This window comes from Proteus vulgaris (assembly GCF_016239305.1).
Taxonomy (GTDB): Bacteria; Pseudomonadota; Gammaproteobacteria; order Enterobacterales; family Enterobacteriaceae; genus Proteus; species Proteus vulgaris_C.
This window is the reverse complement of the sequence record NZ_JAEHOQ010000024.1, coordinates 1-57,671: the sequence shown is the minus strand read 5'-3', so window position 1 is coordinate 57,671 and position 57,671 is coordinate 1. Positions and strand designations below refer to the sequence as shown.

At 38.7% G+C, this 57,671-nt stretch carries 52 protein-coding genes and 1 pseudogene (1 of these 53 running past the window's edge); 30 read left to right on the top strand and 23 right to left on the bottom strand.

Annotated elements, in window-relative coordinates:
• From JEP40_RS15960 to JEP40_RS15945, 4 genes are all read left to right on the top strand, one after another.
• Positions 1-250: the 3' portion of a 5-oxoprolinase/urea amidolyase family protein gene (locus tag JEP40_RS15960; RefSeq protein ID WP_198624351.1), read on the top strand. 1,331 nt of this gene lie to the left of the window's left edge; the window shows 250 of its 1,581 coding nt (coding positions 1,332-1,581); its start codon lies beyond the left edge, outside the window; the stop codon is at positions 248-250.
• Positions 251-266: 16 nt separating this feature from the next.
• Positions 267-2,012 carry an acetyl/propionyl/methylcrotonyl-CoA carboxylase subunit alpha gene (locus JEP40_RS15955; RefSeq protein WP_198624350.1) on the top strand — a complete coding sequence of 582 codons (1,746 nt, stop codon included), beginning with the start codon at positions 267-269 and terminating at the stop codon, positions 2,010-2,012.
• A 203-nt stretch (positions 2,013-2,215) separates the two neighbouring features.
• A complete protein-coding gene (locus tag JEP40_RS15950; RefSeq protein ID WP_198624349.1) occupies positions 2,216-3,013 on the top strand; it encodes a sulfite exporter TauE/SafE family protein in 798 nt (265 codons plus the stop codon).
• A gap of 103 nt (positions 3,014-3,116) precedes the next feature.
• Entirely contained in the window at positions 3,117-3,347 is a 231-nt protein-coding gene (locus tag JEP40_RS15945) for a hypothetical protein (RefSeq protein ID WP_072063842.1), read from the top strand.
• Between the two features lie 37 nt (positions 3,348-3,384).
• On the opposite strand, the gene JEP40_RS15940 is transcribed toward JEP40_RS15945, so the two are convergent.
• Positions 3,385-3,825: a PACE efflux transporter gene (locus tag JEP40_RS15940; protein ID WP_198624348.1), complete on the bottom strand. Its 441-nt coding sequence runs from the start codon at positions 3,823-3,825 to the stop codon at positions 3,385-3,387.
• A 110-nt stretch (positions 3,826-3,935) separates the two neighbouring features.
• Between JEP40_RS15940 and JEP40_RS15935 the strand changes: the two genes are divergently transcribed.
• Positions 3,936-4,838, top strand: a complete 903-nt coding sequence (locus JEP40_RS15935; protein ID WP_196554890.1) for a LysR family transcriptional regulator — start codon at positions 3,936-3,938, stop codon at positions 4,836-4,838.
• Here JEP40_RS15935 and narL read toward each other — a convergent pair.
• Positions 4,835-5,488 carry a two-component system response regulator NarL gene (gene narL, locus JEP40_RS15930; protein WP_198624357.1) on the bottom strand — a complete coding sequence of 218 codons (654 nt, stop codon included), beginning with the start codon at positions 5,486-5,488 and terminating at the stop codon, positions 4,835-4,837. The two genes, JEP40_RS15935 and narL, sit on opposite strands and share 4 nt — an antisense overlap.
• A gap of 25 nt (positions 5,489-5,513) precedes the next feature.
• A complete protein-coding gene (gene narX / locus JEP40_RS15925; RefSeq protein WP_198624347.1) occupies positions 5,514-7,319 on the bottom strand; it encodes a nitrate/nitrite two-component system sensor histidine kinase NarX in 1,806 nt (601 codons plus the stop codon).
• 296 nt (positions 7,320-7,615) lie between these two features.
• On the opposite strand from narX, the gene JEP40_RS15920 reads away from it, so the two are divergent.
• The 10 genes from JEP40_RS15920 to JEP40_RS15875 all read left to right on the top strand — a co-directional run bounded on the left by JEP40_RS15920 (position 7,616) and on the right by JEP40_RS15875 (position 19,301).
• Positions 7,616-9,010, top strand: a complete 1,395-nt coding sequence (locus JEP40_RS15920; protein ID WP_198624346.1) for a NarK family nitrate/nitrite MFS transporter — start codon at positions 7,616-7,618, stop codon at positions 9,008-9,010.
• A 52-nt stretch (positions 9,011-9,062) separates the two neighbouring features.
• Positions 9,063-12,824 (top strand): nitrate reductase subunit alpha, encoded by a 3,762-nt coding sequence (locus JEP40_RS15915; RefSeq protein WP_198624345.1) that lies wholly within the window; start codon positions 9,063-9,065, stop codon positions 12,822-12,824.
• Complete coding sequence (narH, locus tag JEP40_RS15910) at positions 12,824-14,377, top strand: nitrate reductase subunit beta (protein ID WP_198624344.1); 1,554 nt, start codon at positions 12,824-12,826, stop codon at positions 14,375-14,377. Before JEP40_RS15915 ends, narH begins: the two co-directional genes overlap by 1 nt.
• Positions 14,377-15,102 (top strand): nitrate reductase molybdenum cofactor assembly chaperone, encoded by a 726-nt coding sequence (narJ, locus tag JEP40_RS15905; RefSeq protein ID WP_198624356.1) that lies wholly within the window; start codon positions 14,377-14,379, stop codon positions 15,100-15,102. The genes narH and narJ overlap by 1 nt, the downstream gene beginning before the upstream one ends.
• The gene (gene narI / locus JEP40_RS15900; protein WP_109409196.1) at positions 15,099-15,776 is read left to right on the top strand and encodes a respiratory nitrate reductase subunit gamma; all 678 of its coding nucleotides are present in this window, start codon (positions 15,099-15,101) and stop codon (positions 15,774-15,776) included. The genes narJ and narI overlap by 4 nt, the downstream gene beginning before the upstream one ends.
• Positions 15,777-16,150: 374 nt before the next feature.
• On the top strand, positions 16,151-16,774 hold the full coding sequence (ycaC, locus tag JEP40_RS15895) for an isochorismate family cysteine hydrolase YcaC (protein ID WP_198624343.1): 624 nt from the start codon (positions 16,151-16,153) through the stop codon (positions 16,772-16,774).
• 127 nt (positions 16,775-16,901) lie between these two features.
• On the top strand, positions 16,902-18,098 hold the full coding sequence (locus JEP40_RS15890; protein ID WP_198624342.1) for a lactate oxidase: 1,197 nt from the start codon (positions 16,902-16,904) through the stop codon (positions 18,096-18,098).
• A gap of 244 nt (positions 18,099-18,342) precedes the next feature.
• Positions 18,343-18,543, top strand: a complete 201-nt coding sequence (locus JEP40_RS15885) for a hypothetical protein (RefSeq protein WP_198624341.1) — start codon at positions 18,343-18,345, stop codon at positions 18,541-18,543.
• 243 nt (positions 18,544-18,786) lie between these two features.
• Positions 18,787-19,035: a hypothetical protein gene (locus JEP40_RS15880; RefSeq protein WP_198624340.1), complete on the top strand. Its 249-nt coding sequence runs from the start codon at positions 18,787-18,789 to the stop codon at positions 19,033-19,035.
• A gap of 11 nt (positions 19,036-19,046) precedes the next feature.
• Entirely contained in the window at positions 19,047-19,301 is a 255-nt protein-coding gene (locus tag JEP40_RS15875; protein ID WP_198624339.1) for an SEL1-like repeat protein, read from the top strand.
• Between the two features lie 98 nt (positions 19,302-19,399).
• On the opposite strand, the gene eptB is transcribed toward JEP40_RS15875, so the two are convergent.
• Complete coding sequence (eptB, locus tag JEP40_RS15870) at positions 19,400-21,091, bottom strand: kdo(2)-lipid A phosphoethanolamine 7''-transferase (protein WP_198624338.1); 1,692 nt, start codon at positions 21,089-21,091, stop codon at positions 19,400-19,402.
• A 530-nt stretch (positions 21,092-21,621) separates the two neighbouring features.
• Between eptB and fdhF the strand changes: the two genes are divergently transcribed.
• From fdhF to JEP40_RS15850, 4 genes are all read left to right on the top strand, one after another.
• Positions 21,622-23,766 (top strand): formate dehydrogenase subunit alpha, encoded by a 2,145-nt coding sequence (gene fdhF / locus JEP40_RS15865; RefSeq protein ID WP_198624337.1) that lies wholly within the window; start codon positions 21,622-21,624, stop codon positions 23,764-23,766.
• A 299-nt stretch (positions 23,767-24,065) separates the two neighbouring features.
• A complete protein-coding gene (locus tag JEP40_RS15860; RefSeq protein ID WP_198624336.1) occupies positions 24,066-25,643 on the top strand; it encodes a PTS transporter subunit EIIC in 1,578 nt (525 codons plus the stop codon).
• Between the two features lie 14 nt (positions 25,644-25,657).
• Positions 25,658-27,019, top strand: a complete 1,362-nt coding sequence (locus tag JEP40_RS15855) for a 6-phospho-alpha-glucosidase (RefSeq protein ID WP_198624335.1) — start codon at positions 25,658-25,660, stop codon at positions 27,017-27,019.
• A gap of 109 nt (positions 27,020-27,128) precedes the next feature.
• Positions 27,129-27,905, top strand: coding sequence for a MurR/RpiR family transcriptional regulator (locus JEP40_RS15850; RefSeq protein ID WP_198624334.1), 777 nt, complete (start codon positions 27,129-27,131; stop codon positions 27,903-27,905).
• Positions 27,906-27,927: 22 nt separating this feature from the next.
• On the opposite strand, the gene JEP40_RS15845 is transcribed toward JEP40_RS15850, so the two are convergent.
• Positions 27,928-28,815, bottom strand: coding sequence for a 2OG-Fe dioxygenase family protein (locus JEP40_RS15845; RefSeq protein WP_198624333.1), 888 nt, complete (start codon positions 28,813-28,815; stop codon positions 27,928-27,930).
• Between the two features lie 176 nt (positions 28,816-28,991).
• Complete coding sequence (locus tag JEP40_RS15840; protein ID WP_198624332.1) at positions 28,992-30,605, bottom strand: sigma 54-interacting transcriptional regulator; 1,614 nt, start codon at positions 30,603-30,605, stop codon at positions 28,992-28,994.
• 404 nt (positions 30,606-31,009) lie between these two features.
• On the opposite strand from JEP40_RS15840, the gene hydN reads away from it, so the two are divergent.
• The 4 genes from hydN to sugE all read left to right on the top strand — a co-directional run bounded on the left by hydN (position 31,010) and on the right by sugE (position 32,726).
• Positions 31,010-31,567, top strand: a complete 558-nt coding sequence (gene hydN, locus JEP40_RS15835) for an electron transport protein HydN (protein WP_109409208.1) — start codon at positions 31,010-31,012, stop codon at positions 31,565-31,567.
• Between the two features lie 72 nt (positions 31,568-31,639).
• Positions 31,640-31,981, top strand: coding sequence for a hydrogenase maturation nickel metallochaperone HypA (gene hypA, locus JEP40_RS15830; RefSeq protein ID WP_109409209.1), 342 nt, complete (start codon positions 31,640-31,642; stop codon positions 31,979-31,981).
• An 8-nt stretch (positions 31,982-31,989) separates the two neighbouring features.
• A complete protein-coding gene (gene hybG, locus JEP40_RS15825) occupies positions 31,990-32,280 on the top strand; it encodes a hydrogenase maturation factor HybG (RefSeq protein WP_198624331.1) in 291 nt (96 codons plus the stop codon).
• 131 nt (positions 32,281-32,411) lie between these two features.
• Positions 32,412-32,726: a quaternary ammonium compound efflux SMR transporter SugE gene (sugE, locus tag JEP40_RS15820; protein ID WP_198624330.1), complete on the top strand. Its 315-nt coding sequence runs from the start codon at positions 32,412-32,414 to the stop codon at positions 32,724-32,726.
• A gap of 74 nt (positions 32,727-32,800) precedes the next feature.
• Here the strand turns inward: sugE and frdD are convergent, their stop codons facing one another.
• The 4 genes from frdD to frdA are packed head-to-tail and all read right to left on the bottom strand — an operon-like array spanning position 32,801 to position 36,108.
• Positions 32,801-33,160, bottom strand: coding sequence for a fumarate reductase subunit FrdD (frdD, locus tag JEP40_RS15815; RefSeq protein WP_023583699.1), 360 nt, complete (start codon positions 33,158-33,160; stop codon positions 32,801-32,803).
• 14 nt (positions 33,161-33,174) lie between these two features.
• Positions 33,175-33,567 carry a fumarate reductase subunit FrdC gene (frdC, locus tag JEP40_RS15810; RefSeq protein WP_036933153.1) on the bottom strand — a complete coding sequence of 131 codons (393 nt, stop codon included), beginning with the start codon at positions 33,565-33,567 and terminating at the stop codon, positions 33,175-33,177.
• Between the two features lie 14 nt (positions 33,568-33,581).
• Positions 33,582-34,319: a succinate dehydrogenase/fumarate reductase iron-sulfur subunit gene (locus tag JEP40_RS15805; RefSeq protein WP_072069832.1), complete on the bottom strand. Its 738-nt coding sequence runs from the start codon at positions 34,317-34,319 to the stop codon at positions 33,582-33,584.
• A complete protein-coding gene (gene frdA, locus JEP40_RS15800) occupies positions 34,312-36,108 on the bottom strand; it encodes a fumarate reductase (quinol) flavoprotein subunit (RefSeq protein ID WP_198624329.1) in 1,797 nt (598 codons plus the stop codon). The genes JEP40_RS15805 and frdA overlap by 8 nt, the downstream gene beginning before the upstream one ends.
• A 944-nt stretch (positions 36,109-37,052) precedes the next feature.
• On the opposite strand from frdA, the gene epmA reads away from it, so the two are divergent.
• The gene (epmA, locus tag JEP40_RS15795; protein ID WP_198624328.1) at positions 37,053-38,030 is read left to right on the top strand and encodes an elongation factor P--(R)-beta-lysine ligase; all 978 of its coding nucleotides are present in this window, start codon (positions 37,053-37,055) and stop codon (positions 38,028-38,030) included.
• A 45-nt stretch (positions 38,031-38,075) separates the two neighbouring features.
• Here the strand turns inward: epmA and JEP40_RS15790 are convergent, their stop codons facing one another.
• From JEP40_RS15790 to glpT, 6 genes are all read right to left on the bottom strand, one after another.
• Positions 38,076-38,489, bottom strand: a complete 414-nt coding sequence (locus tag JEP40_RS15790; protein WP_198624327.1) for a hypothetical protein — start codon at positions 38,487-38,489, stop codon at positions 38,076-38,078.
• Positions 38,486-39,028 carry a LemA family protein gene (locus JEP40_RS15785; RefSeq protein ID WP_198624326.1) on the bottom strand — a complete coding sequence of 181 codons (543 nt, stop codon included), beginning with the start codon at positions 39,026-39,028 and terminating at the stop codon, positions 38,486-38,488. Before JEP40_RS15785 ends, JEP40_RS15790 begins: the two co-directional genes overlap by 4 nt.
• Before the next feature lie 9 nt (positions 39,029-39,037).
• Positions 39,038-40,111 (bottom strand): hypothetical protein, encoded by a 1,074-nt coding sequence (locus tag JEP40_RS15780; RefSeq protein WP_198624325.1) that lies wholly within the window; start codon positions 40,109-40,111, stop codon positions 39,038-39,040.
• A 36-nt stretch (positions 40,112-40,147) separates the two neighbouring features.
• Entirely contained in the window at positions 40,148-40,705 is a 558-nt protein-coding gene (locus JEP40_RS15775; RefSeq protein WP_198624324.1) for a LemA family protein, read from the bottom strand.
• Between the two features lie 277 nt (positions 40,706-40,982).
• On the bottom strand, positions 40,983-42,062 hold the full coding sequence (glpQ, locus tag JEP40_RS15770) for a glycerophosphodiester phosphodiesterase (RefSeq protein WP_198624323.1): 1,080 nt from the start codon (positions 42,060-42,062) through the stop codon (positions 40,983-40,985).
• A 134-nt stretch (positions 42,063-42,196) separates the two neighbouring features.
• Positions 42,197-43,549 (bottom strand): glycerol-3-phosphate transporter, encoded by a 1,353-nt coding sequence (gene glpT, locus JEP40_RS15765; RefSeq protein ID WP_198624322.1) that lies wholly within the window; start codon positions 43,547-43,549, stop codon positions 42,197-42,199.
• A gap of 380 nt (positions 43,550-43,929) precedes the next feature.
• Here glpT and glpA point away from each other — a divergent pair, with 380 nt between their 5' ends.
• Genes glpA through glpC form a run of 3 tightly spaced genes read left to right on the top strand, consistent with a single transcriptional unit; the run spans position 43,930 to position 48,075 of the window.
• The gene (gene glpA, locus JEP40_RS15760; protein WP_198624321.1) at positions 43,930-45,588 is read left to right on the top strand and encodes an anaerobic glycerol-3-phosphate dehydrogenase subunit A; all 1,659 of its coding nucleotides are present in this window, start codon (positions 43,930-43,932) and stop codon (positions 45,586-45,588) included.
• Entirely contained in the window at positions 45,578-46,885 is a 1,308-nt protein-coding gene (gene glpB, locus JEP40_RS15755; RefSeq protein WP_198624320.1) for a glycerol-3-phosphate dehydrogenase subunit GlpB, read from the top strand. The genes glpA and glpB overlap by 11 nt, the downstream gene beginning before the upstream one ends.
• Positions 46,882-48,075, top strand: coding sequence for an anaerobic glycerol-3-phosphate dehydrogenase subunit GlpC (glpC, locus tag JEP40_RS15750; RefSeq protein ID WP_109409219.1), 1,194 nt, complete (start codon positions 46,882-46,884; stop codon positions 48,073-48,075). The genes glpB and glpC overlap by 4 nt, the downstream gene beginning before the upstream one ends.
• A gap of 180 nt (positions 48,076-48,255) precedes the next feature.
• Here glpC and JEP40_RS15745 read toward each other — a convergent pair whose 3' ends face one another.
• The 3 genes from JEP40_RS15745 to JEP40_RS15735 all read right to left on the bottom strand — a co-directional run bounded on the left by JEP40_RS15745 (position 48,256) and on the right by JEP40_RS15735 (position 51,604).
• Positions 48,256-49,401 carry a phosphoenolpyruvate-utilizing N-terminal domain-containing protein gene (locus tag JEP40_RS15745; RefSeq protein ID WP_198624319.1) on the bottom strand — a complete coding sequence of 382 codons (1,146 nt, stop codon included), beginning with the start codon at positions 49,399-49,401 and terminating at the stop codon, positions 48,256-48,258.
• 59 nt (positions 49,402-49,460) lie between these two features.
• The gene (locus tag JEP40_RS15740) at positions 49,461-50,564 is read right to left on the bottom strand and encodes a glycerol dehydrogenase (RefSeq protein WP_198624318.1); all 1,104 of its coding nucleotides are present in this window, start codon (positions 50,562-50,564) and stop codon (positions 49,461-49,463) included.
• Between the two features lie 365 nt (positions 50,565-50,929).
• The gene (locus tag JEP40_RS15735) at positions 50,930-51,604 is read right to left on the bottom strand and encodes a 7-cyano-7-deazaguanine/7-aminomethyl-7-deazaguanine transporter (protein ID WP_198624317.1); all 675 of its coding nucleotides are present in this window, start codon (positions 51,602-51,604) and stop codon (positions 50,930-50,932) included.
• A 205-nt stretch (positions 51,605-51,809) separates the two neighbouring features.
• Here JEP40_RS15735 and tusA point away from each other — a divergent pair, with 205 nt between their 5' ends.
• A complete protein-coding gene (tusA, locus tag JEP40_RS15730; protein WP_036933135.1) occupies positions 51,810-52,064 on the top strand; it encodes a sulfurtransferase TusA in 255 nt (84 codons plus the stop codon).
• 89 nt (positions 52,065-52,153) lie between these two features.
• On the opposite strand, the gene JEP40_RS15725 is transcribed toward tusA, so the two are convergent.
• Both JEP40_RS15725 and JEP40_RS15720 read right to left on the bottom strand, forming a co-directional pair.
• Entirely contained in the window at positions 52,154-54,520 is a 2,367-nt protein-coding gene (locus JEP40_RS15725) for a zinc/cadmium/mercury/lead-transporting ATPase (RefSeq protein WP_198624316.1), read from the bottom strand.
• A gap of 179 nt (positions 54,521-54,699) precedes the next feature.
• Complete coding sequence (locus JEP40_RS15720) at positions 54,700-55,326, bottom strand: lysoplasmalogenase (protein ID WP_198624315.1); 627 nt, start codon at positions 55,324-55,326, stop codon at positions 54,700-54,702.
• A 147-nt stretch (positions 55,327-55,473) separates the two neighbouring features.
• On the opposite strand from JEP40_RS15720, the gene JEP40_RS15715 reads away from it, so the two are divergent.
• The gene (locus JEP40_RS15715) at positions 55,474-55,860 is read left to right on the top strand and encodes a DUF2500 family protein (RefSeq protein WP_198624314.1); all 387 of its coding nucleotides are present in this window, start codon (positions 55,474-55,476) and stop codon (positions 55,858-55,860) included.
• 80 nt (positions 55,861-55,940) lie between these two features.
• Here the strand turns inward: JEP40_RS15715 and JEP40_RS15710 are convergent, their stop codons facing one another.
• On the bottom strand, positions 55,941-56,237 hold the full coding sequence (locus JEP40_RS15710; RefSeq protein WP_198624313.1) for a DUF1145 family protein: 297 nt from the start codon (positions 56,235-56,237) through the stop codon (positions 55,941-55,943).
• 17 nt (positions 56,238-56,254) lie between these two features.
• Complete coding sequence (gene rsmD / locus JEP40_RS15705; protein WP_198624312.1) at positions 56,255-56,839, bottom strand: 16S rRNA (guanine(966)-N(2))-methyltransferase; 585 nt, start codon at positions 56,837-56,839, stop codon at positions 56,255-56,257.
• 228 nt (positions 56,840-57,067) lie between these two features.
• Here rsmD and JEP40_RS15700 point away from each other — a divergent pair.
• Positions 57,068-57,671: pseudogene (locus JEP40_RS15700) on the top strand (trichohyalin-plectin-homology domain domain-containing protein); the annotation flags it as partial.

Here is a 57,671-nt window from a genome sequence, read left to right as displayed (position 1 = left end):
TTTACGTTTATTGGGCGAAACGCCTCTTGTGCGTGAGCAACAGCAAGAATTATCAAGTGAAGGCACCTGTATTGGTGCAATACAAGTACCAATTAATGGCCAGCCTGTTTTGTTTCTAAACGATCACCCATTAACGGGGGGCTATCCTGTTATTGGTGCTGTTGCTGAATATCACTTACCACTCGCAGGGCAGATCCCTGTTAACGCTAAAATTCGTTTTAATCCAATTACCGAATTTCAAGAATATTGATAGGAGAATGCCACTCATGACAACAATTAACCAAAAACAACGAGTGAAGCATCGAGTACTTATTGCAAACCGAGGCGAAATCGCCGTTCGTATCATTCGTGCTTGTCAGGATCATGGTGCCACTTCAATTGCTATTTATGCGAATGATGATATCGACGCGTTACATGTTCGCCTTGCTGATGAAGCTTATGGACTTAATGGAAATTTACCGAAAGAAAGCTATTTAGATATCAACAAAATTATTGATATTGCTCATAAAGCTAAAGCGACAATGATCCATCCAGGCTATGGTTTTCTTTCAGAGCGTGCGGATTTTGCAAAAGCAGTACAAGAAGCCGGATTTATTTGGGTAGGACCAAATCCTGAAACGATTGAGGTACTTGGCGATAAAGTGAAGGCGCGCAAAATTGCACAGTCAGTCGGTGCTCCTTTAGTTAATGGTACTGCTGATCCCGTTAATGATGCCAAAGAAGTATTAGATTTTGCTAAGCAATATGGTTTGCCAGTTGCGATTAAAGCCGCTTTTGGTGGTGGTGGGCGAGGCTTAAAAATTGCCCACAAAATGGAAGAAATTGAAGAACTCTATCATTCCGCGGTACGAGAAGCAGTCACCGCTTTTGGTCGAGGTGAATGTTACGTTGAACAATTCTTAGATAAACCTCGCCATATTGAGGCGCAAATTATCGCAGATAAATTCGGCAATGTTGTTGTTGTCGGAACGCGAGATTGTTCGCTACAACGTCGTAATCAAAAGCTGATTGAAGAAGCACCAGCACCTTATTTGAATGATGAACAGCGTCAACGTATTCATCAGTCAGCTAGCGATATTTGTGCTAAAGCGGGCTATGTAGGGGCTGGTACTGTTGAGTTTTTATTAAGCGCCAATGGGACTATCTCATTTTTGGAAGTAAATACACGTTTACAAGTAGAGCATCCAGTTACAGAAGAAACCGCAGGTATTGATTTAGTTATCGAGCAGTTACGTATCGCTGAAGGTTTGCCATTAAGTATTGATAAAACCCCCGTTCCACGTGGTCACTCTTTTGAATTTAGGATCAATGCGGAAGATCCCACAAAAGGTTTTTTACCTACACCAGGTTTAATTACACATTTTTCTGAGCCTTCAGGTCCAGGCGTACGAGTTGATAGTGGGGTTGCTGAAAATAATCAGGTTTCACGTCAATTCGATTCAATGATGGCCAAACTGATAGTGACGGGCGCAACTCGTGAACAAGCAATTTCTCGCGCTCGTCGCGCATTATCTGAATTTAAAATAGAAGGTGTGGCAAGTGTATTGCCTTTCCATTGCGAAATGATGGAACATACCGATTTTACTGAAGATTTTAAAGTGCATACCCGTTGGATTGAAACTGATTTTCAGGCAAAAAATACTTATTTCCCTCGAAGTACACCTGTAAAAAATGAAGAACTCGTTCGTACCTTTATTGAAATTGATGGCCGTCGTCATGAACTCGCTTTACCAGCTCAATTACTATCACTCTCTACGGTAATACCAACGGCCATTAGTGCTAATCATGAGAAAGAAGAGAATGAAAAAGCGGTGATAGCGCCAATCTCTGGCGTATTACATAGCTGGATCTTATCTGATGGTGATAAAGTCAAAGAAGGCGATGTTATCGCTATTATGGAAGCGATGAAAATGGAAGTTCAGGTGGTCGCATCTCGTGATGGGGTATTACAGCAAAAAGCTAAAACAGGTGATTACTTTTCAGCAGAAGCCATTTTGGCTGAAATAAATTAAGGGTATCAAAGAATTAATGCCTTGATTAATAAAAATAATACCTGTTTTTAATATTAGCCCTTTGATATGAGTAAATATCGTATTAAAGGGCTTTTTTATAATAACTTTATTTATATATCTATTTGTTATATTTAATTCCTTTTTGTTATAAGTTATTTTGCCTATAATCTAGGCTCGCTAAATTATCAGCAAAAGGAAATAAGATGTTACTCGTCTCACAACTGCTTATTGGCGCTGCAATAGGGTTAGTTATTACAACGACCGGAGTTGGTGGAGGCGTTATTTTATTGCCTGTTCTTATTTATCTTTTTGGTATGAATGCATTAGCAGCTGTGGCAACGGCTAATTTGCTGTCGATGCTAATGAAACTTTCGTCTTCTTATATCCATTTTCGTTTAGGAAATATTCCATTAAAACCCGCATTATTAATTTTGACGATTATGTTTCCTGCAACTTTTTTAGCGAGTTATGGGGTGACATGGTTAGGATCGCAACCTCAATATTACGATCGTGTTGAATCTGGTATTAATATTTTAATGATTGTTGCCATCGTGTTTTCATTGATCTTGTTTTTACAGCGAATGATAAGAAGATCAGCAATTTCAGATCCTTTAATTTCCTTGTCACCACCTTCATCTGTCACTTTTTCTTCTTTATTTATACCAGGAATGAGTGCAGGGTTTGTACTTGGAGCAACGGGAGTAGGGGGTGGATTGGTAGTATTGCCTGTATTAATGCGTTTTGCACAAATGGGAATTAAAGAGGCGATTGGTACCTCTATTTTTATTACAACTATTCTTTCGGGTGGCTCAGCTATCGCTTATAGTGCTGGTGGCTATACCGATGTACATACCGCACTTATTCTCTGTTTAGGCTCATTGCTTTCTATTCCGCTAGCACGTTACTTTTTAGTGTATTTATCAGAGCGTTTTTTCCAATACTTAACACTGTCTTTTATTCTGATCAGCATCATTATGATGAGTTGGAAGTTAATAAATTAACTTTATGTAATATCGAGTGAGTCAATTTTTCTATTATTATCTTTCGTTAGACTAAACTAATCTATCATCATTAGATTAACCCTTAAGAGCAAATAGAAACGAGATGAACATTAAAATAGGTGATGAATTTTTAGTTTATATGGCGCTAGGTGAAGAGAGCTATATGAAAGAATATTATCGTGTTGTTGAATTAGATACTCAGCTTTCTCAAGTAACGGGTAAGTTACTCAAAAGAACAACGGCTGATGATAAAAATATTGGTTTAGGTCGTTGTGAGTTAGAAGGCGGTATTGAGCAATTTGCATTAGAGGATATCTATCCTGTTAAAGAGTGATCTTAATTGAGATCACTCTTTTCAATTCGCGTGTCGTTTAGGCTACAGGCGCATTTTCAGGTAATGCAGATTTCGGTAAACCAAACACTTTGTCAAATACCCAGTTATAAACGAAAGTATAACAAGGGATAATGATGATCAGTGCAAAATCCATGACTAATGCTTGCCATAACGAAACATTCAGCCACCATGCAATTAACGGGATTAAATAGAGTACCAGTGTTAGCTGAAATCCAATTGCATGTATAAGACGGCGTCTAAAAGTTCGAATTCTTGAAATCTGCCGACTCTCCCAAAATTCAAACATACAGTTATAAACGAAATTCCAACTCACCGCGATTGTTGTTATCACTAGTGCTAATGGGCCAGTTACTGCTGTTGAGCTATCAGCCAAAAGAGCAAGCCCGACAGATGAAATAACCCACCCAAAAATCTCATAAGCTGTCACGTAGACAATTTTTCGTTTGATACCTTGCATTGTGCTCTCTTTTTCTGTGGATTAGTGTTGTTAAGCATCGTAAGATAAATCAGCAAGAATGACAGAAAAAGTCAGCTAGTATCAATTTTACTGAAACATCAGGAGCGAACATGCAGTTTTCAAGTGAACATATTGCGATATTTTTAGCCGTGATGGATAAGGGATCTTTCTCTGCGGCAGCACGTTCATTAAAACGCGTTCCCTCTGCGGTCAGTATGGCGATTGCCAATATGGAGGCTGAATTAGGTTATGCACTTTTTGAACGTTCATCACGAGAGCCTCAGCCAACCGAAAAAGCCAAAGCACTTGAACCTCATGCCAGAATGATCGCAGAACAATTAAAATTGTTACAAGTGCATGCGCAAGAACTTTCAATGGACCTCGAAAGTGTCTTAAATATTGGTGTTGCAGCTGATATTAATCCTGATTATTTATTGCCTGCATTATCTGAATTAACGCAACGTTATCCATTACTTAATGTGAATGTGATAACCGCGGCACAAGATGACATTATTGAGATGTTGCATTCGCATAAAATTCAATTGAGCCTAGTTTATGGGGGATTGTATGTGAATGGTGATGAACAGTTTCAATATCTTGGCTCTGAGTCATTGGTCGCAACGATATCCGCAAGTCATATTGCATTAGCACATCCTTCTGGCGTATTTATTGAGGATTTAGTGAATGTTCGCCAAATTATGATAGCAAGCCATACCAAAGAGTTGAGAGATGAGCGTTCATTAGTAGCGACAAATTATTGGCAAACGGATAGTTTTCAAATGGCATTAGGTATGGTTGAAGCGGGAATGGGCTGGGGAAATTTACCGTATTCGTTGATTTATACTCAATTGCAAAAAGGTAAATTAAAGCAACTTCAGTTTAAAAATACGAAGAATGAATTGCGATTGCCTATTCATGCCATGTGGCTAAAAGGAGAGTCGTTACAAAAAGGGGCGAAAGAGTTAGTTGAGCTGATGAGTTCTCATCAGCCCATTGTCCCTAATTTTGATTAATCGACACGTTGTTGATGAACCCAGACGGCAACTTCAACGCGAGATTTTAGCTTCATCTTTTTCAGTAAATGTTTAACGTGTACTTTGACCGTACTTTCTGTGATATCAAGTTTACGTGCGATCATTTTATTGGATAGCCCTTGCGCTATTAGTTTTAAAATATCACGTTCACGGGGGGTGAGTTGTTCTATATCACGCTCACCTCCAGTACGATCTTCACGTAATGATTCAGCTAAAATAGGCGTTAATGCAGGACTGACAACCATTTTTCCGGCAGCCGCCTGTTTAAGTGCCGCAAGCAATTCTTCAGGCTCCATATCTTTTAAAAGATAACCATCAGCACCACGTTTTAACGCTATCACTAAATCATCGCTGTAGTTTGATACACTAAACACAACGATCCTTCCTGATAATGACTTTAATCTCAACTGATCAAGCGTTTCAAAACCATTCATTCCTGGCATATTCAGATCCAGCAAAATTAAATCAGGATCTAATTCTTCAGCGAGTTTTACGCCTTGAATACCATCACCGGCTTCCCCAACGACAGTTAATGTTGTATCAAGACTTAAGAGTTGCTTTACGCCATTGCGTAACATTGGGTGATCATCAATGAGTAAAATTGTCGCTTTTTCTGTGGGTGATCCCATGTTATTCATTACGACTTGCTCCATGTTAGACAGGGTCTTTATGAGTAGTGATTAATGGAAATTTAACAAGCACTTGAGTACCGCCCTGTTCACGTACTTTTATAGTATAAGAGCCATTTAGGCTATTTGCGCGTTCACGCATAATAATAAGTCCATAGTGATTTAATTTTTCAGGGTTAGGACTAATCCCTTCACCATTATCGTTAATTTTTAGTTCAATAATGCCATTATCAAGAGACAAAGAGACCTCAGCCCAATTGGCATTGGCATGTTGTAATATATTATTCAATGCCTCACGTACAATTTGGACCACATGAATACTCTGATGTGAATTCACGCACTTTGCCGGTAATTGATAGTCAAAATTAATAGCAAACCCAAGGCGCTGATTAAATTCATTCAGTGTACTTTCTAATGCTGCCAATAATCCCGGCTCAGTAAGTTTTAAACGAAACGTAGTTAACAATTCTCTTAGCTGACGATAAGCCACGTTAAGCTCTTCCCGCATCTCTTTAAGTAATTTTTGGCAATTATCCGGTAAGGTTTCTGACTGCATTTGCAAATAACTGACTTGCATTTTTAAACATGAAAGTGATTGTGCGATGGAATCATGTAATTCACGGGCAATAGCTGAGCGCTCATCCATGAGTAAAAGCTGTTGTTGTTGCTCATTTTGTTGTTCCATTGCCAGCATGGCAGAGATTTGTTTTGTCAGTAATAACATTAAATTATTCTGTTCATCAGTCAGGACTGTATGTTCAGGTAACTGCATAACAAATAATCCATAACGATGGATCTGATCAGCTAATTCCCAATGCAATAGTTCACTGCGCAATGGAATAGTCGCTGAGGCTGTTTCATCACAGCGCTCACATTGTTGATCTGGGCAATGCTCGGGACGTGAGTGCGGTTCTAAACTGACTTCATTAAACAACGTGTGATGATTATCTTCATACAAACGTATCTGAGAATAGGCATCAGGAATAATTTGTTGAAGTTCAAATAGTATCTGTCTTAATCGAGCGCAAAGAGGGGCTGGGGAATGTAATTGCTGGCTTGAATGATAAAGGTAAGAGAGTACTTTATTTTTCTGTTGTAAGTCGTGCGTTTTTTCTATCACTCTTTTTTCTAATTCGCTATACAGCGTTGAAAGCTCTTCTGACATGGTATTGAGTGCAATACCTAATGTTGCAATTTCATCATGATGTGCTCGTTGGTGGAAGCGGGCTGAAAAATTACCATGACCAATTGAATTCGCCATTTGCATTAATTGTTGCCAAGGATGCAATAAACGGCGGCGGAAATGCCAGACGGAGCCAAATAACAGTAAGAGTGTGAGTGCGGTAAATATAAGCTGAGTGTAAGCCACCAGCCTTATTTTTTGTTCTGTTAACTGATCTATGCTTAATACTAGTTTGTCTAATTGAGAAACAAACAGAGCAACCTCTTGTTTTGCATCATTTTGTTGTTGTGCATAGAGCAAGGTTGGTTTTAAGGTTTCCTTCCAATACGTATTTAACTGGGCATATTGTGATTGTAACGAGGCATTACTCAGGACTTGAAGTAACTCATTGCTGTCTAAATCGGTTTCTAATTCATGAAGGTAATAACGATGTTGTTCATCTAATGGTAAAGCAGATAGCAAGCGATAGCTCTGCATACGCAATGATCCTGACTTATTAATCGCGTGCGCGTTACCTTGTACACTCAAAATAATATGGTTAGAAATTGCCATTCCTACCACACCCAATAGAGTGAAAAGTAACATTAATATCGCTATCTGATTAATAATTGAAAAACGGTAGTGCCATTGGATTTTATGCGTGCTCATCGTTTTTTTCCAAGTTTATTCCGTTGCTATCTTGCCTTAAAAAGGGATCAAATGTCATATACTACTAAAGTATTACCTCTAAATATCAGGTAGGGATAATTTCATCTCTAAATTATTGTACTTTTTATTTAACCTTATCATTTATAATGATAAATCAGGAGTAACCCTATTAACACTTAGGTGTAAATAGCTACTTTAGCTTAAAAATCAAACAAATGTTTGCTTGATACAGATCATGACTTATTAACAATTCTAATCGTAAAAAGGTGCCAATCTAACCGTTAATCGAGGTTGTTATGGCACTCACTCAACACCCAAAAAAAATGAGAAAAGGGGTGATCGAAGATTGGCATCCTGAAGATAAAGCTTTTTGGGAAAAGACTGGTCAAAAGATCGCTTCACGCAATTTATGGATTTCCGTTCCTTGTTTACTCTTATCATTCTGCGTATGGATGCTTTTTAGTGCAGTTGCAGTAAATTTGAACAAAGTAGGTTTTAACTTTACCACAGATCAGTTATTTATGCTGACCGCACTACCTTCAGTGTCGGGTGCTATTTTACGTGTTCCTTATTCCTTTGTTATTCCTATTTTTGGTGGTCGTCGTTGGACGGCAATCAGTACCGTATTTTTGATTATTCCTTGTCTCTGGCTGGGTTTTGCGGTGCAAGATACAACAACATCTTACGCAACCTTTATTGCTATCTCACTGTTATGTGGTTTTGCTGGAGCAAATTTTGCATCCAGTATGGCAAACATCAGCTTTTTCTTCCCTAAAGCACGTCAAGGTGGGGCATTAGGATTAAATGGTGGATTAGGTAATCTGGGGGTTAGCGTTATGCAATTAGTCGCACCATTAGTGATTGGTGTTGGCGTTTTTGCAATGTTTAGTGGTCCGGGTGTTGTTCAGCCAGATGGTTCACGTTTATGGTTAGAAAATGCTGCGTGGATCTGGGTTCCTTTCTTACTTATTCTGACATTTGCGGCATGGTTTGGTATGAACGACCTTGCGGCTAATAAAGCCTCTTTAAGCCAGCAATTACCTGTTTTAAAACGAGGTCACCTCTGGTTATTAAGTGTTTTATATCTGTGTTCTTTTGGTTCATTTATCGGCTTTTCAGCGGGTTTTGCGATGTTATCTAAAACCCAATTCCCAGATATCGTTATTTTACATTATGCCTTTTTTGGACCTTTATTAGGCGCCTTAGCTCGCCCTGTGGGTGGAGCATTGTCTGATAAATTTGGAGGCATTCGAGTCACGCTAATTAACTTTGTCATCATGGCAATTTTCTCTGCTCTACTCTTCTTAACACTACCTGAAAACGGTGCTGGTGGTTCATTTATTGCGTTCTATGGCGTCTTTATGGTGCTGTTTTTAACCGCCGGTTTAGGGAGTGGCTCTACATTCCAAATGATTGCGGTGGTATTTAGAAAAATCACTGTTGATCGTATGAAAGCACAAGGTGCTTCAGATGAAGCAGCTCAAAAAGAAGCAGTAACAGAAAGTGCAGCAGCGCTGGGTTTTATCTCTGCAATTGGTGCAATTGGTGGCTTCTTTATTCCTAAAGCCTTCGGTACATCGCTTGCGATGACCGGCTCGCCGGCCGGAGCCATGAAAATCTTTGTTCTATTTTATATCGCCTGCGTCTTGATCACTTGGTTGGTCTATGGACGTAAACACAATAAACAATAATGACGAATTATACGCAATGTGAGAGCGCTCGCGCGCATTGGGAGAGTATCTGATGAGTAAGTTTCTCGATAGATTCCGCTATTTTAAACAGCTTGGCGATACCTTTTCAAAGGATCATGGCCAAGAATTAAATGTTAATCGTGACTGGGAAGATGGTTATCGTAGTCGCTGGCAACATGACAAAATTGTTCGTTCCACTCATGGTGTTAACTGTACAGGTTCATGTAGCTGGAAAATTTATGTCAAAAATGGGTTAGTAACTTGGGAAACCCAACAAACGGATTACCCACGCACACGCCCTGATTTACCGGATCATGAACCTCGTGGTTGCCCTCGTGGCGCAAGTTATTCATGGTATTTATACAGCGCAAACCGCGTTAAATATCCCATGGTGCGTAAACGCTTAATTAAATTATGGCGTGAAGCCAAAGTACAACACAGTGATCCTGTCGATGCTTGGGCTTCAATCATTAGCTCTCCAGAAAAAACGAAAAGCTATAAGCAAGCACGTGGACGTGGTGGTTTTGTTCGCTCTTCATGGTCTGAAGTGAATGAAATTATTGCCGCTTCTAACGTGTTTACAGCTAAAGAGTATGGCCCTGATCGTATTATCGGCTTTTCGCCAATTCCGGCTATGTCGATGGTGTCATACGCTGCGGGTGCGCGTTATTTATCTCTTATTGGTGGGGCATGTTTAAGTTTCTATGATTGGTATTGCGATTTACCACCAGCATCGCCAATGACATGGGGAGAGCAAACAGACGTTCCTGAATCGGCGGACTGGTATAACTCTTCTTACCTAATTGCATGGGGCTCTAACGTACCGCAAACGCGTACACCAGATGCCCACTTCTTTACGGAAGTCCGCTACAAAGGAACAAAAACCGTTGCGGTCACCCCTGATTATGCTGAAATCGCTAAACTATGTGACCAATGGTTAAATCCAAAACAAGGTACTGACAGCGCAATGGCAATGGCGATGGGACACGTTATTCTTAACGAATTCCACGTTAAACGCCAAACTGAATACTTTAGTAACTACGTGCGCACTTACACAGACATGCCAATGTTAGTGATGTTAGATAAACATGACTCTGGCAATTTAGTTGCGGGTCGCATGCTACGTGCTTCTGATTTAGTGAACAATCTCGAACAGGAGAAAAACCCAGAGTGGAAAACCATTGCTATTGATGAGAAAACACAGCAACTGGTTGCTCCTCAAGGTTCAATGGGCTTTCGTTGGGAAGGCGCTGCTAAATGGAATCTTGAGCCTAAAGACGGTAAGAGTGGCGAAGACGTCACTTTACAACTGGGGCTTTTAGAGAGCCACGATGATGTTGTTGATGTTGCATTTCCTTACTTTGGTGGCATCAAGAGCGAATACTTTGAAGGGGTAGCTCTTGATGATGTTCTTGTTCATAAACTGCCTGCTAAGCGTATTACACTTGCGAATGGCGAAGAAAAATACGTTACAACTGTCTATGACTTGTTATTAGCAAACTACGGTATTGATCGTGGCCTAAATGATGAAAACTGCGCATCAAATTACGATGAGATCAAAGCATATTCACCAGCATGGGCAGAAAAAGTTACGGGGGTAAACCGCCAAGATATTACCCGTATTGCGCGTGAATTTGCAGATAACGCAGAAAAAACACATGGTCGTTCTATGGTGATTGTCGGTGCGGGTATTAACCACTGGTATCACATGGATATGACCTATCGTGGCATTATTAATATGCTAATTTTCTGTGGTTGTGTCGGTCAAAGTGGTGGTGGTTGGGCACACTATGTAGGACAAGAAAAATTGCGGCCACAAACAGGCTGGTTGCCTTTAGCTTTTGGTCTTGATTGGCAACGTCCACCTCGACATATGAACAGTACATCGTTCTTTTATAATCATTCCAGTCAGTGGCGTTACGAAACTGTATCACCAACAGAGTTATTATCACCGTTAGCGGATAAATCGCGCTTTAGTGGTAGTTTGGTTGATATGAACGTACGTTCAGAGCGCATGGGGTGGTTACCATCGGCACCTCAATTAAATTTAAACCCTCTGTCTATTGCGAAAAAAGCCCAAGAGGCGGGCGTTAGTGCTGCTGATTACACCGTTAATGCATTGAAATCAGGTGAAATCCGTTTTGCTTCAGAGCAACCTGATAATCCACAAAACTTCCCACGTAATTTATTTATCTGGCGCTCTAACTTATTAGGTTCGGCGGGTAAAGGACATGAGTATTTACTGAAATACTTACTGGGAACCGAAAACGGATTACAAGGTAAAGATTTAGGCGAGCAAGGCCAAGTTAAGCCACAAGAAGTGGAATGGCAAGATAAAGGTGGTGAAGGTAAAGTTGATTTAGTGGTGACTTTAGACTTCCGTATGTCAAGTACCTGCCTTTTCTCAGATATCGTTTTACCAACCGCAACATGGTATGAAAAAGACGATATGAATACGTCGGATATGCATCCCTTTATTCACCCATTAACGGCAGCCGTTGATCCTGCTTGGGAGTCTAAAACAGACTGGGAAATCTATAAAGGTATCGCTAAAACCTTCTCTAAATTGTGTGTAGGTCATTTAGGGATTGAAACTGATTTAGTGACATTACCTATTCAACATGACTCCGCGGCAGAAATGGCACAGCCTTTCGATGTGAAAGATTGGAAAAAAGGTGAATGTGACCTTATCCCAGGTAAAACAGCACCACACCTTATTCCTGTTGAGCGTGATTATCCAAATACTTATGCTCGCTTTACCTCACTTGGCCCTCTGATGGACAAATTAGGTAATGGCGGTAAAGGGATCAGTTGGAATACACAAACAGAAGTCGATTTCCTGAAAAAACTTAATCGAGTTCGTCATGATGGTGTAGCAAAAGGGCGTCCAGCGATTGAAACAGCCATTGATGCAGCTGAAGTTATCCTCTCTTTAGCGCCGGAAACTAACGGTCAAGTGGCTGTAAAAGCGTGGGATGCACTAAGTAAAGTGACAGGGCGTGATCACACTCACTTAGCCAAAGTGAAAGAAGACGAAAAAATTCGTTTCCGCGATATTGTTGCTCAACCCCGTAAGATTATCTCAAGCCCTACATGGTCTGGTCTTGAAGATGAACATGTCTCTTATAACGCCTGTTATACCAATGTTCACGAGATGATCCCTTGGCGCACATTAAGTGGCCGTCAGCAGTTATATCAAGATCATGAGTGGATGCGTGCTTACGGTGAAAGCTTAGTGGTTTATCGCCCACCAATTGATACTAAGGCAATTGATGCGGTTAAAGGTAAAAAACCAAATGGCTTCCCTGAGAAAGCGCTGAACTTTCTGACGCCTCACCAAAAATGGGGTATTCACTCGACCTATAGCGATAATTTACTGATGTTAACGCTAGGCCGTGGTGGCCCTGTAGTGTGGCTGAGTGAAGATGATGCCAAAGAGATGGGAATTAGCGATAACGATTGGGTTGAAGCGTACAACAGTAATGGTGCGTTAACTGCAAGAGCGATTGTTAGTCAACGTATTCCTGATGGCATGATTTACATGTATCACGCACAAGAGCGTCAAATAAACCTACCAGGCTCTGAAGTGACTGGAATGCGTGGTGGTATTCACAACTCTGTGACGCGTGTTTGCCCTAAGCCAACCCATATGATTGGTGGATACGCTCAATTGGCTTATAGCTTTAATTACTACGGTACTGTTGGCTCTAACCGTGATGAGTTTGTTGTAGTGCGTAAAATGAAACAGATTGATTGGCTTGATGGTGAAGGTGATGCTTATCAACAGACCCTGAATGGACAGGAGAAGGCATAATGAAAATTCGTTCACAAGTCGGTATGGTACTCAACCTCGACAAATGTATCGGTTGCCATACCTGTTCAGTAACCTGTAAAAACGTATGGACTAGCCGTGAAGGTGTTGAATACGCATGGTTCAATAACGTTGAAACAAAACCGGGTATAGGGTATCCACAAAATTGGGAAGATCAAGAGAAGTGGAAAGGCGGCTGGATCAAAAATATTAAAGGTAAATTAGTACCAAGAATGGGTAACCGTGTTGGTTTATTATCTAAAATTTTTGCTAACCCAGATGTCCCAGCATTGGACGATTACTATGAGCCATTTGATTATGACTACGAGCATTTAAAAAATGCACCAGAAGGCTCATTACCGACGGCACGCCCTCGTTCGCTGATCACCGGTCAACGTATGACTAAAATCGAAAAAGGCCCAAACTGGGAAGATGATTTAGGGGGCGAATTTAGCAAACGAGCTGCGGATAAAAACTTCGCTAATATGCAAAAAGAGATGTATGGGCAGTTTGAAAATACATTCATGATGTATTTACCACGTTTATGTGAACACTGCTTAAATCCTGCTTGTGTGGCGACTTGTCCAAGTGGCGCGATTTATAAACGAGCTGAAGACGGCATTGTGCTTATCGACCAAGATAAATGCCGTGGATGGCGCATGTGTTTAACCGGATGCCCATACAAAAAAATCTATTTCAACTGGAAAAGCGGTAAGTCAGAAAAATGTATTTTCTGCTATCCACGTATTGAAGCCGGTCAGCCAACACTGTGTTCAGAAACTTGTGTAGGTCGTATTCGTTATCTGGGTGTAATGCTGTATGACGCAGATAAAATCTCACAAGCTGCCAGTGCGGATAATGAAAAAGATTTATACCAAAGCCAGTTAGATATCTTCTTAGATCCCTTCGATCCTGAAGTGATTGCAGCCGCAGAAGAACAAGGTATTCCGTTCAGTGTGATTGATGCAGCACAGCGTTCACCTGTGTACAAAATGGCAGTGGATTGGAAGTTGGCATTACCACTGCATCCGGAATATCGCACCTTACCAATGGTTTGGTATGTACCACCTTTGTCACCTATTCAATCTGCTGCTGATGCGGGTGTGTTACCACATACAGGTGTTTTGCCTGATGTAGAAAGCTTACGTATTCCAGTTCAGTATTTAGCAAATTTACTGACAGCTGGGGATACTGCACCTGTGTTATTAGCACTAAAACGCATGTTAGCGATGCGTCATTACAAACGTGCTGAAACCGTAGAAGGAAAAACTGATTTAAGTGCATTAGAGCAAGTTGGTTTGACTGAAGCACAGGCACAAGAGATGTACCGTTATCTTGCCATTGCAAATTATGAAGATCGCTTTGTTATTCCATCAAGCCATCGAGAACTTGCAAGAGAAGCTTTCCCAGAACGTAATGGTTGTGGTTTTAGTTTTGGTGATGGTTGCCATAGTAGTGATAGCAAATTTAATTTGTTTAATAGTCATCGCATTGATGCGATTGATATCACTTCAAAAACACCTCAGGATGAACGTCGTTCAGAGGAGAAAATATGATGATCTCTCTGAAAGTTATTTCTCATCTTTTAGATTATCCCACACAAGAATTGTGGGATAACCGTGGCGAGCTTATTGACGCATTACAGGAAGCCGACGAGCTTCCTGTGACTCAAGTTGCAAAATTGATGGCCTTTATTCACGCTTTAACGCAACAAGAGTTATTAGATGCGCAATCTAACTACAGTGAGCTTTTTGATAGAGGTCGAGCACGATCACTGTTGTTATTTGAACATGTACATGGTGAATCTCGCGATCGTGGTCAGGCAATGGTTGATCTGCTCAATCAATATCAGCAAGCGGGGATCACACTAAGTAGCCGTGAGCTCCCTGACTATTTACCTACTTACCTTGAGTATTTAACACTTTTACCTACAACAGAGTGTATTGAAGGACTAAACAACATTGCACCTATTTTGGCACTGTTAGGTGAGCGTTTAAAACAACGAAGCAGTGATTATCACGCTCTCTTTGATGTATTACTTTGTCTTTCGCAAAGTGGGCTAGAAGCATCACAACTCACTGCTCAAGTAGAAAAAGAGCCTTTGGATGATACACCAGCTGCGTTAGATGCGGTGTGGGAAGAAGAACAAGTGACGTTTCTTGGCGAAGGTACGCAATGTGGCAGTAGCAATATTAGCCAACATCAGCGTCGCTTTGCACAAGAAACCGCAGTTCAATATCTCAATGTAGGGAATTCGTTGGATACGGGAGCACAAAAATGAATTACATCAATATGTTATTTTTTGATATCTACCCCTATATTGCTGGTGCCGTTTTTATTATCGGTAGCTGGTTACGCTATGATTATGGGCAATACACTTGGCGTGCAGGCTCTAGTCAGATGCTAGACAAGAAAAATATGCGATTGGCTTCTAACTTATTCCACGTTGGGATCATCGGTATTTTTGCAGGGCATTTTTTAGGTATGTTAACGCCTCACTGGATGTATGAATCATTCTTGCCTATTGAATATAAACAAATTATGGCCATGGTAGGTGGAGGTACTTGTGGTGTGCTAATGCTGGTGGGAGGCGTGATGTTATTAAAACGCCGTTTAACCAACCCACGTGTAAGAGCCACATCTTCATTTGGTGACATCATGATTTTAACGCTACTGGTTATTCAAGTGGCATTAGGTCTGCTGACTATTCCATTCTCAGCCCAACATATGGACGGTAGTGAAATGATGAAGCTGGTGGCTTGGGCACAATCTATTGTGACATTCCACGGTGGCGCTTCAGCAAACCTTGAAGGTGTTGCATGGGTATTTAAATTGCATATCTTCTTAGGAATGACGATTTTCTTATTATTCCCATTCTGTCGATTAGTCCATATTTGGAGCGTACCTGTTGAGTATTTAACTCGTCGCTATCAAATTGTCCGTAATCGTCATTAATGAATGATCCATCTCCTGATAGTAAGTTAGAGACCTTTTAGTTGCGCTTATCTCACCCCCGCCCGCGGGGGTTTTTTTATCTCTTTTTCCTGCCCCAAAACATCAACAAAATTTTTGAATAGTTAAAACAATAATCTTTAGATTCATTTAAGAATGATTGCACTTATAATTCTTTTCAACGAAACGAATAAATTTATATAAATAAGCAGTTAATTAAATATCGTGATATTTAATTAAAATTAAAGTTTACAATCGATTATTTATTATTAATAAATGCATTCAAATGTAAATTTAAAATTATCTGAGTATTGTTATATAAATTTGGTGCTATGATTTAATTGAGTCTTACCTCTATTAAACTATCGGAGATTATTATGAGCTTTAAATATCATCGTATTGATAAGAATAATGCCGCTGTTCTGTTGGTAGACCATCAAGCTGGGTTACTTTCTTTAGTGAGAGATATTGAGCCAGATAAATTCAATAATAATGTATTAGCGTTAGCCAATGCTGCTAAATACTTTAATTTGCCTACCATTTTAACCACCTCTTTTGAAGACGGCCCTAATGGTCCTCTAATGCCTCAACTCGTCGAAATGTTTCCTGATGCCCCTTATATAGCCCGCCCTGGACAAATTAATGCTTGGGATAATGAAGACTTTGTCAAAGCCGTTAAAGCGACAGGTAAAAAACAACTAATTATTGCTGGTGTTGTGACTGAGGTTTGTGTCGCATTCCCTGCATTATCAGCACTTGAAGAAGGTTTTGAAGTGTTTGTTGTCACTGATGCTTCCGGTACTTTCAATTCCATTGCTCGTGACTCTGCGTGGGATAGAATGTCAAAAGCTGGTGCTCAATTGATTAACTGGTTTGGTTTGGCTTGTGAATTGCACCGTGATTGGCGTAATGATGTCGAAGGATTAGGCACACTGTTTGCTAACCATATTCCAGATTATCGTAATCTTATGACTAGTTATAACACATTAACAAAAAAGTAATCGATTAATTTAAGTTTTTCCTAAAAATAGGGCTTATATTATTTTTCGGTAAATATAATTTAATGAAAATTTAAATTTATTAAATTATAGATATAAGTCCCTAATTAAATAAATAAATGGATCAGAAATGAAAAACAAACTATTAAAAACAACCGCTATTGCGATGGCATTAAGCGTAGGTGTTGCACAAGCGGCTGAATATAAAGCGAGTACAGCAGAAGGCCCAATTAAAATAGTTAACTTAAAAGCCATGGAAGCACAAGTTCAGGCGAATATGGAAAAAGGGGCTTTTGGTTATATTCGTGGTGGTGCAGAAGACGAAAATAACTTACGTTCAAATACGACAGCATTTGATAAAAAATATATTATGCCCCGTTCATTACAAGGCATCGAATTTTCTGATATAAATCTAAAAACAGAATTTTTGGGTATTAAATTAGATACGCCTATTATTCAGGCACCGATGGCAGCTCAAGGGCTTGCTCATCAACAAGGCGAAGTTGCCACAGCAAGAGGTATGGCGAAAGCGGGTTCTCTTTTCTCATTAAGTACTTATGGGAATAAAACCATCAAAGAAGTGGCTGATGCTCAACCAGGTTATCCGTTCTTCTTCCAGCTCTATATGAGCAAAAATGATGCCTTTAACGAGTATATTTTATCTCAAGCGAAACAGTATGGCGCTAAAGGTATCATTATGACTATCGACTCTTCGGTTGGTGGCTATCGTGAAGATGATGTGAAAAATAATTTCCAATTTCCATTAGGTTTTGCCAACTTAGAAGCATTCGCAAAAATTAGCGATGATAAATCTAAGACAGGTAAAGGTGTGGGTATCAGTGAAATTTATGCTCAAGCAAAACAAGCCTTCACACCAGAAGATATTCAGTATGTGAAAAAAATGTCTGGCTTACCGGTGATTGTAAAAGGTATTGAATCACCTGAAGATGCAGATGTTGCCATTAAAGCAGGTGCCGATGCGATTTGGGTTTCTAACCACGGTGGTCGTCAATTAGACAGTGCTCCAGCAACGATTGATATGTTGCCTGCCATTGCAAAAGTCGTAAACAAACGTGTTCCTATTGTTTTTGACAGTGGTGTACGTCGTGGCTCACACGTATTTAAAGCCCTTGCAAGTGGTGCTGATGTGGTTGCGATTGGTCGTCCAATTCTTTATGGCTTAAATTTAGGTGGTGCTGAAGGGGTCAATTCAGTTATCCAACATTTAAATAAAGAATTAAGAATTAATATGATGTTAGGTGGTGCGAAAACAGTAAAAGATATTCAAGCCACTAAACTTTATACTGATGCCAGTTTTAATCAATAATTAAAAATGTATTAAAAAGATAAAATGAACTGCACTTAAATTAAATATTAAGTGCGGTTTTATTTTTATATAAAAATAAATATATAAATTATAGTGTCATGTTTTTATATCACTATTTTTATAATGGATTATTAAATGGGTAATAATGTTGGAAAGGATTTTAGTCTTATAGAAAGAAATGAAATAATAGGAAAGTCTTGTATTTGATAAAAATGAAAATGTTATTATAGATAATGGTAATGAAATGTTTGGTAATAATACCCCTAATATATTAGGAGGCTATGCAAAACATGGATTTGATGCATTATCTCAGTATGATAACAATCAAGATAATAGAATTGATAATAATGATGTAATCTGGTCTTCTCTAAATCTATGGGTAGATAAGAATATTAATGGAGAAACAGATATTGATGAGTTAGTTGAATTGAGTGTTCAGGTATAGAAGCTATAAACTTAATATATGAGAATAATGGAATTATAGATGAAAATGGCAATCAATTTTTATTAACGAGCTCTGTTATATGGAATGATGGCCGTCATACTGAAATTTCCGATATCGTATTTAATACACATATTTCTTCTCAATAGAATAATACCTTACTTAATAGTGATGATATATGGTTATGAAAAATAGATGGATTAAAATCATTTTTTTAGTACGGCAATTATGTTAAGTGGAAACACAATGGCTGATATTCTTGTCCCTGATAAAGTTTATTCTCATGAGCCCGATTTTCTAGCATCATCCAGCATAAAAATGCCAAATACAAAAGATGAATTTTATAATTTAATAAAACTTGCAGATAATGGTAATAGTGAAGCTAATTGGATGGTTTCAGTTATTTACCAGCAAAGTGGAAATAGTGCAGAAGCTGAAAAATATTATCAACGCTCTATTGATAGACAAGATAATTATATGGGGCCACAGCCGTAAATTTAGGTTATATGTATGATAATAAAAGTAATATTGAAAAGGCAATGGCATTATTTCATCAAGCAGGCGATGCGGGGTATTATGGTGGTTATCAAGCAGTAGGTACTAAATATTTTTTAGGGCGTGATATACCGTTAAATTTTGAAAAAGCAAGATTTTATTATAAGAAGGCCGCAGAATTAGGATGTTATGAATGTCAATATTATATTGACAACTGGGATGGAGTCGTAAAGCTAAAAATGAAAGATTTAAAAATAGAAAAATAAAACAATAAAACAATAAAACAATATATATACTTATGATAATAAAAAACCCCATGTTTAATATTGAGCATGGGGTTTTGTCTATTGGTTATTACGAAAATTTAATTTTGGGTTGATGGCATATCGCCAAAACAGAGGTTATTTTGATTATTAATACCGCCATCTGGAGAGGAATAACCCAAGCAACCTAGCATCGAATCAAAAATATTATGATGGTAGAACGTGCGCTCTGCATCTTGATTACGCTTTAGGTTATCAAATAACTGTTTATTTTCAGGCTCGGCTAAATAGCTATCCGACATCCAAACTAAGAAAGGCACTTTAAATTGTTCCGGTGGAGCAATTTCTTTTGGTGTGCCGTGTAAGCCACCTTTTTCCGAAATAGATTCTCCGTGATCGGAGGTATAAAATACAATGGCTTTTTTATCGCGTAATGTGTTGAGTATGCCATCAATAAAATAGTCGGTATAAAGAATAGAGTTGTCATAAGCATTCACTAACTGCTCTTTAGTACACTCATCATCCACATTTAAACATTCAGGTTGGTATTTTTTGAATGATTCTGGGTAACGCTGTGAATACATAAAGTGAGAGCCTTTAGTGTGTAAAATCACTAAATGATTTCCTTTTGGATGCTGAGAAACCGCATTCGCCGTTTCAGCAATTAATAAAGTATCATCAAGCTCTTTACCAAAGTTGCTGTTTTTGGCTGTCATCATCTCTTTCATCGCATAATTATCTAAATCAAGCTTATTGTAAAACCACAATTCGCTTTGCATTGAAAAGAGCTCTGATGTCATACCTAGCTGTTTCAGAACTGAGAAAATATTGTTCTCTTTTAATGTACGTTGGTCGTTACTTTCTGTTCCGTTTTCTCGTACAAACATACATTTTAATGAAAGTTTTGTTGCGGTATCACAAGAAATGCCTTTAAAGGCGACGAGATTTTTTTCTTGGCTTAATAGAGGATTTGTTTGACGCTCATATCCTAATAATCCCATATGATCCCATCTTGCTGTTTCACCAATAATAAAGACAACATATACATCTTCATTAGCCTTTGATGGTTGGTATGTGAAGTGATCGGCAGGATCAAAAATATTTTGGTTATTAAAGGTATCGTCATACTGCGTTATTGCATATTGGAATAATGGGATAATCCAATTTGTCGGTAAATACGCATAACTTAAACCACCACTATAACTTGGCAGATCCAAGTTATTTTTGATTTCATAGGCTTTTTGTCTTGAATCAAGTATTTTTAAATAGCTAAAAACAGCCAGTGCAATCACAAGCATTTTTACAGTGTTTTTTATCCAGATTTTTTTCTTTTGCTCTTTAGTGAGATTTTTTTCTGGTTTCTTACATAGCCAAATAAGTGCTAATGGCAAAATAGATAAGCCAATAATCCAAATAATGACATTAGGACTAACCAGCTCTTTTGATAAATCGGTGTCTGTAGTTAGGGTGGAAATAATAATGCCGTAACCAATGACGACGTCGTAAAACGAAATATAGTAACTAGCACAGACACTGACGACGAGAATAAAAGAGGCGACTATTTTAAAAAAGAGAGAACCGAAGAAGGAAAGCAAACGCAGCAAGAAGAAGGTAAAAGCAATATTAACGGCAATTTCACCTAGAATATATAATACATCAATGAGGAGGTTGTTTGTATTTTGTGTGCCGTATCGGCCAATGTAAACGGAAAGATTAAGAAAAAAACCAAGGTATACAGCTAAAAAAAGGACAATATTTTCTTTCGAAAATCTTAAAAACTTTAATTTTTGCATGTTCAATTATTATCAAAATGTGTAGTGTAGAGGTCTTTATGACCGCGAAGTTGTTTTCAGGTTCAGTATTATGTGCTTTTTTTTATTGGAATTTAAAAATTTTTTATTTGAATAACATTAATATCAAAATTATTAATTTTAAATAGTTTTAGTAGATAGAAATATTGGTAGAGATATTAGAAGGTTGTCATCATTATATACGGAAATATCTCGATAAGGGCAGATAAGAAGGCGTATTTGCCTAATTGTTATTTTCTTATCAAATGAAAGATGTTCTTTCGCTATAAGCCCTTATGTATAACGTATATTGATAGAAACGTAAGTCGACATAAATATCGTCATTAGTGTCGATCACCTCCTGTTATTTGATTATTCATTATTTGCTTATTGATTTATTAATTTTATTTTTCTTTATTTTTCATTGCATTACAAAAAACTAAAAAAGCGTGCTTATTTGGCACACTCTCTGCATAGATAAAGGAGAAGATCAGGTAATAACCTGAAAGTTGATGAACACAGGAGCAATGTTGATGAAAAAAGTCATCACGGTCTGTCCGTATTGCGCCTCAGGATGCAAAATCTACCTGAAGGTGGAAAACGGTAAAATTATTGGCGCTGAAGGAGCCAATGGTTTAACAAACCAAGGTGAGCTGTGTCTGAAAGGGTATTATGGATGGGATTTTATCCATGATACTAAGATACTGACTCCACGTCTTAAAACACCGATGATCCGTCGTGAAAGAGGCGGAAAATTAGAATCGGTTTCTTGGGAAGAAGCGATAGAGTTTGCCAGTAGCAAACTACTTGCTATCAAAGAGAAATACGGTGCTAAATCTATTATGACAACCGGTTCATCACGAGGTCCGGGTAACGAAGCTAACTTCGTTATGCAGAAATTTGCTCGTGCGGTTATCGGAAATAATAATATAGACTGCTGTGCTCGTGTCTGACACGGCCCTTCGGTTGCAGGTCTGCAGCGTTCGGTCGGTAATGGTGCTATGAGCAACTCAATCGTTGAGATTGAGGATACCAAATGTCTATTTGTCTTCGGTTATAACGCCGCAGACTCGCATCCTATTGTTGCTCGCCGTATTGTTAAGGCGAAAGAAAAGGGTGCTAAAATTATTGTATGTGACCCTCGTTACATCGAAACAGCACGTTTAGCCGATTTACACTTAGGCTTAAAAAATGGTTCTAATATTGCGCTATTAAATGCGATTGCACATGTGATTATTGAAGAAGGATTACATGATAAATCCTTTATTGAAAATCATACTGAGCAATTTGAAGAATATTGTAAGTTAGTTGAAAGCTATACACCTGAATCTGTTGAGGAAACAACAGGTTTAAGTGCTCAAATCATTCGTGAAGCTGCGCGTATGTACGCAAAAGCAGAAACAGCAACAATTCTTTGGGGTATGGGTGTTACTCAATTCTACCAAGGTGTTGAAACTGTCCGTTCACTGACTAGTTTGGCATTATTAACCGGTAATTTAGGTAAAAAATACGTCGGAGTTGGCCCTGTTCGTGGTCAAAATAACGTACAAGGCGCGTGTGATATGGGGGCATTACCTAACACACTACCGGGTTATCAATACGTTACCGACGAAAAAGCACGTGAGAAATTTGCTAAGTTCTGGGGCATTGAATCTATGCCGGAAGAAGTGGGCTATGCGTTGAGTGAAGTTCCTCACAATATCGATCACGGCTTATTAAAAGCTCACTATGTAATGGGTGAAGATCCACTACAAACTGAGCCTGATTTAGCAACCATCCGTAGAACTTTTGAAAAACTGGATCTTCTGATAGTCCAAGATATCTTTATGACCAAAACGGCGGCGATTGCTGACGTTATCTTCCCTGCAACATCATGGGGTGAACATGAAGGTGTTTACACTGCAGCAGACCGTGGTTTCCAACGTTTCTATAAAGCGGTTGAACCTGTTGGTGATGTGAAAACAGACTGGCAAATCATCAGTCTGATGGCAACTGCAATGGGTTATCCAATGCATTACAACAATACCAAAGAGATTTGGGATGAGTTGCGTGAGTTATGCCCAATTTATTATGGTGCGACTTACGAAAAAATGGCGGACTTGGCTTATATTCAATGGCCTTGCCCAACCGAAGATAGCCCAGGTACACAATATCTGTACGATGGTGGTAACTTTGATACCCCTAACGGTAAAGGTCAATTCTTTACTTGTGAGTGGGCGCCACCAATTGACAAACTTTCTGATGAATTCCCTATGGTACTGGCAACAGTCCGTGAGGTTGGGCACTACTCTTGTCGTTCAATGACGGGTAACTGCAAAGCATTGGCGGCATTAGCTGATGAGCCGGGTTATGTTCAGTTGAATACTGAAGATGCCAAACAACTAGGAATTAAAGATCAAGAGTTAGTTTGGATACGCTCTCGTCAAGGTAAAGTTATTACGCGTGCTGCCGTCAGTGATAGACCGAATAAAGGCGCGGTATATATGACTTACCAGTGGTGGATTGGTGCTTGTAACGAACTCGTTGCGGAAAACCTAAGCCCAATTACCAAAACACCTGAGTATAAATATTGTGCAGTATGTGTTGAGCCAATCAAGGAACAGGCTCAGGCAGAACACTATGTGAAAACGGAATATAGCAATATTAAACGTCGTTTAAGAGAAGCCGCCGAGGGCTAATTTTATCTGATTAATATTGTTTTTCTGCCTTAAGACCGAGTTTATTGACCTAGTGTCAGTAAGCTCGGTTTTTTTATAATTTTTTATTGCCATAAGATCTTTTTTTCTACAGCTCATCGTTAAAAATCTCTTTTTATCTGTCTGAATATTCACCATGCGTTGGCTCACAATAAAAAAAGTAACATGTTACTTTTAACGTAATCCGTTTCTAAATCAAGTGGATAAATTGCTTTTTATTTAAGGCCAGCGCAGGATGCTGTCATGGAAATGAGTGTAAGAAAACAACAACGAGATACTGTATGAAAAAACTCATTAATGCCCTACAAGCGTTTGGTAAATCCTTATATGGACCCGTCTTGATATTGCCTATTGTCGGTTTATATATCGCTTTAGGTAACGTCTTTGGTAATGGCAATCTTGCGGAATATATTCCGTTTTTAAATCACCCGGTTATTCAAAGCATTGGACAATTACTCGCAAAATCCTCTGTCGCTATTTTAGTCAATTTGGCGCTGATTTTTGCTGTAGGTATTCCTGTTGGCTTAGCAAAAAAGGATAAAGGTTATGCAGGGCTAATTGGCTTAGTCGTGTTTGTTATTTTCACGAATGCTATGAATATTACACTAACACTGCAAGGGAAGTTGGTTAGCGAAGAAGAGATGCGAGCAGCAGGTCAAGGCATGGTGTTAGGTGTTCAAGTCCTTGAGATGGGGGTATTTGCCGGTATTTTAACAGGGGCAATATCTGGATGGCTTTATAATCGTTATTCAGGCCGCCAATTTAACGGCATTATGGCTATCTACTCCGGTCACTGTTTTGTCGCCATTATTGCTATTCCTTTCACTATTGCATTGGCTGTTTTGATGTGTGAAGTCTGGCCTTTTGCTCAGGCAGGTATTACTAAAATGGCGCTTGTTATTCATGATTCTGGTGCTTTTGGTGCACTGATTTATGGATTCTTAGAACGTATTCTTATCCCAACGGGATTACACCATTTAGTCTATACCCCATTCTTGTATACCGAATTAGGTGGTGTTGCGGATGTTTGTGGCACAACTTACCAAGGCGCAAGAAATATCTACTTTGCTGAAATGGCTTGTCCTGAAGTGAAACAACTCAGTCGCACTGTAATTTGGGATGCACGTGGTATCGCGAAAATGTTTGGTTTAACGGCTGCAGCAGCTGCCATGATCTCTGTGGCTAAAAAAGAGAAAAAGCAGATGGCGAAGGCGATTTTAATTCCGGCCGCTGCAACCTCTTTCTTGTTAGGCGTTACCGAGCCACTTGAATTTTCCTTCCTCTTTGTTGCGCCTGTTTTGTTTTTAGTTCACGCCGTATTGACGGGTATTGGCATGATGCTGTTCTACCTATTAGGTGTTCATGCGATTGGTGCGAATGGAGTCATTGACTTCATTTTATATAACTTACCGTTAGGAACTGAAAAATCAAATTGGCCAATGTATATCGTGGTGGGCTTGATTATGTCAGTTCTCTATTTCGTTATCTTTAGAACCTTGATTTTAAAACTCAATCTTAAAACTCCTGGGCGAGAAGATGATGATGAAGAAACTCGTTTATACAGCAAAGAAGACTACAAGAAAAAAGCAGCAGTAGTTACTGCAATGGAAGAAAATACCGAAACTAACAATGAGTTAGGTGAAGAGATTATTGAAGGACTTGGTGGGCGTGACAATATTGAAGTCGTTGATAATTGTTACACGCGCTTACGAGTCATTGTTAAAAATGTCGATGCAATTCATGAAGATCTACTGAAAAAAACCGGTGCTAAAGGCGTTGTTCGCCACGGTAATAATGTTCAAGTGGTTTATGGATTACATGTGAAAAAAATGCGTGAAGCGGTCGAAGCCGCACTTTAATAGGAGAAAGTAAGATGACGAAATCACCTTTTATCTTAAGTATTGCAGGCGGCGGAAGCACCTATACACCGGGAATTGTAAAAAGTTTAATGGTACGTTTAGAGGATTTTCCACTGAGTGAAATTCGTTTATACGATATTGATAAAGATCGCCAAGATACGATTGCACCCGTGGTTGAAAAAGTGATCCGTGATCATAGTGATACTATTAAATTTACGGTGACGACGGATCCGGAAACAGCATTTAATGGTGCTCACTTTGTGTTTGCTCAAATGCGTGTGGGTCAATACAAAATGCGTGAACAGGATGAAAAAATCCCGTTACGTCATGGTGTTGTAGGGCAAGAAACCTGTGGGCCTGGAGGGCTAGCTTATGGTTTACGCACTATTTTACCAATGGTTGAGCTAATTGATTTAGTTGAACAATATGCCTCTCCTAAAGCATGGATTGTAAACTATTCCAATCCAGCCGCGATTGTCGCTGAAGGTGTGCGTCGTTTACGTCCTAATGCTCGAGTATTGAATATCTGTGATATGCCTGTTGCGGCAATGCGTAATATGGCTGCTGTATTAAAAGTGGATCGTCATGATTTAGATGTGGATTATTTTGGTTTAAATCATTTTGGTTGGTTTACTTCAGTGCGCGTAAAAGGCGAAGAAAAACTACCTGAATTACGTGAACATATCGCTAAATTTGGTCTTTTAACGGAAGATGCAGCACAAACTGACCCGCAACATTCTGATCCATCATGGGTAAAAACGTGGCGTCATATTCAGCCATTAATGGAAGCATTCCCTGAATATATCCCAAACCCATATTTACAGTACTACTTGATGCCAAATTATATCGTGGAACATCAAGATCCTGACTACACTCGTGCAAACGAAGTGATGGATGGTCGTGAAAAACGTCTGTTTGAAGCTGCTCGCGAATATAAAGAGACGGGGATTTTACCAGATGCCTTCCATGTCGGTGTTCATGGTGCCTTTATTGTCGATGTTGCTTGCTCTTTAGCTTTTGATTTACGTCAGCGTCACTTGGTGATTGTTGAAAATAAAGGGGCAATTTCTGATTTACCTTACGATGCGATGGTTGAAGTACCCGCTTATATCACGTCTCATGGTCCTGAACCTATTCGTGTTGGTGATATTCCTCGTTTCCATCGTACTTTACTGGAACAACAGCTGGCATCAGAACAATTATTGGTGGAAGCGACACTTGAAGGTAGCTATGAAAAGGCACTAGAGGCGTTCATACTGAATAAAACAGTTCCAAGTGTGATCCATGCGAAGAAGATCCTTGATGATATGATCGACGCAAATCGTGAATATTGGCCTGAATTACGTAAAGCTTATGTAAATGGTAAGCGTGTTTGATCTCAAGACTTGCTGTTAACGAGTAATTGAATAAAAATGCTGTTCTATCACCAGAACAGCATTTTCCTTTTATGTTGGTAAGGACGATGTATCAATTAAGGTAACCGGTATGTCGGCACGATTATCATCTTTACTCTCAAGAGCAACAGAATTAACACGCGCAGAATATCGTATTCTTTCTTATTTAATTGATAATCCAACACAAGTTGGAAAACTTACGATCAGAGCGCTCGCACAAGCCAATTTTGTTTCGACAACGACCATTATGCGACTTTGCCAGAAATTAGGTTTTTCTGGTTATAGTGAGTTAGTTTATTACTGCAAACAGTTGTTATCCACAGCTGAAAAATCCCATCAATTGAAAAGTGATGAAAACGAGGTAACAGAGCCTCTTTTTGATCAGTTTTTGGCAAACTATTTAAAAACGTTCACATTAATTTCAGATGCAAGAAGGCACGCTTTTGTTGATTTAATTAACAGCAAGAATTCATTTTTTATTTATGGTGCAGGCTTTTCTCATATATTTTCAGAATATATCAGTAAGCGGTTACAGTTGATTGGTAAAGATGCTTTTCTTTCAGGATTGAGCGACAGCAAGAATATCTTTATTAATAATGCTTCACGTTATACTGTTTTTATTGCGATATCTCGTAGTGGAGAGACAGAGCAAGTGGTTGAAAAGGCGAGAATAGCAAAAAGTATTGGTATGAAAATTGTTGCATTTACTCGAGCAAGTGCCAATCCGTTGGCTGAACTTGCTGATATTCATTTCCCCATTTATGACGATGCAGTGAATTATCATTGTGACACTATCGAGAGCTCATCTTTTGAATCAAACCTTGTCTTGATTATTGATTTATTACTTAGCCAAGCTCAACGATTTTAATTTGTGTGATAACGCTTTATGACTAAGCAACTGACTGATTTAAATAAAGCGTTAAGGGTAAATCAGGGTGCGCATTCATTGAATCAAATTTATGTGATGGATGAGCATCAACGGTAGGATAACGAGATAATAAAACAATAAAATCTTGGTAAGCCTGATTTTTATTATCATGAGTAAAAATAGGTGTACCGCTATGATTTAATTCATTATCTGCGATTAATAAAACATCAAGATATTGCGCATTACTGTGTTCATAAAGCATATGTTCAGGGGTAATTTCTTGCCAAGGTGTTCCTATGGCTTCTTGTGGTGAATGGACACGTAAAGTACCAGTATTATTTTTAACGTTATCCTTATTCATCATAACAATCATGGTGTGGTCAACCCCATCTTTATGTACTCCTTCAATTGAAAGTTCGCTTAACGAATCGGGTTGAGCAATTAATTTTAAATGAAAAACAGTCGAGATTGATTTTGGCGATTGTTGATCTGTTAAGTGGCGAGGAGTAAATATATTACCTTGAATTAATAGCATCTTTAATTTTAATAAGGCTTGATAAGCTGTATTGCTTTGCCAGCGATCATCAAGTGCTCTAAAATTTCTTTGTGCACCACTGTCTTCACGAATAAATCCATCCTCCTCAGTCAAAATAAAAGGTTGATACTCTAATCTGGAGATCGTTTCTATGTCATTATCAAAAAGGTAGCGTCCTGCCCGAGAGTGACGAAACGAAAGAGTGGGATCTTGTGCTAAATAATCGCCATATTTTTTCAGTGTATTAATATCTTTTTCTTCAGCACCTAATTGTTTTATTAAATTAATAACAACATTTTGGGGAATAAAAACATATTTATTATTTTTGTACTCTTTTTTTATTTCATTAATTTTATTTATAAGCAGGTTATTCATATATAATATGCTCCATTGATGGTTTATATTATTAATAATTAATTAGAGGAATGACTAATAAAATCTAATCAACTAGATTATAGATAGAGATTAGTAAGTTTCAAATTCATAAAAAAAAGAGTGTAATAAATTAATTACACTCTTTTTAAATAATTGAAGAAGAATTTATTTCAAAATTAAAGTATTTCTGGAATTGAAATACCAAGACGTTGCATCCGTGATAATAACGTTGTTCGTTTTAACCCTAGTTTTAAAGCAGCACCTCTGGCACCAGCAACAACACCATTGGTTTCTCTTAATGCTTGAATGATCCTTTCTCGCTCTTCCTCATCACTTTCTGGGGCATTAGTTTGCATGCGCTTTTCAATGGATGAAGGTTGAGTCAGCACTTGTTTTAAACGAGAGGGCTTATTAATGTGAAGCTCTTTTAACTGAAGGTTTAATGTTGAGCCTCGAGTTAAAATAACGGCACGCTCAATAATATTTTCAAGTTCACGGACATTACCTGGCCATGGATAAAGTGTTAATTGTTCCAATGCGTTAGCCGGAATACAATCTATTTTTCTATCCATTCTACGGGCAATTTTTTGTGTAAAATGTTTAACCAAAAGTGGAATATCTTCTGGTCGTTCTCTTAACGGCGGAATAATGATAGGAAAAACATTGAGACGATAATATAGATCTTCTCTAAACTCACCTTCATCAGTTAATTCATGGAGATCTTTATTGGTCGCTGCAATCAGCCTAACATCAACAGGAATAACTTTATTACCACCCAGTCTTTCTATTTCTCGCTCTTGAAGAACACGAAGCAGTTTAGGTTGTAATTCAATTGGCATATCACCAATTTCATCAAGAAATAGGGTGCTTTTATCTGCCATTTCAAATCGACCAATATGTGTATTGGTTGCACCCGTAAATGCCCCTTTGTCATGACCAAAAAGATCGCTTTCTAATAGGCCAGAAGGCACAGCAGCACAGTTCATTTTTATCATCGACTTACCTTTCCGTTGGCTAAGGCGATGAATTGCTCGTGCAATTAATTCTTTACCTGTACCTGTTTCACCTAAAATAAGTACGGTGCTATCACTTTGTGCCACTAACTCAATTTGTTCGAGCACATTATGCATAGCGTCACTTTGGTAAATAATCTCACTAAAGCATCCATTTTTATCTATTTGTTCATTAAGCCAAATATTCTCATTCTTTAAACTGTCTTTTAGATGCGTTATTTCTTCATATGCAGCCGCGTTTTCAATAGCGATACCAATACGAGCTGCAATTTGTTGTAGCAATTGGCAGGTATCGTCAGTAAAAACACTACCGATTTCATGTGCTAAAATTAATAAACCAAGTGGTTTATGATTAAAAGCCAGTGGCAATAACAAAGCCGTCTGCATATTTTGTTTAACTAGACGCTTAATCAGAACATCTTCTTGATCTTCATTATTAATATCAATTAAGACAGGTTTGTTTTGATTAATAATTTCTTCTGCTTTGTTATTCGCGCTACTAAACTTACGTTGTTGGCGGATGACTGATTTTCCAGTCTGATAACGGCTAGAATAAAGAATGCCTTCATGACTATTTTGTGATGAAGTACGGCATAACATTAGACTAATATGGTTTAGTCCAAAAAAACGATGTATTTCTTTAGAGACTTCAGAAATAAGACCATCCATGTCTAGATGAGCTAATACAGAATTTGTGATATCAACCAATATTCGATATTGGTTACGCTCATTACGAAGGCTCTCCATAGTTTCAGCATTTTTACTGCTTAATTTCATGACACCACCGATTGCCCTAAAAAATTAGCTATATTGTAGTAGGTTTATAATAAATTTATATCAATGACTGGATCATTTTTGATCCAACCCGCTATTTTTGTATATGCAATGAAACTTAAGAATATAAACGCATCAAATCATTATATAATCAAGTATATATCGATTTAATTTATCGTCAAAAATGTCGAATAATTTGACGAAGTGACTTATTTATTAATTAATAATCATTTTTATTTGAAAATTATTTTATTGAAAAATAAGGAATAGTTATATCAAAAATATATTGGCATGAACCGTGCTAGATTCATTCTATTGATACTCTAATTATTACTCTTAATTAGAATAACTCGTTGCATTTATCGCCATATATAACGGCTATATATAACAAAGATCAGGAGAATATGATGAACCGTTTCATCATTGCAGACCCTAAAAAATGTATTGGTTGCCATACTTGTGAGGTAGCTTGTGTGGTTTCACATCAACAAGCCGATCAAGATAATTTAGCCATTGAGCAAATTAGTGAGCAAAATTTTCAACCGCGAATTCATGTGGTTAAAGGATTCTCAATTAGTACAGCAGTTGTCTGTCACCAATGTGAAGATGCCCCTTGTGCAAACGTGTGTCCGAATGGTGCCATTATTCATAATAAAGATTATTACTATGTTGATCAGGATAAATGTATCGGCTGTAAAACCTGTGTGTTGGCTTGCCCTTATGGCACTATGGAGGTGGTTTCGCGCCCTGTTATGCGTAAATTAACTGCGCTCAACACTATTGACGCCTTTAAGGCTGAAGCAAATAAATGTGATTTATGCCATCACCGAGAAGCGGGACCTGCGTGTATTGAAGTTTGTCCAACCCATGCTTTAGTGTGTATTGATAGAGACGCACTTGAAGATATGGTGAAAGAGCGTCGTCGTAAAGCAGCTTTTGAAACCGGTGCTGAATTGTTGTTTTAAGATCAATAATAAAGCAACTATGTACTGATACTATAGTTGCTATTATTTATCCTGCTTCAATAAGGTATCGATATGCATGAAATCACACTTTGCCAAAGTGCATTTGAGATAATAGATTCTCAGGCAAAATTAAATAATGCAAAAAAAGTAAAAAGCGTATGGATGGAAATTGGCGCACTATCTTGTGTTGAAGTGAGTGCGCTAGAGTTTTGTTTTGATATTGTTTGCAGAGACACGATTGCACAAGGCTGTGAATTACATATAGAGGTTATTCCTGCAAAAGCGTGGTGTTGGGATTGCCATCAAGTCGTGACAGTTTCAACGTTTAACGCGGGGTGCCCTTCTTGTGGCAGTCAAAATATGCGTGTTGAGAATGATGATGCGATGCGAATAAAGCAAATAGAGATCGAATAGGGGTTGTTATGTGTCTTGGTATTCCAGGTCAGGTTGTTGAAGTAGGAAAAACAATCACTGAAAATGCAATGGTCGATGTTTGTGGTGTAAAACGTGAAGTGAATATTGCACTAGTCTGTGAGGGAGAGCCTCATACGATGATTGGAAAGTGGGTGTTAGTGCATGTGGGTTTTGCCATGAGTATCGTCAATGAAGAAGAAGCAAAAGAGACGCTGGATGCCTTGATGGCAATGGGAGAAGTGGAAGATGATGTCTCTGCTTTTCTTTATGGTGAAGAGGGCGCACCTAAAAAGAGTTGAGTCAATCTTATGCTATTGCATGATTAATTTCTTTTTCTTATACTTGAACTTCATCTTTTAAAAGCTGGGACGACCCAGCTTTTTGTCTTTATATTCAGGGGACGGCCCCAATTTATCGATAGGGGGACGTTATGTCTTGGATTATTCTTTTTGTTGCGGGTTTATTGGAAATCGTTTGGGCCGTAGGTCTTAAATATACACACGGCTTTACACGTTTAACACCGAGTATTATCACTATTAGCGCCATGATTGTGAGCATGGGAATGTTGTCTTATGCCATGAAAGGTTTGCCTGCGGGCACTGCTTATGCGATTTGGACAGGCATTGGTGCGGTAGGCACCGCAATCTTTGGTATTCTGGTCTTTGGTGAGTCCGCAAATATCTATCGTTTACTGAGTTTAGCCATGATTATTTTTGGTATTATTGGGCTGAAATTAGCGAGTTGATTGCAACCGATTTTTCTACAAATAAAAGCCACTCAATTCAAATTGAGTGGCTTTTAGTCTTTACGTATTAATTATTACAGAGTAAATACACCAATAATGGCGAGAACACTGATAATAGCAGCACCACCATAAAATACCCATTTGCTTGCAGGTACATGCACTTTAAAATCGTGCAAAGTATGGTGAATACGGTGTAAGGCACACCAAACTGGCAGAATGATCATTAATAGTAAGAACAGACGGCCAATAATGCTTTGGCTAAATGCCATAATACGTTCATAAGTAAATGCTTCTGGCGCAATACCCATAGGGATTAGGATACCGAGCAGGATGATGATTGCTGGAGAAACAATCGCACTCCACATACCACCTGCACCAAATAATCCCCAGAAAATAGGTTCATCAGAGCGCTTAGGAAGTTGATTCTGATTCATTATTTCCTCCTGGGTTACATTAACGCCACTGCCAGAATAGCGGCAGTAACAACGATAGTGACAGCCCAAAAACCACGAACAATGGGTTCTTGAGGCATTTTTTCATCTTTAACAACGATAACCACGGCTTTTGGTGCAAGTTTAAACCAAGTTGCGGTGTGGAATACTGTTGCAATAAGAGTCACAATATTAATTAGCATTACAATTGGGTTGCTCAGGAATCCAACGAAACCTGCCCAACTTTCTGGTCCATTTTTCAGTGCGAATACACCAAACAGTACAACCAGACTGAACCAAAGTTGTGGAAGACAAGTACCTTCACGGGTGATATAGAAACGATAGAAACCGAGTTTCGTCCACCAGTTTGGTTGCATACCACGAACATAAGGCTTACGTTTTGTTGTCATGTCTTGTTTCCTCCTTAACGTGGTTTCAGCATCGCAATGACAAAGTCTTGCGCACTGGCTGCTTTACCTTGCTGAATAGCGGCAGCAGGATCCACATGTTTTGGACAGACTTCAGAACAGTAGCCAACAAAGGTACAAGACCAGACACCGTTCTCACCATTTAACTGAGGCATACGCTCTTTTGCCCCATGGTCGCGACTATCTGTGTTGTAACGTTGAGCTAACGTAATCGCTGCAGGGCCGATAAACTCAGGGTTTAAACCAAACTGAGGACATGCTGCATAGCAAAGACCGCAGTTGATACAACCAGAAAACTGGTGGTATTTTGCCATTTGAGCAGGAGTCTGTTTATTCGGACCTTCTGAAGGCTTACGATCATTACCGATGATATAAGGCTTAATCGCTTCTAAGCTTTCGATAAAGTGAGTCATATCGACAACAAGGTCACGCTCAACTGGGAAGTTACCTAGGGCTTCAACTCTTACGCCGTCTGGATATTCACGAACAAACGTTTTACAAGCTAATTTAGGCACTTTGTTAACCATCATGCCGCAAGAGCCACAAATCGCCATACGGCAAGACCAACGGTAAGAAAGATCAGGCGCTAAATTGTCTTTAATATAACCCAATGCGTCCAGTAATGAGGTTTGCTCATCATAAGGAACATCATACGTGACAAAATGAGGTGCTTCGTCCGTTTCTGGGTTATAGCGCATGACTTCCATTTTAATGTGCTTCATGTCATCAGCCATTCGCTTTCTCCTTATTCTGCTTGTCTTGTGCAGTCGCTTCACCACCATAGACACGTTTAGCAGGAGCAGACTTAGTGATCTTCACATCGCTATATTCTAAACGAGGGGCACCTTCTGGGTTATAGAACGCCAGAGTATGTTTCAGGAAGTTCACGTCATCACGCTCAGTACAACCTTCGTCAAGACGTTGGTGTGCACCACGAGACTCTTTACGATTGATTGCAGAATGAGCCATACATTCAGCGACATCTAAACCAAAGCCAAGCTCAATTTTGTACAGTAAATCTGTATTAAAGACGCTACTGGTGTCTTTAATTTCAACACGTTTGAAACGTTCTTTTAATTCAGCCAGTTTATCAACAGTTTTTTGCATTAATTCAGGTGTACGATAGATACCGCAACCTTCTTCCATTGATTCACCCATTTCATCGCGAATTTGTGACCAGCTTTCAGAACCTTTTTGGTTCATCAGTTTTTTCAGGCCATCTTCAATGTCACGAGTACGCGCATCCAATGCAGATGCATTAGCAGGTGTCGCTTCTTGAGCACAACGAACCGCTTCTTCACCCGCAAGACGACCGAATACAACTAGCTCTGCCAGTGAGTTAGAACCTAAACGGTTAGCGCCGTGTAAACCAACAGATGAACATTCACCCACTGCAAACAGACCTTTAATACGTGTTTCTGTTTGTTGGTTAGTTTCGATACCACCCATAGTATAGTGAGCAGTAGGACGAACAGGGATTGGTTCATTAACTGGATCAACACCGACGTACGCTTTTGCCAGTTCACAAATAAATGGCAGACGTTCATGAAGTTTTTTCGCACCCAGATGACGTAAATCAAGATGAACAACATCACCACGGTGAGTTTTGATAGTACGGCCTGCACGCCACTCATGCCAGAATGCTTGAGAGACTTTATCGCGAGGGCCTAATTCCATGTATTTATTTTCTGGTTTGCCTAATGGCGTTTCTGGTCCTAGGCCATAATCTTGCAGATAACGGTAGCCATCTTTATTGACCAAAATACCACCTTCACCACGACAACCTTCGGTCATCAGAATACCTGAGCCTGGTAAACCTGTTGGGTGATATTGAACAAATTCCATATCACGCAGTGGAACGCCATGGCGTAAAGCGATACCCATACCATCACCCGTTACAATACCGCCATTGGTATTGAAACGATAAACACGCCCAGCACCACCTGTTGCCATAATGACAGCATTTGCACGAATTTGAACTTTTGTACCTTCCATCATATTGATAGCAACAAGACCACGAGCGTGACCTTCATCAACAAGGATATCAAGAACAAAGTGTTCATCGAAACGTTGAATTTGTGGATATTTTAAGGATGTTTGGAACAGGGTATGTAGCATATGGAAGCCGGTTTTATCGGCTGCGAACCAGGTCCGTTCGATCTTCATCCCACCAAAACGTCGGACGTTGACTGACCCGTCTTCTTTACGGCTCCAAGGACAGCCCCAGAGTTCTAGTTGAGTCATCTCTGTTGGACAATGCTCAACGAAGTAATCTACGACATCCTGTTCACACAACCAGTCACCGCCAGAAACGGTATCATTGAAGTGGAAATCATAGGAGTCGTGAGCCTGAGTCACTGCTGCTGATCCGCCTTCTGCTGCCACGGTGTGGCTACGCATTGGGTAAACTTTTGAGATCAGAGCAATTTTCAGTTGAGGATTCGCTTCCGCGGCAGCTATTGCTGCTCGTAAGCCTGCGCCCCCGGCTCCGATTATCGCTATATCGGCATTAAAGGTTTGCACTGCGCTTCTCCATTGTTCAAGTGAAAATTGGAATAATTGTCTAGAATTCAATTCACTGACATTATTAATTTGTAATGCTATTTTTTTAAGCTATCCGTAACGAAATTGTTTCACTGCCTTGTGACTGCGCTTGATAACATCTTTATTATCATTGACTGTAATTTTAGTATAACGAAATGTAGGGCGCCGAAATTTGATATGAATGATGGTTTTCCCGTATTTCGCAAAAAAAGTGTGATCCACGCCAAGAATTCTGGGTTTTGATAATAAGAGCCCAAAGAAACTTGAGGATAAAATAGAATATATTTTTTTAAATTGAAAATAATAAATAGTAATAAATAATCTGTTTTTAAAGTATAGATAACTTTAATTGAAAATGACAATGTTTTTTTGTTATTTGTTGATTTTAAAGAGTAAATGTTTTTATCTTCCATTTAACTAATTTAAATTAATAAAAAGTTATTCTGAGAATTAAAATAAATTTTTTACTATTTATCTAAAACAAATCGATTTGTCTTGTTAATTGTTAATAAAATATTAATAATATTTCTAAAGATTTTTAATACTTGTCAAAATACGCAATTTCAAATAGAAAATTAACGTTGAAGTTAAGATAAAATTGGCTATTTAAATATAAGTATTGTGTTAGTTTATTGTTATTCGCAATTGAGAAAAAGAATTATTACAATTTGCTTCTATTATAAAATAATAGCTAAAGAGTTGTCTCTGGCACATTGGATTGGTATTTATTTCGATGGTAAAAAGTGCCTTAAAGTAGATGTTTTGTAGAATTTCATTTATATATCTTATGTGTCTTTACTTAAAAAACCATAAAGATAATGAATAAACATAAAATGAAACGCCTCTTTATTAGGGAGAAATTTGTCTGTTGAGGAGGATGCGAGTAAACTGCACGCTTTGTTTTCTGTTGGAGTTTTTCGTTCATGAGTGATATCGCGGATTGGCAGCCAAGCGCCTCAATCGCCAACTTACTGAAAAAGGCGAAAATAGTCAGTAATATTAGGCGTTTTTTCGCTGATCGTGGTGTGTTAGAAGTTGAAACACCTATGATGAGTCAGGCTACCGTTACCGATGTTCATCTGTTCCCATTTGAAACCCAATTTGTCGGGCCTGGAGCTTCACAAGGGCTAAAACTTTATTTGATGACAAGCCCTGAATACCATATGAAGCGTTTATTAGCGGCAAACAGTGGGCCTATTTATCAAATGGGGCGTTGCTTCCGTAATGAGGAAGCCGGTAGATATCATAATCCGGAATTTACGATGCTAGAATGGTATCGCCCTTGTTTTGATATGTACCGGTTGATGAATGAAGTCGATGATTTATTGCAAGAAGTGTTAGATTGTGAAGCGTCAGAATCACTCTCTTATCAACAAGCATTTTTGCGCTATCTTGATATCGATCCTTTATCAGTTGATAAAGAAAAATTACGTGAAGTGGCAGCAAAACTAGATTTATCAAATATCGCAGATACTGAAGAAGATAAAGATACATTGCTTCAGTTGCTATTTGTCTCAGGGGTTGAGCCACATATCGGTTTAGAAAAACCAACCTTTATCTATCATTTCCCTGCATCACAAGCGTCATTAGCTGAAATTAGTTCAGAAGATCATCGTGTAGCAGAGCGTTTTGAAGTCTATTTTAAAGGTGTTGAGTTAGCGAATGGATTTCGTGAGCTGACGGATGCACAAGAGCAACGCCATCGTTTTGAACGCGATAATCGTCAGCGAGTAGCAATGGGATTACCTGAGCAACCTATTGATGAGCGCTTTTTAGCTGCCCTTGAAGCAGGATTACCAGAGTGTTCTGGTGTTGCTTTGGGAGTTGATCGTCTCATTATGCTGGCACTTGGTGTCGAGCGTATTAGTGATGTGATTGCCTTTCCTGTTTACAGAGCATAAGTTCATCTATCGATGAAGATTATAAAAGAGAGCCTTGGCTCTCTTTTATTTTTTTGATTTTCGGCTTTGTCTTCGTTTTTCTTCTGCTTCAAGGGCTTTTTCTTGAAACTTTGCAAATTTATTTCCTGTTACATCTTTCATATAGCGATAATTAATAAACCAATACGTAATACATGAAAATAAAATAACCCACCAGATTAAGAGTAGTTTTAATGCAGAATTAACCCCTAGTATTAAATGAAAACTAATCAGAACCATTAAACTGACAAATACCGAGCTAAATAATCCTCCTGCAATTTGTGACATATATTTTTTTAAAGGAGTGATACTTATTAATGGCAAAATAATTGCCATAGAAAACAGTACTCCAAATGTGGCAAACATAATAATCGAGATAGGTTCATCAAAGCTCAGAAACCAATCTGTTATGCCAAAAAATGAAAAAGGAATTTCTATCATAAAGCGACCTCCCCACTAGGATAGAAAAGAGGGATATCTTTAAAATTAAAAATTAATTTAAATAATACATTAGGAAAAATATGTATTTCAGTATTATAGAGTGTCACAGATTGATTAAAAAACTCACGTCTATCTGCAATACACTCTTCTAATTCTTTGGCTTGCGCTTGTAATACGTGTAAATTTTTTCCGCTGATAAGTTCAGGGTAATTTTCAGCAATGATGAGTAATTTTTTTATTTGAGGTAATAACTGATTAGCTAAATCAACTTTTTGGTCTAATATATCTGTGCGTAAATAGTGATCTCTATTTTCAGCTAATTTTTCAAATAAGGCTTTCTCATGATCCATCGCTTTTTGTGTAATTACTATCAGCATGGGGATCAAATCGGCTTGTTTTTTTAATAAAACATCAATATTTGCAAAGGCTTTATAGCAATTGTTCTTTAGCATCACCATGTTGTTATAAATCATCACTAATTGGCGTATTAAAAAATAAACTAAAGTGAGAATAAAAATGATAAAAATAAGCCATTCCATATTAATCAATTACCAAGGTGAAGAGGTGTTATTAAAATAAAGTGTTAGTATGCCGTTTTGGTAATCCATTGGTATCACTAGAATGGATAAGATAACAAAAAGAGCAATAATAACGATGATGGCCGAGTTACGACGTAAAGGGCGTTCTTTGTTCCAACGAACAACATAATCTTGTGGTGATAAACCTAGCAGGTAATGAGGTTCTTTACGTGTGATAACCACTTCGCCATTGATAGACTCTGCACTACCAATTAATAAATATGTTGTGTCTGATCCTAAGATATACTCTTTAAAGCGTTTATTATTATATTCAAGATCTTGATGAGGCTCGATGCCAAGATGCACTAAGGGTGTATCTGCCGCGAGAACTTGAATTGATCCAGTATCATCAGTCATCGTGAAATTAGTGATCTTTTTTTCACAGAGTGTTTGGCGGTAACTTTTCTTGCCTTCTTTGTTTGTGGATACGTTATATTCATAATAAAAGTAACCATAACACTCTTTTTTACCTAGGCGACTCGTTAATTTTGTTCCTGCCGTTATCTTGCCTTCAATCTCAACAAGCCCAATGGCTAAAGAGCGAATTTTAGATGTCGCTAGAATTTTTTGAAAACGTAAAAAACGCTTTTCTGGTGTTCTTTTGACAATTTGATAAACGAACATTAAAACGAAACTTAAAAAGAACAATCTATGGTCAATAAAAAAGCCAAAGCTTAAGCAGAGCAGTAAAAGGCTAATAAATACAGTGTTAATCAGTGCTGAAAACTTAGACTCACCTTCCATTTGTAATTGATGATAATTTTTTATCGCCTTTTCACCAATATTCCCAATATGATTTGAAATGCCATAGGAAAATATCAAAATAACAGCAAATGCAATACAGGAGATAAGATTAACAACAGAGTCCTCACCGCTAGGATAAAGGTCATTTCCCCGCGAAAAAAACAGATAATTTCCAGCAGCGAAAGCGATCCCTAAAAAGGGAACAATACCCAAGTTGTTCTTCTTTTTTTGAGCGCGTTTACTGCGTAAAAAATAGATTAATGCACCCACAACACAGCCGATGAAAAAATAAATTAACACTGCAATCTATCCTTAATGCGGTTATTTAACTTACTGTTATTTAAAATTAATACCTTCAAATTTCATTTCTTCTTTCGGTATTTCTAATAATTGCATACGTTCAAAGCGGAAAAGGCCGGCAATTAAGCTATCAGGAAACATCTCTATTGCGGTGTTGTAGTGAGTCGTTGCATCATTAAAGCCTTCACGACGTTGAGCAATTTTATTTTCTACATCACTAACACCTGTTTGAAGTAATGCTAATTGTTCGCCTGAAATTAACGTAGGATAATTTTCAGCAAGCGCAATCATGCCACGCAATGCGGTATTCATCTCATTTGATGCGCTGATTTTTTCATTAATGTTTTGAGCTTTAAAATAGCGTTGTCTTGCGTCGCTTAATGCAATAAATACACTTTTTTCGTGCTCCATGGCTTTTTCAGCTACCGCCATTAATTGAGGAATTTGGTCTGCACGCTGTTTTAAAATAACATCAATATTCGCAAATTGATTACTGACTTGGTTACGTGTCGCAATAAGACGGTTATAAATTGAAATACCCCAACTAATAAAAAGAACGATAAGAACAAGTAAAATAATGGCCATTATTGTCATTGTGATCCCTTCTTCTAAATATTTAATAAATGATGATAGCTAACTTAAAAAGTTATTTTGGTTTTTTAATTAAATTATTAAGGTAATTTAGAGAAAGACGAAGAAATATACAATCAGAAAGGGCGCAAATATCCTACTCTTTCATAAGAAAAAGTAGGATAAAGTCTATAATCGTTATTTTTCAAGTTGCAGGATTGTTGACTGTACTTAGCTAGTCGGGTTACACCATTTATCTTTGTTCCCCGACTACCTTCTCTTGTCACCTACTGTACTCGAATTATTTAGCTTGTTTTTGTAAAAACTTAACTCCTAAATCAGGGAAGTCAGTAAAGACACCTTCCGCCCCCGCTTGGTTATAAATGATGTCGTACAGTTGATCACCATCTTTTGCGTATTTAGGAAGTTTATCAATACGTACTGTAAATGGATGAATGGCCAGTTTATTAGCGTGAGCATCTGCCGCCATACCTGTTAAGGTGATTTTTTCTGGCGTTGAGTTTTCTTCTACTAACATATGGTAATCAGGGCCAATTCCATCAGCATAAGTGGCAATCTCTTTCATTGCACCAGGCTTAAACATCCACTCATAGCTGTAATTTGTCCATGTTCCATCAGGCTGTTTCTCATAAGTCTCATTCCAGTCGGTATAAGCAATTAACTGAACGAGTTTTAAGTCCATGCCCATTTTTGGCATTAATTCTGTTTTGATGCGTTTTAGGTCGTTAGCATCGAATGATTGCAGATAAACATTGTCGGTTTTTTTTGTATAACCGTACTGTTTAAGTACTTCCAGTACTTTGGTGGTAATGTCTTTACCTTCTTGCTCATGGAACCAAGGGGCTTTAATTTCAGGATAAATGCCGATATCTTGGCCTGTGGATTTATTTAAACCTTGAATAAATTCAATTTCTTCTTGGAAAGTATGTACACGAAAATCCGATTGACCCATAGGGAAACGGTTTGGGTAACTTTGGACTTTTTTACCGTCAACAATGTCGAAACCTTCAGTAAATTTTAGCCCTTTGATTTCCTCAAGTGTGAAGTCGATGGCATAGTAACGGCCATCTTTTCTTGCTCTATCAGGATAACGCTCAGCCACATCTGTCACACGATCAAGATAGTGATCATGTAAGACAACTAATTCGTTATCTTTTGTCATCACTAAATCTTGTTCTAGATAATCTGCGCCTTGACCATACGCCAATGCTTTAGCAGGTAGAGTATGTTCAGGCAAATAACCACTTGCACCACGGTGAGCGATAACAACTTTATCACTTGCCGCTTGTGCGATTGCACTTAAGGATAGAGTTAAAAGAACGCCTGCAACTAACGGTTTTATTCTAAAAGATGTACTCATAAAGCTGCTCCATTTTAATTCTACGTACAATAAAGTTATGTACAGTTGGCAATAAAAAAGCCACATCAAAAGAGCTGATGTGGCTTATTTTTAGAGACGAGATTTAACTAATTTCATAAATAATCAGTTAGCAATTATTCATACTTCTGAAGCATTTCACGTTTGTGTTTGGTTTCAGTAACCATCACGATAAGTAATAACACAACAGACAGTGCACTACCGCCGATCATGACCATAAAGCCACCATCCCAGCCGAAGTAGTCAACTGTATAACCTACGATAGCACTCGCCGCAACAGAACCACCTAAGTAACCGAATAGACCGGTAAAGCCAGCTGCTGTACCTGCTGCTTTTTTCGGTGCAAGCTCAAGCGCATGCAGACCAATCAACATAACAGGACCATAGATTAAGAAACCGATGATTAACATACACGCCATATCAACACTTGGGTTACCCGCTGGGTTCATCCAGAATACGATAGTCGCGATAGTTACTAAGGTCATGAAGAACACACCTGTTGCACCACGGTTACCTCTGAACACTTTATCCGACATCCAACCACACAGCAGTGTGCCTGGAATACCCGCGTATTCGTATAAGAAGTAAGCCCATGATGATTTATCCATAGCGAAGTCTTTTACTTCACGCAGATAAGTTGGTGACCAGTCCAGAACACCGTAACGCAGTAAATAAACGAACACGTTCGCGATTGCAATCATCCACAGAAGTTTGTTAGGGAACACATACTTCATAAAGATTTCTTTTGCAGTCAGTTCTTGTTCGTCAGTTTCTTTATAATCAGGTGGGTAGTCATTTTTGTACTCTTCAATAGGTGGAAGACCACAAGATTGAGGTGTATCGCGCATTAATGCGAATGCAATCATAGCAACTAAGATTGCTGCAAATGCTGGCATATATAATGCTGCTTTCCAGTCATTAAACCACGCCATACCTAGTAAAAATAGTAATGGAGGTAAGCCACCACCGACGTTATGTGCACAGTTCCAAATAGAAACGATACCGCCACGTTCTTTCTGTGACCACCAGTGAACCATGGTACGTCCACAAGGAGGCCAACCCATACCTTGGAACCAACCACAAAGGAACAACAGAACGAACATAATCATAATGCTCGAAGTTGCCCATGGCACAAAGCCCATAAATAGCATCACTAAGGACGCTAAAATAAGACCTGCTGGTAAGAAATAACGTGGGTTAGCGCGGTCAGAGAATGAACCCATGATAAACTTAGAAAAACCGTAAGCAATCGAGATCCCTGATAAAGCAAAGCCCAGATCACCTCTAGAAAATCCCTCATCGATAAGGTAAGGCATTGCTAACGCAAAGTTTTTTCTTACTAAATAATAAGCAGCGTAACCGAAGAAAATCCCCATAAAGATCTGCCAGCGTAGGCGACGATAGACGGGATCTATCTGCTCTTTTGGCAAACGCGCTTTATGTGGCGCAGGTCTAAACAGACTTAACATATTAGCCTCCGATGGCTTTTATTTTAATATGTTGATATTAAATAATGACAAAACGAACAGTGAAATTATCAAAAAATTTTCTTTAACGAACTTAATAGTAAACTTATACAATCAAATTTACTGTGAGGTATTACTCAGTTGTCGAATAATTTTTCAAGATGTGCAATTTTGAGTGATATGTTAACTTTATCAAATACTTTTTGTTAAATAATTTGTGATTGGTATCACATATGTGGTTTTAATCTTTCTCTCATGAGCGTTTCTCTTTCGTTTTTGCTCATTATCAAACATTAGCCACACTTTTTGTGTATCTTATACACTATAATTAACGCTAAAGAATAATTAAGCGTTTGCTGAATGTAATGTGAGAGGGCATCTCTATGATGAGCGGTTCACCAGTGACAGAAACAGATGTCATTATTATTGGCGGAGGAGCAACCGGTGCAGGCATGGCAAGAGACTGTGCACGCCGTGGATTACGTTGCGTCCTGCTTGAAAGACACGATATTGCAACCGGTGCAACCGGTCGAAATCATGGGTTGTTACACAGTGGTGCGCGTTATGCAGTAACCGATCCTGAATCAGCGCGTGAGTGTATTGAAGAGAATATGATCTTAAAACGGGTCGCTCGTCATTGTGTAGAAAAGACGGATGGTCTTTTTATTACCCTACCTGAAGATTCTTTAGAGTTTCAACAGACTTTTATTCAAGCTTGCCAAGCCGCAGGTATTGATGCTCAAGCGATTTCACCCGAAGAAGCTATTCGCTTAGAGCCCTCTGTTAACCCAAATTTAATCGGTGCAGTTAAAGTGCCTGATGGCACAGTCGATCCGTTTCGTTTAACTGCAGCAAATATGTTAGATGCTCGCGAACATGGGGCACAAGTCCTGACTTACCATGAGGTCGTTGGCCTGATTCGAGAAGGTGATCGTGTTAAAGGTGTCAAAGTTTACGATCATCAAACGAAAAGAATGTATGAAATTCGCGCGCAAATTGTGGCGAATGCTGGCGGTATTTGGGGACAAAAAATTGCTGAATACGGTGAATTAAAAGTTCGAATGTTCCCAGCAAAAGGTGCATTACTGATTTTGGGTCATCGCATTAACAATATGGTGATCAACCGTTGTCGTAAACCTGCGGATGCCGATATCTTAGTGCCTGGCGATACGATTTCATTAATTGGTACAACTTCAACACGTGTACCTTACGATGAAATTGACAATATGTATGTCACCCCTGAAGAAGTCGATATTCTTATTCGTGAAGGTTCAATGTTAGCGCCAAAACTGGCTCAAACTCGAATTCTACGTGCTTATGCTGGTGTACGTCCTTTAGTTGCAAGTGATGATGATCCATCAGGTCGTAATGTTAGCCGTGGTATTGTTTTACTCGACCATGCGCAACGTGATGGATTAGAAGGCTTTATTACCATTACGGGCGGTAAATTAATGACTTACCGTTTAATGGCTGAATGGGCGACAGATAAAATCTGCGAAAAATTGAATGTCTCTGCAAAATGTACAACTGCAGAAGAGGCATTACCTGGCTCTCGTCAATCTGCGGAGCAAGCATTACGTAGTGTTGTTTCATTACCTGCACCAATTCGTGGTTCAGCAGTTTATCGACATGGTGATTTAGCGAATAAATTACTGAGCAATGAACGTATTGATAAAAGCTTAGTGTGCGAATGTGAAGCGGTAACCGCGGCTGAAGTTCGCTATGCGGTTAACTCTTTAACAGTTAATAACTTACTTGATTTGCGTCGTCGTACTCGTGTGGGTATGGGAACTTGCCAAGGTGAACTTTGTGCTTGTCGTGCTGCTGGGTTATTAAACCGTTTACAAGTCACTACTCCTCACGAATCAGAGCAGCAACTCGCTCATTTCCTGAATGAACGTTGGAAAGGCATTCGACCAATTGCTTGGGGCAATGCATTACGTGAAAGTGAATTTACCAGTTGGGTTTATCAAGGTTTATGTGGTTTAGATGCAGATATGATTGAAAAAACAGCTTCAGCGGAGGCAGATAATGAAATTTGACGTCATCATTATAGGTAGCGGACTGGCAGGATTAACTGCTGGTATTCGTCTTGCCGAAGCCGGTAAGTCTTGTGCAATCATTAGTAATGGTCAAAGTGCGTTGCATTTTTCATCAGGCTCACTGGATTTATTAACTCATCTTCCTGATGGAACACCAGTGACTCATCCTAAAAAAGCACTGGCAACGTTAGCAGAGTTAGCGCCAAAACACCCTTATAGTCGTATTGGTGAAATACAAGTTTCAACTTTAATTGAACAAGCTCAGGCGTTGTTGGCAAGTACAAGCGGTCTTGAGTATCAAGGTAATGGTGATGAAAACCATTATCGTATTACGCCAGTAGGGCGCTCTCGTATGAGTTGGATGAGTCCAAAGCGAGTTCCTATTCATGGTATTGATAAAGCATTGCCGTGGAAAAAGCTGGCCGTAGTAGGAATTGAAGGTTTCTTAGATTTTCAACCACAATTTGCAAGCAATACGCTTAATGAGCAAGGTGTTGAAGCTATTCCTTATCATATCCACTTACCGTTATTAGATAGATTGCGTGATAATCCTAGTGAGTTTAGAGCTGTTAATATTGCGCGTTACTTAGATAAACCTGAAAATACACAAGCGTTAGCTGATGAACTGAAAAAGCATGTTGATGATAGTGTTGAAGCGATTATTTTACCTGCATGTATTGGACTTGATGCAGAAGAGCCGGTGACATTACTGCAACAGTTAGTAGGTAAACCGATTTGTCTATTACCAACATTGCCACCTTCTCTATTAGGAATTCGTCTACATCAAGCATTAAAACTGCGTTTTCAAAAAGCGGGCGGTTTAATTATGCCAGGTGATCGCGCGGAGGAAGTTGACTTAGTGGGTAACACTGTTACAGGCGTTCACACTAGAAATCACACTGATATTCCTATTCGTAGTGAGCATGTAGTGTTAGCTACAGGAAGCTTTTTCAATAATGGACTAATTGCTGAATTCGATCGTGTTTATGAGCCTTTAATGGAGCTCGATTTGTTAGAGGCATTACCTCGTAATGAGTGGACACAAGAGAATGTCTTTGCGAAACAGCCTTATATGCGCTTTGGTGTTAATACCGATAGCCAATTAAGACCTATGAAATATGGTGAAGTATTAGACAATGTCTATGCTGTGGGCGCTGTGTTAGGTGGATTTGATCCGCTAAATGAAGGTTGTGGTGCTGGTGTTTCAATGATTAGTGCTCTTTATGCCGCGCAACAAATTTTACAGCATCATAAATCAGAGCAGACCACATCTGCGGTTGTGGAGGCAGCACAATGAGTTTACAAGATAACAGTTTTGAAGCTTGCATTAAGTGTACAGTTTGTACAACTTACTGCCCTGTTGCAAAAGTGAATCCTCTTTATCCTGGTCCTAAACAAGCAGGCCCTGATGGTGAGCGTTTACGCTTAAAAGATCCGATGCTTTATGATGAAGCATTGAAATATTGCACTAACTGTAAGCGTTGTGAAGTCGCATGCCCGTCAGATGTAAAAATTGGTGATATCATTTCGCGTGCGAAACTGAACTACAATACCAAAACACCTAAAATTCGTGATGCTATTTTAAGTCATACGGATTTAATGGGAACATTATCAACGCCAATGGCGCCGATAGTAAATACCATTACAGGATTAAAACCTGTCCGTAAAATCTTGGATAAAGCGCTTAAAATCGATCATCGTCGTGAATTACCAAAATACTCTTTTGGTACATTTAGAACATGGATGAAAAAACAAGTTGAAGAGCAGGCACGCTTTAAAGATCAAGTTGCCTTTTTCCATGGTTGTTACGCTAACTATAACCACCCACAATTAGGGAAAGATTTAGTTAAAGTATTCAACAAAATGGAGATTGGCGTTCAGTTATTAAAACGTGAAAAATGCTGTGGTGTTGCATTAATTGCCAATGGTTTTGTTAAACAAGCCAAAAAACAAGCTGCCGTAAACCTTGAGTCTCTGACAGAAAAAATTGTTGAAAACAATATTCCTGTCGTTGCAACATCATCAACCTGTACTTTCACTATTCGTGATGAATATGAACATATCCTTGATGTTGATACATCAAAAGTACGTGAAAATATCGAATTAGCGACACGTTATATTTATCGCTTACTAGAAGAAGGTCGTGAATTACCACTGAAACATACCCCGTTAAAAGTGGCATATCACACTCCTTGTCATATGGAAAAAATGGGATGGACCGCATATTCCATTGATTTAATTAAACGTATCCCTGGCGTTGAGGTGATTGTTCTTGATTCTCAATGCTGTGGTATCGCCGGAACTTACGGTTTTAAATCTGAAAACTACGATGTTGCTCAAGGCATTGGGGCGGGCTTATTCCGTCAAATTGAAGAGAGTGGTTGTGATTTAGTTATTACAGACTGCGAAACCTGTAAATGGCAAATTGAGATGTCAACGACGAAAAAATGTGAACACCCCATTAGTTTATTGGCAAGAGCATTATAAGTATTGCCTATTAGATAATAAAAAAGTAATTGATTACTAAGATAACAAGCAACTAGGGAGTAAAAGAGGATCTTTTATTCCCTTTTTTTATTTTTAATAAAAAATGTGTGAAATATAAGAGAATAAGGAAATTAAATAACCTGATATTGTGGAGCTCAGGTTATTGAAATACTTTCATTTTTAATGAGAAATATAAGTGTTTTGATAAAGCCAAATATTTTGAACTTTTTTAAGTGTGATATTTTGCCCATCAGTCAGCGATAATGCCTGCTTGCCTGCCTCATTAATAATGGGGATATCTAATGCATTCGCTAATACAGTTGTGTTAGATAGTGGATTCCCATGACTTAATAAAATCCCTTTAATATTATGGGTATCAAGTGAGATTAATGTTGATGGATGAAGCTGTTTTGTCACTAGAATAGCATTGGGATAAGGAGGGGGAGTTATTGGTGGTGGTGCTGACGTCAAATAGCGTAGTAATCGAGATAAAATATCATCTAAATCACTTTCTCTGGCACGCATATTATCATCATCCATTTGTGCGTAAGTGTCTATTAAGTCAATAAATGTCTGTTGCAGAGCAAACTCAGCATTACAGTGATGTTTACTGATCATACTACACACCGTTAGTTGTAATTCTGTATTTTCTAATAGGAAACGATGACTAGAAAAAATATGAGCATATTGTTCGCCAATCTTGCGATAGGTTTCTTCGGTTAACCAATCTATATCTTTTTTCGAACGCTCAATCGCTTTAATTAAACGTTTCTGTTCTTCGAGTAATAAATGAGAAGATATTTTTTTTCTTTGAATAACAAAGCGATGATAAGGGTAGAGCCAAACAGGTGCAGTGATAGTTCTGATAGGTTCGTAATTGGTATTCTTGGGGTGAATATTAAAATTAGGTAGATTTTCACCTAATTGGAGTTTCTTAATCGTAATTGTTTTGTGAGCCGCTTTTTCTGCTTCTTCAAGAGAAGCGCCAAGCGCAATACTATTGGCTGCAGCTAGTGTTCCCTCAACAATAGGAGCAGAGCTTAGTGCTACATTAGCTGCAACGGTATGTTCGAGATTAGCGATTGCAAGAGCTGCATTTTGCGCTGAATGATAAGTATCGAGTAAAACGAGTACACCTTGCTTGCTATAACACTTTTTAATTGCTGTAAGTATCGTTTCTGGAGACACTTCATTTGTGAGATCTAAAGGTGTTTGATTATTGGTCGCAATGGCAATTTTTACTTGGCGATCTACAGTCTGATTAACGAGTTCTTTAATACCATTGGCGAGCGTAAGGCTCTTTGAAACTAATACGATACTGACCATAAAGCACCCTTTTTTGTAAATGCAAACAGGGAGATAAACACTCCCTGTTTACTCAGGCTTTAATAAAGCCATTCCCGTCCTAATTGGTCGGCAGTTAAAATTGCGGCATAAACCTTATCTGAATCAACATCAAATGGCATGTTATAAATGGTCTCTCCTTCAGCACAACTTAACTCTGCCACCGCCATGATCTTTTCATTCAGCTCATCACCTGTGGCATTGATACCTAATTCTTCTAAGGTGACAGGTAATCCCACTAAAATACAGAAGTCGAGAAATTCTTCTAATTCTTCTAATGGGCTATTTTCTAACACTAATTGCACTAATGTACCAAAAGCAACTTTTTCGCCATGGTACATAGAGTGACACTCTTCTAATGCCGTAAATCCATTATGAATGGCATGAGCAGCAGCAAGGCCCGCACTTTCGAAGCCAATACCACTTAGGAATGTATTGGCTTCGATAATATTTTCGACTGCCGTTGTACAAACGCCTCGGCTAACAGACAGTTTTGCTTTATAGCCATCTTCTAAGAGAGTGTTATAGCAAAGTTCAGCCAAAGCAAGTGCTGCAAGCGTTGATTTCCCTCCCGCCATAGTTTGTTTTTGCGCGTTGCTACAGGCTCTTGCTTCAAAGTAAGTTGCTAAAGCATCACCCATACCTGCAACTAATAAACGGGCAGGCGCAGAAGCGATAACATTGGTATCCATAACAACCACATCAGGGTTGGTTGGGTAAAATAGATAACTATCAAATGCACCGAGTTCTGTATAAATAACAGAAAGGGCACTGGTTGGTGCATCAGTGGAGGCAATGGTAGGGGATATCACAACAGGGAGCTGGCATTTATAAGCAACAGCCTTGGCAGTATCGAGTGTTTTACCACCACCAACGCCGATGATCACAAGCGATGCTTGGGCTTTTGCGAGTTCGGATAAACGATTAATTTCGTTATGTGTACACTCACCATTAAACAGTTCAAAATGCCCATTAACTTCGTATTGAGACATACTGTCTTTAACGGTACTGCCTACTAATTCCATGACAAATTTATCAGCAATGATCAATGCTCTATTGCCAAAAGGCTTCGCGTACTTACCGATATGAAATAACGCATCAGGCCCTTGAATATATTTAGCGGGGGATTGAATAACTTTTAACATAATAGACTCCTACTATTCGCAAAAGAGAGTAAAAAATCCTTATGGTGAGGCTCGTCATCCCAACAGACAGATAACAATATGGAGACGATCCAAGAATACATTAACAGTTTAATAGGTGAATAAAATAATTTATTGTAAATAATTAATAGATTTTATATTAGCATGCAAAAAACAGCGTAATAATGATATTTAAGCAATATTTTGTGGGTTGCTTAACTAATCATGCTAATTAATTACGTTACGAAATATTTACGAGAAATAACAAATGATTCTAATCAGAATAAAGCTTCATAAAATTAAGTTATGAAGCTTTATTATTTGAATAATGACATTAATATCATTATTTTTTTGCGAGGTGTGCCAGATTATGAACGAATTTCAGCATAATCTTGTTTTTGATTTTCTTGTGCAAAAAAATGACGCAAAATGAAATTCAATAGAACACCATAAGCAGGCAAGAAAAAAAGCATACAAATGGTTAATTTAAACACATAGTCCACTAAGGCGATTTCTACCCAATTTTCTGCCATAAAAGCATCAGTGCTACGGTAAAACGCAATAAAGAAGAACGCCAGCGTGTCGAGTAAATTACCAAAGAACATTGCTGCACTTGGCGCAACCCACCATTTTTGCTGTTGTCTTAAGCGATTAAAGACAGACACATCCATGATTTGACCTAGCACATAAGCCATAAAGCTTGCTGTTGCGATCCTTGCCACCATGATATTGAAATCACTTAGTGAAGCAAAACCCTGCCAACTTCCTTGGAAAAAGAGCGTTGAGATCAGGTAAGAGATTGCTAATGCAGGTAGCATAACGGCGGTAATAATGCGTCTGGCAAGTGGTGCGCCATAAATACGAACCGTTAAATCTGTCGCCAGAAAAATAAACGGAAAAGTAAAGGCGCCCCAAGTGGTATGGAAACCAAAAATGGAGATAGGTAACTGCACAAGATAGTTACTTGATGTAATTATCAATATATGGAACAAAGAAAGCCATAACAGCGCCACCGCTTTTTGGCGGGGAGTAAACGTATACATAAATTGTACCTTTTTAATGATTGGGGTGAGGGAACCCAATAAAACAGTGATTTCTCTCTTAAATGAGAGGATGCGCATAATACGCTGGTTGCGCAACAAAAGCAAAGGTTAGGGGGAAAATCCCTTTGTATTTAATGTGCCGTGATGTGAACACGAAAGCGAGATATAATAGTGCTATCTGTCAGTATAAAAAATGGTTAATAGAATGAATGCTCAATTTGACGATGCAACTAAAACATTAGATACGCTAGGACTACGCTGTCCTGAGCCAGTGATGTTAGTGCGTAAAACCATAAGAAATATGGCATTAGGCGAGACGCTATTAGTGATTGCTGATGATCCTGCTACGGTGCGTGATATTCCCGGCTTTTGCCGCTTTATGGAACATGATTTATTAAATCAAGAGACGCAATCTGCACCTTATCGTTATCTTATTCGTAAAAAAGAGAGCAATTTGTAACTTATGCTGTAAATATTGCTTATCTTCGTGCTAAAAAATAACCCAAACTCCAGATTGACTGAGGTTTGGGTTTTGTTATTTTAGTGTGCTTACTCTTTATTTGATGCGTTAATTTTTACTCTTAACAGTCTTACCGCATTGGCTGTAACCAGTGCTGTTGCACCGGAGTCTGCAAGAACTGCAACCCAAAGCCCGGTGATACCTAATAAACTTGTCACTAAGAATATAGCTTTTAAGCCCAGTGCTATCGTAATGTTTTCACGAATAATTTTACGAGTAGCGCGAGATAGCTTAATAATTTCAGGTAAGCCCGTTAAACGGTTATGCGTCAAGGCTGCATCAGCAGTTTCAAGTGCAACGTCAGTACCGCTTCCCATTGCAACACCAATGGTTGCTGCCTTCATTGCTGGCGCATCATTGATACCATCACCTACCATCATGGTGTTATGTGTTTTGCTGATTTCCATTACTGAAGTAACTTTATCTTCAGGTAGTAATCCTGCTCGGAAATCCATACCCAGTTTTTTCGCAATAGCCGCGGCTGCTCTTGGATTATCACCCGTTAGCATTACGGCATTGATGTTCATCTCTTTCAATAACTTCATTGATTCAACTGCATCACTGCGTAAGGTATCTTGCATAGCAATAACACCGATAAGCTGACTCTCTTTCAATACGACAACAACAGTTTTGCCCTCGTCTTCAAGGCGTGCAACTTCTTGTTGCCACTGAGAAGAGAGTGATGTGACTTCTGATAACTGAGAAGGCGCACTTACTAGCACATGTTGGTTATTTAAATAACCTTCAATTCCTTTACCCGCTAAGGCTTTGCGATCTTCAGCTTCAACAACAAGCACACCGTTTTCTTGCGCCTTATTGATAATAGCTTTTGCTAATGGATGATGAGAGCCAATTTCTACGGATGATGCAAAAGTCAGGACATCTTGTTCATTAAATCCTGTTTCAGCTACAACATCAGTAACTTGAGGTTTCCCTTCTGTTAATGTGCCGGTTTTATCTAATGCGATAGTATTAACTGTGCCTAACTGTTCTAATGCAGCACCACCTTTGATCAGTGCTCCGCGTTTAGTTGCTGCCGCTAATGCTGAAGTGATTGCTGCAGGTGTTGAGATAACTAAAGCACAAGGACAACCAATCAGTAATAGTGTTAAACCGCGATAAATCCATGTTTCCCAAGGTTGTGAGAACAACAGTGGTGGAACAATAATAACCAGTGCAGAGAACAGCATAATCGCAGGAGTATAATAACGACTAAAGCGGTCAATAAAACGTTCAATGGGGGCTCTACGCTCTTCAGCTTCTTCAATCAATTGCAAAATACGGTCAATAGCATTTTGCCCTTGTTCAGATACCACTTTCATTTGCACTGATCTATCAACAGATAAACAACCTGCAGCTACTTTTTCGCCTTGCAAACGCTCTACTGGCACGGATTCACCCGTTAATGCACTTTCATCAAAACTTGCAAATGCACTGACTAATTCCGCATCCGTTGGTAAACGTGAACCTGGGGCAATTTCGATAATATCGCCGGGGCGCAGTTGCGCAACAGGAACCGTTTGTTTTTTGCCGTCTTTGACTAATGTCGCTTCTTCTGGCACTAGCGCCATTAACGCACTTACACCACGACGAGCACGGCCTGCGGCGTAAGACTCTAACATTTCGCCAATCATAAACAGCAAAATAACCATTGCTGCTTCTTCGGTAGCATTAATAAATAGCGCACCAATTGCGGCAACGCTCATCAATGTTTCGATAGCAAACGGTGTACCACTGCGAATAAGTTGTAAGGACTTTTTCACAATGGGGAATAAACCAATTAAGGTTGTTGCAATAAAGGCGGCGCGACCCGCTTGAGGATCAATAAACTCTGCACCCCAGCTAATTGCCATTAAAAGAGCCAATACGATAACAAATGAACTTTCTTTTAAAAGACTTTGCTTGGTGACTTTTTGAGATTGAGGTGAGGTGAGATCAAAAAGCTCAAAGCCTGCATTGTTAATTGCGGCAATGACATCAGAGCGTAAGTCACTATCCGCATCAACAACCAATTTTTCGGTGGCAAAAAGCACTTTTGCTTGTTTTACACCTGCGACTTTGAGTGCTGCAGTTTCAATTTTTTGAGCGCAGCTTGGGCAATCCATTCCTTGTACTTTCCAGCTAAAGCGTTGTTGTGCCACTTTTTCTGGCTCAATGTTAGAAACAGGGGCGTTGATATCACAGCTTCCATGAGCATGGTTATGCCCATCATGGCTATGTTCGTGGTGGTGCTCATCCTCGCATTCAGGATCACTTTTATCTATCTTGGTATGAGAATGCCCGCTTTCAGTATGTGAGTGCGTACTATTCTCTGTGTGGCCTGAACAGCATTGAGAACTTGAGCAACAAGCATCGGTATGTTTATGGTTATCGTGTTGATGAGCATGTTTAGTCATAACTGGCTCTCCTTGTTCAACGAAGTAAAGTCTAAAGTCATTTATTTAATAAGTACTTTACAGCTTGGAGTAGAGTCCAGAGTCAAGGTGTGGGACAGAAATTAATTGACAAAAAGTGCGAATTAAATTGGAAATCTAACCCCTTGATTTAAATATTTAAACCAAGGGGTTAATGAAAACTAAAGGAATAAGGCTCTAACAATAAAGAAATGCCCAATAAAATAACAGGCACTGACAAGCCCTTTCGAGGCTGAAAATGAGAAGCGGAAGCGATTGATTAGCCATATTGAGTAAGCGATTACTAACAATAATGCGCCGATCATCACTGATAAGTTATAATCATTACTTAAGTAGAAGAATTTTTCACCAGCAACCCAGAACATAGCAAATGCGGCTAATAAAGTTAGAGTAGCTGGAATGGCTAATTTATCGAGCTTAGTCCAAACAATTGCTAGAATGATAATGAAAGCAAGAATAACAAATCCAAGTAAAGGAAGATAAAACGAGAGTTGTAATGGGAGTAAAAAGCTCACCATATAAAGTATGTAGCTTAGAAAAATCAATGCAAAAGACGGTAGTAAATACTTACCATCAAATATTCTTAGGATATCAGAAAGTAGTGTCGCTAATAACGCACCTACAATAAGGTAGCTATTAATATTGTGTTCGGGAACTTGCCATGCCCAAAGTAATAAAAGAAGTAGCGTGATAGGACGGAATAACCATCGTTGCCAATTCGGCCCACGATATGCCGCATCAATATAAAGCCATCCGGAGAATAATACCGCGAGAAAAGGCCAACTCATAATATCTTCCTTATATTCAGAACTGTTTTATTATTCATAACAGAAAGCTTAATTTAAGAATAGCGGTTAATGACGAAACTGACGGACTTATTAAAATAATATAAAGCACACTGCTTTTTAATCCATATAACGATAGGAATTAATGTAATGAATAAAGCAGCGATTATCGGTATTGCAGTACTGATCATTATTATCGCATCCGCAACTTATCGTTTTTTTGAACAGAGAAAACAACGAATAAGTGACGATAACTCACCTGTAAAACTTTATATGGTTGAAGTTATTGATAAAAAAGAAGTTGTGGCAAATGAACGACGCTCAAGAGAAAATGATGTGAATGGCCCAGAAACAACACATTATTATCAAGTGACTTTTCGTTTAACTACTGATGAACGTAAAGATTTAGTCTTGAATATTGATAAATCATCTTATCAAAATATCGAACCTGAAATGAAAGGACGTTTATTTATGCAAGGCAGTCGTTTTGTACAATTTGAAACAGATATGCCAATCGATGAGCAAAGTAATAAATAAGCGAAAGTGCTTATAAGATTGGCAACCTCTGGGGTGGATGGGTAACCCCAGATAATTGCGAGGATATACGAAGATTACGGTTATTGTTTCACTTTATTTTTCTGTTTTTCTTCGTATTCTTTTCGTAACTCTTTTTGTATTTTTAATAACTCAAAAATACCAAAGAAGAAAATACGAAATTGTAACCCAGTGGAGGGTTTTTGATCTTTAGGTTGCCCTGCTTTATACATGATAATTTGTAATCCATGCATAATTACCATAAAAATCAATGCAATATCCATAAAATATTTTAATGGCTTAGGAAAAGGGGAAATAATATTTAAAAATAAAAAGCCCCAAACGCCGATCATTAAAAATCGGCCAAAAAAGATTAACATAACAGCTCCATAAAAAATTAAGCAGATAAACTGCGAATATAAAGGCGATACGCAACTTGCCCTGCGATCTTTTCTCTATGCAATGTCCAATGGATTGGCAGTGTATAAGTCTGTGCTTTAACTTCTTCCTCAATATAAATATAGCAATTTTGTGCCAACCAACCGTTATTTTCTAATAATTGGACAGTGTCAGACAACATGCCTTTATGAAAAGGAGGATCTAAGAAAACCACATTATAAGGCGTGCCTTGTTTTGCGAGAAAAGATAATGCGCTGTCTTGAATAACATGTCCATTATCAGCATTAAGTAAGGTTAAATTTGCAGTGATTTGTTGGGCAACAGGGCGCTCATATTCGATAAAAGTCGTTTCACGAGCATAGCGAGAAAGAGCCTCAATTCCCAAGCCACCACTACCGGCAAAACAATCGAGACAGCGAGCATCTTGAATGATGGGCATAAGCCAATTAAAGAGTGTTTCTTTCACTCTATCTGTTGTTGGTCGTAATCCTTGGCTATCGAGAACAGGAAGTTTACGACCACGCCATTTACCCCCAATTATTCTAATTTGTCCCATTGGGGCTTTTTGTGGTTTTTTGGCCATATTATTTTTATTTATATCGTTTAAACGTGATTTCTGGAGTGTTTTTTTGAATAAGGGATCTATGTCTATTGATATCTTGATGACTTCCCTTGATTTAATCCGGAATAATTTACCATAAAATTCGTATAAAAGATGCGTTTATCCATGATCAAATGATAGACTTCATTATTATTTTCAATATCGTCAATGTAATCGCGCCATGATTTAGTGCGAGGAGTTTAGTAGCTAATGGCAAAAGAAAAAAAAGGTTTTTTCTCGTGGCTCGGTTTTGGGCGTAACAAAGAAGAAAATATTGAGCAAGAGAAAGAACAGCAACGCTTAGAAGAAGAGCGTTTAGAAAAAGAACGTTTGGCAAAAGAAGCACAAGAAGAAGCTATTCGCCAAACAGAACTAAAAGCTGAACAGGAACGTTTAGAAGCAGAGCGCCAAGAAGCGCAACGTGTTGTGCAAGATAGATTGGCACAAGAAGCTGAAAAACACCGTTTAGAACAAGAGAAAGCACAGCGCCAAGCTGAAATAGACGCAGAACAGGCACGTCTAGACGCAGAACAGGCACGTCTAGAAGCAGAGCATGCAGAACAAGCACGTCTGGCTCAAGAAGCGCAAGCAGAACTTAAAGCAGAACAAGAACGTTTAGAAGCCCAGCGCCAAGAAGCCGAACGCGCAGAACAAGAACGTCTGGCTCAAGAAGCCGAAGCCCAGCGTTTAGCGCAAGAAGAAGCGCAACGCCAAGCAGAACTTAAAGCAGAGCAAGAACGTTTAGAAGCCCAGCGCCAAGAAGCCGAACGCGCAGAACAAGCACGTCTGGCTCAAGAAGCCGAAGCCCAGCGTT

Bases quoted from the DNA above. Each gene is read 5' to 3' on its own strand.
- JEP40_RS15890 (WP_198624342.1), top strand. From the start codon at position 16,902: ATGAAAAACAAACTATTAAAAACAACCGCTATTGCGATGGCATTAAGC.
- JEP40_RS15860 (WP_198624336.1), top strand. From the start codon at position 24,066: ATGAAAAAACTCATTAATGCCCTACAAGCGTTTGGTAAATCCTTATAT.
- ycaC (WP_198624343.1), top strand. From the start codon at position 16,151: ATGAGCTTTAAATATCATCGTATTGATAAGAATAATGCCGCTGTTCTG.
- narL (WP_198624357.1), bottom strand. From the start codon at position 5,488: ATGGGATCACCCACAGAAAAAGCGACAATTTTACTCATTGATGATCAC.
- JEP40_RS15880 (WP_198624340.1), top strand. From the start codon at position 18,787: ATGGCTGATATTCTTGTCCCTGATAAAGTTTATTCTCATGAGCCCGAT.
- JEP40_RS15875 (WP_198624339.1), top strand. From the start codon at position 19,047: ATGTATGATAATAAAAGTAATATTGAAAAGGCAATGGCATTATTTCAT.
- glpC (WP_109409219.1), top strand. From the start codon at position 46,882: ATGAGTTTACAAGATAACAGTTTTGAAGCTTGCATTAAGTGTACAGTT.
- tusA (WP_036933135.1), top strand. From the start codon at position 51,810: ATGAATGCTCAATTTGACGATGCAACTAAAACATTAGATACGCTAGGA.
- JEP40_RS15725 (WP_198624316.1), bottom strand. From the start codon at position 54,520: ATGACTAAACATGCTCATCAACACGATAACCATAAACATACCGATGCT.
- JEP40_RS15740 (WP_198624318.1), bottom strand. From the start codon at position 50,564: ATGTTAAAAGTTATTCAATCCCCCGCTAAATATATTCAAGGGCCTGAT.
- eptB (WP_198624338.1), bottom strand. From the start codon at position 21,091: ATGCAAAAATTAAAGTTTTTAAGATTTTCGAAAGAAAATATTGTCCTT.
- glpA (WP_198624321.1), top strand. From the start codon at position 43,930: ATGATGAGCGGTTCACCAGTGACAGAAACAGATGTCATTATTATTGGC.
- glpQ (WP_198624323.1), bottom strand. From the start codon at position 42,062: ATGAGTACATCTTTTAGAATAAAACCGTTAGTTGCAGGCGTTCTTTTA.
- JEP40_RS15715 (WP_198624314.1), top strand. From the start codon at position 55,474: ATGAATAAAGCAGCGATTATCGGTATTGCAGTACTGATCATTATTATC.
- JEP40_RS15950 (WP_198624349.1), top strand. From the start codon at position 2,216: ATGTTACTCGTCTCACAACTGCTTATTGGCGCTGCAATAGGGTTAGTT.
- JEP40_RS15710 (WP_198624313.1), bottom strand. From the start codon at position 56,237: ATGTTAATCTTTTTTGGCCGATTTTTAATGATCGGCGTTTGGGGCTTT.
- JEP40_RS15850 (WP_198624334.1), top strand. From the start codon at position 27,129: ATGTCGGCACGATTATCATCTTTACTCTCAAGAGCAACAGAATTAACA.
- narX (WP_198624347.1), bottom strand. From the start codon at position 7,319: ATGAGCACGCATAAAATCCAATGGCACTACCGTTTTTCAATTATTAAT.
- JEP40_RS15935 (WP_196554890.1), top strand. From the start codon at position 3,936: ATGCAGTTTTCAAGTGAACATATTGCGATATTTTTAGCCGTGATGGAT.
- JEP40_RS15775 (WP_198624324.1), bottom strand. From the start codon at position 40,705: ATGACAATAATGGCCATTATTTTACTTGTTCTTATCGTTCTTTTTATT.
- JEP40_RS15855 (WP_198624335.1), top strand. From the start codon at position 25,658: ATGACGAAATCACCTTTTATCTTAAGTATTGCAGGCGGCGGAAGCACC.
- frdD (WP_023583699.1), bottom strand. From the start codon at position 33,160: ATGAATCAGAATCAACTTCCTAAGCGCTCTGATGAACCTATTTTCTGG.
- narI (WP_109409196.1), top strand. From the start codon at position 15,099: ATGAATTACATCAATATGTTATTTTTTGATATCTACCCCTATATTGCT.
- sugE (WP_198624330.1), top strand. From the start codon at position 32,412: ATGTCTTGGATTATTCTTTTTGTTGCGGGTTTATTGGAAATCGTTTGG.
- JEP40_RS15790 (WP_198624327.1), bottom strand. From the start codon at position 38,489: ATGATAGAAATTCCTTTTTCATTTTTTGGCATAACAGATTGGTTTCTG.
- JEP40_RS15785 (WP_198624326.1), bottom strand. From the start codon at position 39,028: ATGGAATGGCTTATTTTTATCATTTTTATTCTCACTTTAGTTTATTTT.
- hybG (WP_198624331.1), top strand. From the start codon at position 31,990: ATGTGTCTTGGTATTCCAGGTCAGGTTGTTGAAGTAGGAAAAACAATC.
- narH (WP_198624344.1), top strand. From the start codon at position 12,824: ATGAAAATTCGTTCACAAGTCGGTATGGTACTCAACCTCGACAAATGT.
- JEP40_RS15745 (WP_198624319.1), bottom strand. From the start codon at position 49,401: ATGGTCAGTATCGTATTAGTTTCAAAGAGCCTTACGCTCGCCAATGGT.
- frdC (WP_036933153.1), bottom strand. From the start codon at position 33,567: ATGACAACAAAACGTAAGCCTTATGTTCGTGGTATGCAACCAAACTGG.
- hypA (WP_109409209.1), top strand. From the start codon at position 31,640: ATGCATGAAATCACACTTTGCCAAAGTGCATTTGAGATAATAGATTCT.
- JEP40_RS15845 (WP_198624333.1), bottom strand. From the start codon at position 28,815: ATGAATAACCTGCTTATAAATAAAATTAATGAAATAAAAAAAGAGTAC.
- narJ (WP_198624356.1), top strand. From the start codon at position 14,377: ATGATCTCTCTGAAAGTTATTTCTCATCTTTTAGATTATCCCACACAA.
- JEP40_RS15945 (WP_072063842.1), top strand. From the start codon at position 3,117: ATGAACATTAAAATAGGTGATGAATTTTTAGTTTATATGGCGCTAGGT.
- hydN (WP_109409208.1), top strand. From the start codon at position 31,010: ATGAACCGTTTCATCATTGCAGACCCTAAAAAATGTATTGGTTGCCAT.
- JEP40_RS15885 (WP_198624341.1), top strand. From the start codon at position 18,343: ATGTTTGGTAATAATACCCCTAATATATTAGGAGGCTATGCAAAACAT.
- JEP40_RS15840 (WP_198624332.1), bottom strand. From the start codon at position 30,605: ATGAAATTAAGCAGTAAAAATGCTGAAACTATGGAGAGCCTTCGTAAT.
- JEP40_RS15805 (WP_072069832.1), bottom strand. From the start codon at position 34,319: ATGGCTGATGACATGAAGCACATTAAAATGGAAGTCATGCGCTATAAC.
- rsmD (WP_198624312.1), bottom strand. From the start codon at position 56,839: ATGGCCAAAAAACCACAAAAAGCCCCAATGGGACAAATTAGAATAATT.
- JEP40_RS15735 (WP_198624317.1), bottom strand. From the start codon at position 51,604: ATGTATACGTTTACTCCCCGCCAAAAAGCGGTGGCGCTGTTATGGCTT.
- JEP40_RS15920 (WP_198624346.1), top strand. From the start codon at position 7,616: ATGGCACTCACTCAACACCCAAAAAAAATGAGAAAAGGGGTGATCGAA.
- JEP40_RS15720 (WP_198624315.1), bottom strand. From the start codon at position 55,326: ATGAGTTGGCCTTTTCTCGCGGTATTATTCTCCGGATGGCTTTATATT.
- epmA (WP_198624328.1), top strand. From the start codon at position 37,053: ATGAGTGATATCGCGGATTGGCAGCCAAGCGCCTCAATCGCCAACTTA.
- glpT (WP_198624322.1), bottom strand. From the start codon at position 43,549: ATGTTAAGTCTGTTTAGACCTGCGCCACATAAAGCGCGTTTGCCAAAA.
- glpB (WP_198624320.1), top strand. From the start codon at position 45,578: ATGAAATTTGACGTCATCATTATAGGTAGCGGACTGGCAGGATTAACT.
- JEP40_RS15915 (WP_198624345.1), top strand. From the start codon at position 9,063: ATGAGTAAGTTTCTCGATAGATTCCGCTATTTTAAACAGCTTGGCGAT.
- JEP40_RS15940 (WP_198624348.1), bottom strand. From the start codon at position 3,825: ATGCAAGGTATCAAACGAAAAATTGTCTACGTGACAGCTTATGAGATT.
- JEP40_RS15955 (WP_198624350.1), top strand. From the start codon at position 267: ATGACAACAATTAACCAAAAACAACGAGTGAAGCATCGAGTACTTATT.